Here is a 53,469-nt window from a genome sequence, read left to right on the forward strand (position 1 = left end):
CTCCACCATCGAACGCGGCAAGAGCCGCAACGACGACCTCGCCAACGCCTACCGCGACTGGCTCCTGACCGCTTGACACGAGATAGGAGCATCACTGGGAGGACGGCCGTCAACACCCGCTTCGGCATCCGGCCGAGCCCTCGCACTTGTTCGTACGCGGCGCTACCATGTTCGTATGCGAAAGAAGATCGTCACCATCGGCAACTCCGCCGGCGTCACGATCAGCCCTGCCGACCTGCAGGAGCTGGGCATCGGCGTCGGCGACCCTGTTGAGGTTACGGTGCGCGGCGGAGTTCTTGAGCTGCGCGCCGTGAACAAGTACGAGGGCATGAACCTCGACGAGCTCTCTTCGATCCTGGACAAACGGCGGACCCGACGGTGACGCTGGATCACGCGAAGTTCCACGAGGAGATCCAGGCCACGGCCATCTTCGAACCGGACTACGCGGACGACGTCCTCGCTCGCCTCGCGTACAACTCATCGGCCATAGAGGGCAATACGCTCACCCTTGCCGACACGATCACCCTCCTCGTCGACGAACGGACACCCAGGGCCGGGACTCCAGTACGCGAGCTCTACGAGGTGTCGAACCACCGCGGGGCGATCACACGCATCCTGCGTGCCGTGGCAGACGCCGAGCCGCTGACCGCTCAGCTCGTCACCGAGCTGCACGGCCTTCTCATGGACCACCTGGCACATGACCATGGGCAGTACAAGACGTCGAGCAACCGCATCACGGGGGCATCCTGGCGTCCGGCAGAACCGTCGCAGGTGCCGCAACTCATGCAGCAGTGGGTCGACCAGACCGAGTGGCAGACCGCGAATCTCGACGGCCCTCCACTCCTGGAGGCGATCGCACAGAGTCACATCACGTTCGAACGCATCCACCCGTTCAGCGACGGCAACGGCCGGACCGGCCGGGCGGTCATCGCCTACCAGACGGTCCGGAAGTACGGCTTCCCGGCAATCGTCCGCGTCGACCAGCGATCCAGCTACATCACGATGCTCGATGCCGAGGACGTGCCCGGGCTGGCCACGCTTCTCGCGACCAATCTCGCTGCGGAGGCTGACCGCTACGGCCTCGCCGCAGCGCCGTCGGACGCCTGAGCCTGCTTCCATCGCCGCACGCGCAGCTTCATGATCAGCCCGGGGATGCCGACTCCCAGCAGGACCGGGATGGCCGCCATGATCCCGACCCAGAGGACGATGGCGAGGTAACCGAGCGCGGACTTGGACGAGTCGGCGTCCGCCTGGACGAGGAACACGACGCTCACCACTGACGCGACCACCACGAACACCGCGATGACCGCAGCACCCCAGACCAGGATGTTTGCCCATCGCCGGTAGGAGACCGTGATCTCGCGGGCCTGCGGTGGCGCGTACCCCTGCGGGGCACCCGGCGTCTGTGCGTAGTAAGGGCCTGGCTGCTGATCCGTCATGGGTGTACTTCTACCACCTCACGGACCAGCAGCCACCGCCTCACCGTCTGAGCGCCCGCCGCGCCAGCCCGTTCCCCAGCCACTGCACGGCCTGGACGATCACCACGATGATCACCACGACGACGGCGGTCACCGCCCAGTCGTACTGCTGGTAGCCATGAACAATTGCGAAGTCACCCAGCCCACCGGCACCGATGTACCCACCGATCGCGGACATGTCGAGGACGCCCACGAACAGGAACGTGTAGCCGAGGATCAGGGGCGCGAGCGCCTCGGGAACCAGCACCGTCCGCACGATTCGGAACGGTGAGGCCCCCATGGCCCGAGCGGCCTCGACCACTCCCGGGTCGATCGAGACGAGGTTCTGCTCCACGAGTCGCGCGAAGACGAACGTCGCCATGAAGCACATCGCGAAGGTGAACGCCTCGATGCCGATCGTCGAGCCGATGACGGCACGGGTCAGCGGCCCGAGCGCCACCAGGAAGATGATGAAGGGTATGGGCCGCACCACGTTGACGGCGACGTTCAGCACCGCGAACACCACCCCGTTACCGAGCAGGTTCCCGGGTCGGGTCAGGTACAGCCCGAGGCCGAGGGCAAGCCCGAGGAAGCCGCCCACGAGCAGCGTGATCAGCACCATGTACGCGGTCTGGCCCGCGGCCTGCCAGAGCAGCGGCGTCAGTTGATCCCAGCTCATGCGGCCGCCCTCCCGTGGTCGTCCACCCAGGTGACATAGCGCAGCGCGGCCACGGCGGCCTCCACCGCGGCCGCGTCACCGACGAGCTCGACGGTCAGCGACCCGTACGGCCGCTCGGCGACCTCGGTGATACCACCGAAGACGACGGTCCCGTCGACGCCGTGCTCACGCAGCGTGCGCGTGAGTCCCGCCGACGAGCCCGCTACCTCGTCCACGCCCACCGTCACGATGTGCCCGGCATGCCGGGTACGCAGGCGTGCCAGCACCTCCGGCGACGGCCGGTCACGCAGCGCGGTAGCGACGAACCGCCGGGTCACGTCGTGGGCGGGCGCGCTGAACACCTGGTACACCTCGCCCACCTCGACGACCCGACCGCGATCCATCACGGCGACGCGGTGACAGATCGAGCGCACGACGTCCATCTCGTGCGTGATGACGACAACGGTGACGCCGAGCTCCCGGTTGACACGCTGGAGCAGGTCCAGCACATCGCGCGTGGTCTCGGGGTCGAGGGCCGACGTCGCCTCGTCCGCCAGCAGGATGCGCGGGTTCGTGGCGAGGGCTCGCGCGATACCGACGCGCTGCTTCTGCCCGCCCGACAGCGCGGACGGGTACACACCCGCCTTCTCCGAGAGTCCGACGAAGTCCAGCAGCTCGGCCACCCGGGCCTCCCGCCGCAAACGCGGCCAGCCGGCCACCTCGAGCGGATAGGCGACGTTCCCCGCGACGGTCCGGGAGGCGAGCAGGTTGAACTGCTGGAACACCATCCCGATCCCGGCCCGCACGGGACGCAGCCGGGCCTCGTTCAGGGCACCGAGCGCGACGCCGTCGACCACGACGTCGCCCCCGGTGGTGCGCTCCAGCGCGTTGATCAGCCGGACCAGGGTGGACTTGCCGGCACCCGACTGACCGATGACGCCGAAGATCTCGCCCTCGCGGATATCGAGGGTGACATCGTCGACGGCGCGCACCTCGGCGCCCCGCCCGCGGCCCGGGAACACCTTGGAGGCGCCATCGAACCGCACGATGCTGCCGGCGGCAGCTCCGGTCGCGGCAGACATCAGGAGGCGTCCGCCTCGATACCGGCCAGGATCTCCTGGAGCTCGGAGGCCGGGTTGTCCTTGATGACGCCGGTGCCGCCTGAGGCCTCGAGCACGCCCTCCTCGACCTCCGGGGAGTGGTAGATCTCGATGAGCTGCTGGAACACCTCGTTGTCGGCGTCGGCCGCCCGCGCCACCCACACGTTGATGTACGGCTCGGCCGCGGACGAGTCCGGGTCGTCAGAGAAGATGGCGTCCTCGGCGGTCAGGTCGGCGTCGCCCACGAAGTCGTTGTTGATGATCGAGGCATCGACGTCCTGCAGCGCGAGCGCCGTCTGCGCGGCGTCGACCGGGGTGACGGTCACGCGCGACTCGTCCTCGAGGATGTCGGCCGGCGTGGAGAACGCGCTGCCGCCGTCACGCAGGGCGACCAGCCCGGCCTCCTGGAGCACGAGCAGCGCCCGGGCCTGGTTGGTGGCGTCGTTGGGGATGGCGACCTCGCCGCCGTCGGGGATCGCTTCGACGCTGTCGTGCTTCTGGGAGTACAGGCCCAGCGGGTAGACGGCGGTCGCACCGATCGGCGTGAGGTCCTGCCCCGAGGCCGTGTTGTAGCCCGCGAGGAACTGCAGGTGCTGGAACTGGTTGAGGTCGAGGTCGCCGTCGGTCAGGCCCTGGTTGGGCAGCTGGTAGTCGCTGAAGTTCACGAGCTCGACGGTGATGCCCTCCTCCTCGGCCAGGTTGCTGAAGGTGTCCCAGTAGTCGTCGCCGGAGTTGACGACGCCGATGCGTACCGGGTCCTCGGCGGTGCCGGCGGCGGCCGTGGCGTCGTCCCCGGCGCCGCAGGCACTCAGCGCGAGGGCTGTGGCGGCAGCGAGGCCGGTGGCCAGGACAGAGGTGAAGCGAGACATGGGTGGTCCTCTCAAGGGCGCACTGGCGCGGGTATGCCTGTGCTCAGGATGCGTGGGGTCTGCGCCTGGCGCAGGCCGAGATGTGACGGCGGGCCACGGCCATCAGCAACGTGGCGAGCTCGGAGGAGTTCGAACAGCCCTCAGCGGGCCGCGGGACAGAGCGGCGCTCTCAGCGCTCGCACATTCGCTCGCCGCGCACGTGAGCGCGACACATGGCGTCGCGACAGGTGCGCGACGTCGTTGCTGCGGTACAGGTGCGGGTCATACGGACATCGTGCGGCACTGCACGACGTCGAGGCGAATCGCCTCGGGCAAATCCCACGATGCGAAACGAAAGCCATCCACATAGTGGATGGACCGCTGGATTCCGGGCGCTAAAGGACCCCTCGCACACCCACCAGAGCTCACTTACCCTTGCTGCCTTCCGGCCCTGGGGGAGTTCGGCGAGGTGATGCCGTACGAGGGGTCTGCCCCCAGCCTAACCGATCCGGGCACCCCGGCCCAACCAGCCGGAACCCGCTGTACGCCACCTCACAGCCGCGCCGCGCGCTCCGATTCGTTGTCCGAGCACGGCGTCCGGTATCCTCGTCAGGCCGCGCCAGACTTCGGTCCTGTGGCCGCGCGCCGCCTCGGCGAAGCGCGAGGAGGATTCGCCTAGTGGCCTATGGCGCACGCTTGGAAAGCGTGTTGGGTTAACGCCCTCGGGGGTTCGAATCCCCCATCCTCCGCAGTGCGCAAGGGCTCGGAACTGTTGGAATTCCAACGGTTCCGAGCCCTTCGTCATGTCCGGCGGGGGCCGCTCCCAGACGATCGACTACGTCACGACCGCCATTCCGCGCGGTAGTCCGGGTGGTCGGCGAACACCATGGCGTGGGCCAGGACTGCGACCTGGAGTCCGGCGAACAGGTTCCTGGTCACTGCGACTTCGTCCGCGCTTCCGCTGTCCAACGCCTTGGCCAGGACCCGGCCAAGCTCCTCGTACGTCTCCACGATGGTCCGCTTGGCCGCGATGTCGACGAGGACCTGGGTCGGGCTCCAGCGGTCGATGTGCCGCTGCTCCGGAAGGAACGGGGCGGCCACCGCGGGCTCGCCATGGGCCTCACCCGGATGCGAAGTGGCACTGTCGGCCGTTCGTGCGATCGACTCGTCCTCGTCCAGTCGTGCAGTCAGAAACTCGGTGATGGTCATGCCGCCGATCCTTCCACGCGCTCCCGGGCACGGAGCCGTCATCGTCGTCTCAGGACGATTCGTCAACAGGCTCGTCGTAGCGCCGGTAGCTCTCCGCCATCGGCCCCACCGGGGCGATGCTCCCGAGGATCGCGTCGCTGATCGCCGTGAGCTGCGTCACCTGCTCCGGGGTGAGCACGTCGATCACATGCCGCCGGACCGTGGCCACGTGGCCCGGCGCGGCGGCACGCATCTTCTCCCGACCGCCCTCGGTGAGCCGCGCATTGGTGGCCCTGCCGTTCTCGGGACATGGTGAACGCTCGACGCACCCCCGGCCCTCCAGGCGCGCCACCACGTGCGAGAGCCGCGACAGCGTCGCGTTCGCCGCGCCGGCCAGCTCGGTCATCCGCATGGTCCCGGCGGGCGCCTCGGACAGCTCTGCCATGACGAAGTACTCGAAGTGCGTGACGCCGGAGTCGCGCCGCAGCTGACTGTCGAGCACCCCGGGAACCAGCTCGAGCACCGCTACGAACCGGACCCACGCCGCCATCTGACGGCGGTCGAGCCACCGGGTGTCGTCCACGCCGCCAGGTTCCCACGGGACGGTTGAAGCTTCAACTCACACCGTGTTAGCGTGCCACGGAAGTTGAAGCGTCAACTTGATTCACCCCCAGCCCCGTTGCTCATCAGCCAGCAAGCCAGCACAAGCACAGGGAGATGCCCATGAAGTTTCAGTGGACCAAGGACCTCGCAGTACTCGTCGCCCGCGTAGCGATCGGGGTGGTGCTCGTCGCGCACGGCGCCCAGAAGTTCTTCACGTACGGGATCGCCGGCACCGGCGACTCCTTCGCCGGCATGGGCATCCCCGCTCCCCAGGCCGCCGCCCTGTTCGCGGCAGTGGTCGAGCTCGTCGGCGGTGCCGCGCTGATCCTCGGCGCCGCGACCTCGATCGCGGGCATCCTGGCGGTCCTGAACATGCTCGGGGCGCTCGTGCTCGTGCACCTCGGCAACGGCGTGTTCGTCGACGAGGGCGGCTTCGAGCTGGTGGCCGCGCTCGGCGCCGGCGCGCTCCTCCTGGCAGCCACCGGGCCCGGTGCCTGGAGCGTGGACCACCTGGTCGGGCGTGCGGTGACGACCCGGCGCGCGCAGGCGACGTCGGCCTGAGCCTGGCAGTTCGCCAACCCGTCACACGGCGTTGTGGACGTGCTCACCTCTGTCTGGTCGGGTGAGCGGGCACCAGTTCCCTGACCTGGAGGAGCGCCCATGTCCACCACTCCTGGCACTGCCGGAGTCTCACGCCGCACGATGTTGACGGCCGCAGGTGCAGCCGCAGCAGGCGCCCTCGGCGCCTCCACCGCACTGGCCGGCCCGGCCTCCGCCCAGACCGCAGGGGCCGGCCGGCCAGTGATCGGCCGTGCAAGAGGCGAGCTGCTCCACGCCATGAGCTTCAACGTCCGCTACGACCACGAGGGCCAGACCCGGCCCGGCGAACCCGACTACTGGCCGGAGCGCGCACCGCTCACCACGGAGTTCCTGCGGCTGGAGCAGCCGACCGTCCTGGGGGTCCAGGAGGTGGAGTTCAACCAGCTCCCCGCCATCGAGGAAGGGTTGGGGAAGCACTACAAGATGGTGGGCTTCGGGCGCGACGGCGGGGCGGCCGGCGAGTACTCGGGCATCTTCTACGACGCACGCCGTCTGACCGTGAAGTGGTGGGACCAGTTCTGGCTGTCCGACACCCCGAAGGTCATCGGCTCCGCCACCTGGGGCAACACCGTCACCCGGATCGTCAACTGGGCCGAGCTGCACGACAGCGTGACCGGCCGCGACTTCCTGCACATCAACTCGCACTTCGACCATCAGGCGGAGAACGCACGGGTGCGCAGCGCGCAGGTCGTCCGCGACCAGGTGGCGGCAACCAACCTACCCGTCGTCTTCACCGCCGACTGCAACGCAGCGGCCGAGGGCTCGGCGCCGTACGACGTCCTGGTGACCGACGGCGGCCTCCGGGACACCTGGCTCGACGCCGACCGGCAGCTCACCCCGTACGCGGGCACGTTCCCCAACTACGGGACGCCGAACCCCGACGGCGCGCGCATCGACTGGATCCTCACGTCACCCGGCGTCGAGGTTCGTGCGGCGGCGATCAACACGTGGACCCGCGGCGGCCGGTACCCGAGCGACCACACCCCGGTCCAGGCGCTGCTGAAGATCTGAGGTCTCTACGTCGGGATATCAGGCCCGACGGCGGGTGAACAGCGCCGCGCCGATGCCCGCCGCGCCGACCACGATGCCGGCCACGCCGAGCCAGCGGCCCACGGGGTCCACGGCCGGGGCGTCGTCCGCGACGGCAGCGTGACCGGAGGCGTCACCCTCTTCCGCATCTTCGGGCTTCCCTGCCGCAGACCCGTGGTGGTGCCCGCCCTCCGCCTCGGCGGCGGTCGTCGTGAACACGGGTGCGGGGGCCTCCGGCTCCTTGCCGTCGTCCGTGACCAGGTCGTCCCAGTCGACGACAGTGCCGTCGGTGTACGTCTGGTGGGCGGGGAGCACTATCTCGGTGCCCTCCTCCGGCAGCGCCCCGACCCGGACGGCGAACTCCTGGTACTCGTGCGGCGGAACCTCGTTGCCCTTCTCGGCAGTCCAGGTGATCCGTGCCGGCGCCTCGTCGACCGTCGCGCCCTCTACCTCGAACGGCTCGTCGAGGGGCCGTACCTCGACCTCCACGTCCCAGCCGGGCAGGGAACGCGGCGTGACGCTGAGGAACGGGGTGTCGGTGGGCAGATCGACCACGAGCTTCTCGGTCGACGCGCTGTCCGACTCCGTCGGCACGCGGAACGTGAGGCTCGCGTAGCTCTCGGCGGCGGTCGTGTCGGGGTTCACCGTCACGTGGGCGTAGGCCACGGTGGGCAGCAGCACCAGGACGGCGGTTGCGGGGACTGCCGCGAGGGCGCGGCGGGCAGGCATGCTGAAACGAGTCATGTTCTTGTTCCTTCGGGTGCGGCGGGTGGCACGAGCAGCCCGACGGTCCCCCGGTTCACAGGAGCGCACGGCCGAGGCCCACGGCGCCTGCGGACGGGTTCACGGAGCTCGATCAGCGAGCAGGCGTGGCCGGCTCGTCGCCGGTGGACTTCCGAATACTGATCCTGGGCTGCGGGTCGATCTCGGCGGCCGGCACACATCCCTCGGCATTGGTGAGCGGCGTATCCGCCGAGATGCCGACGTCAGCGATGTCCAGAGGGGCTTCGTACTCCGCCCCGATCAGCAGATCGACCGTACGGTCGTTGTCCTTCCGATCGTCCAGGACGAGCCGGACATCCGGGAAGTGCGCCGCGATGGTGTACGCGGCGACGATCCCGCCCTTGCCGAACCGCAGCTCGGAGTACGTGACGTTCTGCTCGGCGTTGGTCACGTCGATGACCTCGAAGCCCCGCTCCGTGAGCGTGTTCCCGTACGCGCCACCGAGGCCGGTCTGGCCGATGCCGTCGACGCCCTCGCCCGAGGCGTTCAGCACCCGGACCTGGACGCTCGAGTACGCGATCGGCAGGGCGCCGTCCGGCTGGCCCTCCACCGCAGGGAGGCACGGCACAGGGAAGGTCTCCTGCTCCGCCACGCCCACCGTGTTGAACGGACGGTTGAACGGCGAGCTGATGGCGCCCGAGTAGACCGCGAGCGCGAAGATGCCGCAGACCGCCAGGAACGCGATGAGCACGCCGAAGACCACTGCCTGGCGCTCGTGCTCTCGGCGACGGCGCTCCACACGCGCCTGGTCGTGCCCGGGGGTTGTCACTCTTGGAACCTACCTGAGGTCAGCGGATGGTGAGCACGCGAGCGTGCAGTACTGGACGTTGTTGCAGTGCGGCGCGCACCGCGCGGTGCAGGCCGTCCTCGAGATACAGGGTGCCCTCGTACTCGACGACGTGCGCGAACAGGTCACCGTAGAACGTGGAGTCCTCGGCGAGCAGCGTATCGAGGTCGAGCGTGCGCTTGGTGGTCACGAGCTCGTCGAGCCGCACCTGGCGTGGCGGCACGTCTACCCAGTCACGTGTGCGCGAGCGCCCGTGCTCGGGGTACGGGCGGCCGTCACCTACGGCCTTGAAGATCATCGGCCCATCCTCACTGGACTCGGCGGGGCACGGTCCGGGAGCGGCGGTGAGAACCTGCCTGCTGACGCCGAACGGCGCCTCGAACCCTACCGGACGGAGCGTACGGAAGACACCGGCACACCCCGCCCGGAAGGTCAGCCGTTCTGCAGGTCACGCCGCCGGAAACCGGTGAAGGCGAGCAGGAGCAGCAGGGCGGCGACGCCGCACAGCCCCCACAGGTGAGCCGCATCGACGCCGTCGACCATCGGGTTGCCCACCCACCAGAAGGGCGAGATCCCCCGCGCCCAGTCCGGCAGGCCGAACAGGTCCGCGAACATCCCCACCACGAACACGTAGCCGAACAGCACCCAGGCGAGGCCGGTGGCCTTCGGCACCCAGGCGTAGAGCGCGGCCGCGAACGCGACGATCACCGCGAGACCGGGCAGGTAGGCGAGGGCGAGCTCCAGGTAGGCATCGAAGCCGGGCTCGTCGAGGCCCGACGACGCGGCGCCCGCCCACAGGGCCAGCACACCGGTCACCTGCACGACGGCCGCACCGGCCAGTGCGAGGACCAGGCCGGAGGCGAACCACCGCGCACGGCTCACCGGCTTGGTGAGGGCGAGCTCGGCACGGCCGCTCTCCTCCTCCCCCTTGGCCCGGAGCGCCATGGCCACCCCGAATGCCGCTGCGCCGGAGCCGGCGTACAGGCCGAACACCCCGAGGAACGTCCGGATCAGGTCGTCGCCCTCGCCCAGGATCGCGGAGTACACGGGGTTGTCGGCGACGGACTCGACGAGGTCGGGCACCGCCTCGACCACCCCGCCGGAGGCGAACCACATGAGGCCGAGCCCGAGGCTGGTCCACAGCAGGGCCATCCGCTGCTGGACCCCGGCCAGGGCGAAGGGCCCGGTCAGCGCGGGGTCGGCGTCGGACCGGCCCGCTCGGACGGCGACCAGACCCGCGCCGAAGTCGCGGCGCGACCCGAGCACGGCGGCCAGCGTGATGAGGAGGACGATCGCTGCCGCGCACAGGCCGAGCGGCCACCAGCGCATGTCCACGAAGACCCGGGTCTGCTGTACCCAACCGATCGGGGACAGCCAGGACAGCCAGCTCCCGTGCTCCTCCTGGATGTCGCCGATGGCCCGGAGCGAGTAGGCCCCGCCGAGCACGGCGAGCGAGATTCCCGTGGCTCCACGCCCGTGCTCCATGGCCTGCGCGGCCACCAGCGCGACGGCGCCGAACACGAGCGCGCCCAGAGCTACCGAGAACGTCATGGTGAACGACTCGGCCGCGTCGAAGTCATAGGCCACCAGCACCAGGCCCGAGACGACGGCGACGAGCACGTTGGCGATCACCACCTGCAGCAGCGCGGCCACGGACGACGCGTGGCGGCCTACCGCGCCGGCACGCACCAGCTCGGACCGGCTGCTCTCCTCCTCGGCGCGCGTGTGGCGCACGACCTGGAGGATGCTCATCACGGCGAGCGTGAGCACCAGCCACAGGATCAGCTCGTTCGCCACGGCCGCACCTGGCGTGTAGTCGTCCACGCCGTAGCCGGGGCCGGCCATGGAGATCATGGCGGGGGTCCGCATGAGGGTTGCCCGGACCGACATGGCCTCAGGATCGTCGCCCAGGATCACGTACTCGCCGAGCGCACCCGCGTAGAGCAGCGCGACACCCAGCGGCCAGACGAGCAGCCGCAGCCGGTCCCGGCGCAGCATGACGCGCAGCAGGCGGCCAGTGCCCGCGAGCGTGGAGCCCAAGGCCGGTCCGCGCACGGCGGCCGGTGCGGCCGGCGCGGTAGCGAGGGCGGTCATCGTGCGTCCGCCGGTGCGTCGCCGTAGTGGCGCATGAACAGCTCCTCCAGCGACGGCGGGGTCGCGGTGAGGCTGTGCACGTCGAGCGCGGCGACGGCGGACAGCACGGCGCCGATCTGCGCGTTGTCGACGTCGAACGTGGCCCGCGTGCCGCCGTCGGCCGGCGTGGTGACCAGGTCGTGGACGCCGTCCAGCCGCATGACGGACGACGGGTCGCCCGCCACCACCGCGGTCACGCTCGTGCGGGTGAGGTGCCGCAGCTCGTCCAGCGTGCCCGACTCGACGTCGGTCCCGTTGCGGATGATCGTTACCGTGTCGCAGACCTTCTCGACCTCGGACAGGATGTGGCTGCTGAGCAGCACCGACCGGCCCGCCGCCTTGGCCTCGCGGACGTACTCGGTGAACACGGCCTCCATGAGCGGGTCAAGGCCCGACGTCGGCTCGTCCAGCACGTACAGCTCCGCGTCGGTCAGGAAGGCCGCGACCAGGGCGACCTTCTGCCGGTTGCCCTTGGAGTAGGTGCGCGACTTCTTGCGCGGGTCCAGCTCGAAGCGTTCCAGCAGCTCGGCCTTGCGCGCCGCGAGCCGCTTCTTGTCGTGGCGGCCGCTGAGCCGGGCGAGGTAGTCGATGCACTCGCCGCCGGTCAGGTTGGGCCACAGGCTCACGTCGCCGGGCACGTAGGTGATGCGCTTGTGCAGCTCGACGGCGTCGCGCCACACGTCTCCGCCGAACAGGCGGGCGGAGCCGGAGTCGGTGCGCAGGAGGCCCAGCAGGACGCGGATGGTGGTGGACTTGCCCGCCCCGTTGGGGCCGAGGAACCCCCGGATCTCGCCGGGCTGGACGGTCAGGTCCAGGCCGTCGAGGGCCTGGACCGTACCGAAGGACTTGCGCAGGTCGTGGATCTCGATCGCTGGTGCCGCGGTCATGGCTCGCTCGCTCTCGGACGTCGGAAGGGGATGGGCAGGCGCTACTCCTCCCCCGACGGCGGGTCCGGCACGTACATCAGGTACTCGTCGAGCATGCGGCGCGACGTGAGGAAGCCCTCGGTGAACAGCTCCATCATCGGCAGGTAGCTGTTCGTGAAGTAGCCGCGGACAATCCCCGCGAGGTCGCTCGGGTCCGACGGCGGGTTGAGCGTCACCTCGAGCAGCAGCGCACCGAGTGACGAGAGAGTGAGGTAGCGGGCCCGCGCGGCCTCGTCCCGGCTGGGCACGATCACGCCCGCCGCTACGCCGTCCTTGGTGTAACCCACCGCGTCGTCGACCATGTGGCCGATGAAGTCCTGGGCGAGGGCGCTGCCGTCCTGCATGGACCGCAGCACGTAGCCGACGATGGGCGCGTTCTCGTCGACGGCCGCGAACTTGTGGAAGAAGCTGTGGCCCGCGGCGGCCTCGGCGACGTTCTCGCGCTTGAGCCTGCCGATCGTGGCCAGCAGGTGCGCGTCGCACTCGGCGCGCAGCTTGTCCTTCGATCCGAAGTGGTGCATGACGAGGCCCGCGCTCACGCCCGCGTCGGACGCGATGGCGCGCACCGAGGCGCCGAAGCCCTCCACCGCGAACCGGTTGATCGCGGCGTCGCGGATCCGGGCGCGCGCGGTGAGGTCGCTCGTGCTCGACTCTCCGCTGCCCGCTTCTGCGGCACTGGCTGAACGCATGTTCAACATGCTAACCACGCGTTCAGTCCGGTGTCCAGACATGAGTCAGGCGCACGGATCACCGGGTGCGATCCGTGCGCCTGAGACCCGCGTGGTCAGCCCTGGGCGGTGCCTCGCCAGCGCCCGATGGCGCCCATGACGTGGTAGATCACCAGGGCAGCGGCGGTGCCGAGGGCGATGCCGCCGAACTCCAGGTCGCCTACGGTCCACGTGAAGCCCGCGATGCCGATGACGAGCGGCACGGCTGCCGTCGTCAGGTTGACCGGGTCCGAGAAGTTGACCTTTGCCTGCACCCAGATGCGTGCGCCCAGGATGCCGATCATGCCGTAGAGCATGGTCGTGACCCCGCCGAGCACGCCCTCGGGGACGCTCGCGATCAGCTCACCAAACTTCGGCGAGAGGCTGAGCAGCAGCGCGCCGAACGCGGCGACCCAGTACGCCGCCGTGGAGTACACCCGGGACGCCGCCATGACGCCGATGTTCTCGGCATACGTGGTGGTGCCGGAGCCGCCGCCGAGGCCGGCGAGGGTCGTGGCGACGCCGTCGGCCAGGAGCGCACGCCCGGTCAGCGGGTCGTAGTTGCGGCCGGTCATCGCGGCCACCGACTTCACGTGGCCGACGTTCTCGGCGATGAGCACCAGCACCACCGGGAGGAACAGGCCGAGCACGTTCAGGTCGAACGACGGCGCGACGAAGTCGGGCAGACCCAACCAGTCAGCCTTCCGCACTTCCGAGAGGTCGACCTCGCCGCGCAACGAGGCGACGACGTACCCGATGACAACGCCGAGCAGGATCGCCAGCCGACCGACGAGACCACGGAACAGGACCTGGATCAGGATGATCGAGGCCAGGGTGATCACCGCCGTCACCGGAGAGACCTGGAAGTTCTCCCACGCCACATGCGCCAGGTTGAGGCCGATCAGGGCCACGATCACACCCGTCACCACGGGCGGCATCGCGATCTGGATCCAGCGCGGCCCCGCGAAGTGCACCACCACGCCGACGAGCGCCAGCAGCACGCCTGTGGCGACGATGCCACCGAGCGCCACCGACTGCCCGCCGGACGCCGTCGCCGCCCCGATCGGCACGATGAACGCGAAGCTGGACCCGAGATAGCTCGGCAGCTTGTTCCCCGTGATCAGCAGGAAGGCGATGGTGCCGATCGCCGAGAAGAACAGCGTGGTCGCCGGGTCGAACTTCGTGATGACCGGCACCAGGAACGTGGCGCCGAACATCGCGACGATGTGCTGCAGACCGATCCCGATGGTGCGCGGCCAGCTCAGCCGCTCGTCGGGGGCGACCACCTCACCGGGGGTGATGCGGGCGCCGTCGCCGTGCAGCTTCCAGCCGAGTCGCATGGTGTTGTCCTTGATCTCGCAACGGGGGTGTCGCGCGGATCTTAGCCGCAGGTACTGCGGTACTCACCGATCAGCTGGTCCGGGACGGGGGGCGGGCAGAGGAACTGCGTGTACCGCTCGTCGTCGTCCACGTAACGCTTGAGCCAGGACAGGCTGTACCTGGCGATGGTCGTGCTGTCGGTAGTTGGCACGGAGTGTGAAGCGTCACGCAGCTCCAGGTACGCCTTGTCGCCGTCCGCCGGCAGCGACTCGTAGAACCGTTCGGAGTGCGACCGCACCGGCGCGATGTTGTCGTCCTCGGCGCCGATGATCAGGGTCGGCGTGGTGACCTCGGGGAAGGACTTGTCGGTGTTCCACGGCGCCAGCGGGATCGCCGCCTGCAGCGCCGGGTAGTCCTTGGCGGCCTCCAGGCTGCCACCTCCACCCATCGAGTGGCCCATCACGGCGAGCCGGCCGGGGTCGATCCGGTCCGCGAGCTCGGTGCGCTGCAGGTGGTCCAGCGCGGCGAGCAGCTGGTCACCGCGTCGGTCGGGCGAGTCGGACAGGCGGAGCGTGTCGATCGTGATCACCACAAAACCCTGCGACGCGAGGCGCGGACCCAGCCAGGCGACCGCGGCCTGCGAGGACCGGTAGCCCGGCGACACCGCCACCGCGCCGAAGGTGCCCTCGGAGGTGTCGACGGGGTAGTACACCGTGCCGCCGCCGAAACCCTCGGCGGCGGCACGCGTGACGACTGCTGTCCCGATCTCGAAGGCGCCCCGGGCCGTCTCGATGCTCTCCACTGTCGGGTCGGGTCCGCGCTGATAGCTGTCGTCGGCGACGGCGGAGGGCACTGCTACGAGGGTTCCTGCGACGAGCGTGGTCGCCGCGAGAGCGGCTCGGACGGCACGAGAAAAGCTCTGCATTGAGTTCTCCGATGTGTGTCGCGGCAAGCACGGCCGAGACGACCATAAGAAGAAACTCTCCGCCCGGCCTGCGCTAGCCGTAATTTCGGACCAGAGGCGGACGGTGCACGTCAGCCCAGCTGCGGGCGCACCTCGCGCGCGATCAGGTCGAGGTGGTCCAGGTCGGCCAGGTCCATGATCTGCAGGTAGACGCGCTGGATCCCCGCGGCCTCCAGCGCCTTGAGCCGGTCCACGACCTCGGTGACCGTCCCGGCGATGCCGTGCTCGCGCAGCTCAGCGGGCTCGCGGCCGATCGCCGCCGCACGCTTGGTGAACTCGGCCTCGTCCTGGCCGACGACGGCGACCAGCGCGACGGACTGGACCAGCGACCCGGGCGCGCGCCCGGCGTCGGCCAGTGCCTTGTTGATGACCTCGATGCGCGGGCCGACCGCGTCGATCTCCGGGAACGCCTGGTTGTACTCGTCGCCGTACCGCGCCGCGAGGGCGGGCGTCCGGCGCGGGCCGCCGCCACCGATGAGCACGGGGATCCTGGACTGCAGGGGCTTCGGCAGGGCCGGCGAGTCGACGATCTCGTAGTGCTCGCCGGAGAACGAGAACTTCTCGCCCACCGGGGTGCCCCACAGACCGGTGATGACCGCGAGCTGCTCCTCGAGGATGTCGAACCGCTTGTCCGGGAACGGGATGCCGTACGCGCTGTGCTCGGCCCCGAACCAGCCGGTGCCGAGGCCGAGCTCCACGCGGCCGCCGGACATCTGGTCCACCTGCGCCACCTGGATGGCGAGGACGCCGGGGTGGCGGAACGTCGCCGAGGACACCAGCGTGCCGAGCCGCACGGTGGACGTGTCGCGGGCGAGACCCGCGAGCGTGATCCAGGAGTCGGTGGGGCCGGGCAGGCCGTCGCCGTCACCCATGGCGAGGTAGTGGTCAGACCGGAAGAACGCGCTGAACCCGAGGCGCTCGGTCGCCTGGGCGACAGCAAGCTGGTCGTCGTACGTCGCACCCTGCTGGGGCTCGGTGAAGATACGCAGGTCAAGAGTCATGGCCTCAACGATGCCACGCCCCACCGACATCGGCCGCGAGCGACCAAGGGGCTCAGTCGAAGGCGGGGTCCGTCGTGCGGGAGCGCTTGATCTCGTAGAAGTACGGGTACCGCGCGAGCGTCACGGAGGCGTCGAACAGGGCGGCCGCCTCCTCGCCGCGCGGGATGCGCGTGAGCACCGGGCCGAAGAACGCGACGCCGTCGACGTGGATCGTGGGCGTGCCGACGTCGTCGCCGACGGGCTTCATGCCGGCCTCGTGGGAGGCCGCGAGCGCCTCGTCGTAGTCGGTGGACGTCGCTGCCGCGACGAGGTCGGCGGGCAGGCCGGCCTCGGCGAGGGCCTCGACCGCCACCGCGTCGAAGTCCTTGTTCTGCTGGTTGTGGATCCGGGTGCCCGCGGCGGTGTAGAACGCGGAGAACGCCTCGGGGCCGTGGTCGGTCTGGACGGCCGCGGCGATGCGGCCGATGCCGCGGGACGTCTCGATGCGCGTCCGGTAGCTCTCCGGGATGTCCCTGTCCTTGTTCAGCAGGTACAGGCTCATCAGCTTGAAGGTCAGGTCGACGTCGCGGAGCTGCGCCACCTCGAGGGCCCAGCGCGACGTGATCCAGGCGAAGGGGCACATGGGGTCGACGTAGACGTCGACGACGGGCTTGGCAGCGATCTCGGTCACGCGCAGCAGACTACGCTCACTGCGTGACCGGGATCCGTTGGGCGAGTCTCGCCACCGTCGTCGGCGGTGGGGTGATCTTTCTGGTGTGCCTTGTCGGAGTTGTACTGGGTCATCCGTGGTCGGCGGTACCCGGTGGCCTCGGCCTCCTTATGGCCGTGCGCGAGGTGCGCTACCTGCACAGACTCCGGTCCGGCAAGATCTCGAACCCGGAAAACTAGCGCCTTGACCACCACGTATCGCTCAAGGATTTTTCCCGCGCCCCGAGGGGTACGCGGTAGCCTGCCTGGCATGACCGCCGTCCGTACCCACACGCATGCGCAGGCAGTAGACGTCGCGGTGGACCTGTTCACCCGGCAGGGGTACGAGGGGACCACCGTCGAGGAGATCGCCGACGCCGCAAAGGTCAGCCGGGCCACGTTCTTCCGCCGGTACCGCTCGAAGGAGGACGTGGTCTTCGCCGACCACGAGCTCCTGCTCGAGGAGGTGGTGGTGATGCTGGCCGCCACCCGCCCCGACGCCCGCACCAGCGAGGAGTCCGGGCACGACCTCGGCCGCGCCTGGGACCCCGACATCGACCCATACCTTGAGGTGTGCCGCGCGGCACGCATGGTGTTCGACCACCACGTGGGCCAGCGCGAGACGTCGCTCGCCCGGTACGCCCTGCTGCAGCAGGTCCCTGCCCTGCGCGACCGCGAGCTCATCACCACGCACCGCTACGAGCGGGCGTTCACGCACTACCTGCGCGACACGCTGCCGCCGGAGCGGTCGACGTCCACGGCGTCGATAGCGTTCGCGGCGTCCGTCGTCGCGGTGCACAACGCGATACTGCGGCGCTGGCTGCGCACGCCGTCGCTCGAGCTGCGGCCCGAGCTCGAGGAGGCGTTCGCCGACCTGCGGCGGGCCGCCGTCCTCGGCGCCGCGGGCCACGCTCCGGCGGGCGGCGGCGGCGCGCCGTCGGGCCGCCGTGTGGTCGTGACCGTCGTCTCGGGGGGTGCCGGGCCGGACGAGGTGGCTCGCGCGGTCCGGGAAGCCCTGGCCTAGCCCGCTCGCGCCGGATCTTCCGCGCGGGAATGGGGTCGTGGCATCCTGTGTTCCGCTAGCAGCAGTGAAGTAGCTCAAAGTGCAGCAGATGCACACGTGCTCCGGGGTCGGTGAAATTCCGAGCCGGCGGTGACAGTCCGCGACCCGCGTCGCTCCTTCGGGAGAGGCTCGGTTGACCTGGTGAAACTCCGGGACCGACGGTTAAAGTCCGGATGGGAGGAAGCACGTGCGGCGCGCGCCGCCACCCCTCGGGGTGCCGTCTCGCGCCGTCGTCGGTGTCCTTGTGGCGCGCCGACCCTCACCCCGGAGTCCCCGTGTGCGGACCTTCGGAGAGGGAAGAGACATGGACTGGTTCCGCGCCGCCTACGATGCGACGTTCCTGGTCGCCGACCAGCAGATCTACTGGCGCGAGGTGATCGGCAACCTGTTCGGCCTGGCGTCGGCGCTCGGCGGCCTGCGCCGCAAGGTGTGGGCCTGGCCGGTGGGCATCGTGGGCAACATCCTGCTCTTCACGGTGTTCATGGGTTCCTGGTTCGGCGACGCGACGCGAGCGGACATGCTGGGCCAGGCCGGCCGGCAGATCATGTTCATCGCCGTGTCGATCTACGGCTGGTACCGCTGGCGCCAGACCCAGCGACTGGGCGGCGTCGGCACGGTGGCGGTGCACCCCCGCTGGGCCTCCTGGCAGGCCCGCGTGGGCCTGGTGACCGGCATGTTCGCCGGCACGCTGCTCCTCACCCCGCTCTTCCGCACCCTCGGCTCGTACGAGCCGGTCTGGGCCGACGCCTGGATCTTCATGGGCTCCGTGCTCGCGACCTACGGCATGGCCAAGGGCTGGGTCGAGTTCTGGCTGGTCTGGGTGGCCGTCGACCTGGTCGGCGTCCCGCTGCTGTTCTCCGCCGGGTACTGGGCGACCGCCCTGATGTACCTCGTCTACGGCCTGTTCACGCTGTTCGGGTTCTTCGCGTGGTGGCGCATCAGCCGCCGTGAGAGCGCGGAGCCGGACGAGCCAGCGGTCGCCACCGCCTGAGGGCGTAGCGTCGGGCTCCGTGACCTCACGGGACCGCACGGCCAGGATCGGGATCGTCGGCTCGGGCTTCCGGGCCCGGACCATGCTGCGGGTGCTGCATGCGCTGCCCGACCACTTCGAGGTGGTCGGCATTGCCACCCGCAACGCGGCGGACCGCGCGGAGCTGGCGGCCCGCGGCCTTTCCGCCGCGGGCCTGCCCGGGCTTCCCGCGCCCGCCTACGCCTCGGTGCCCGAGCTGCTCGCCGGCGGCCGGCCCGACGTCGTCCTGCTGACCCTGCCGGCGGGCGCCGCCCAGCCGGTGATCCGCGACCTCGCCGCCGCGGGCGTCCCCGTCCTGACGGAGACACCCGCGGCGGGCACGGTCGAGGAGCTGACGGCGCTGCAGCGACTCGTGGACGACGGCGCCTGCGTGCACGTCGCCGAGCAGTACCGCCTGGAGCCGCTGGTCGGGGCGCAGCTCGCGGTCGCCGGCTCGGGGCTGCTGGGGCCGGTGACTGACGCGCACGTCGCCGTGGCGCACGACTACCACGGCGTCAGCGTGCTGCGCCGGGCCCTGGGCGTCACGTTCGAGGACGCGACGATCACGGCCCGGCGCGATGCGCGCCGCGTGCTGCCGAGCCCCAGCCGCGCGGGCGATCCCGAGGACCTGGACCTCGTCGACACGGTGCACGCGACCGCATGGCTGGACTTCGACGGCAGGCTCGGCACCTACGAGTTCGACGACGTCCAGTACCGCTCCTGGGTCCGCTCCCCCGCGTTGCTGGTCCGCGGTGAGCGCGGCGAGCTGCGCGACGACGTCGTGCGGCACGTCGGCGCCGACGGGCTCCCCCGGCGCTCCACGCTGGAGCGGGTGGCCGCGGGCGGGGCTGGCAGCCACGAGGGCCTGTTCCTGCGCGGCTACACGCTCGACGGCGACTGGCTGTACCGCAACGCCTTCCGCCCGGCCCGCCTGCCGGACGACGAGCTGTCGATCGCGCGCATCGTCGCCGACATGGCTGACCACGTCCTGCTCGGGGCGCCGTCGCCGTACTCGGTGGCCGAGGCCGCGCAGGACCAGTACCTCCAGCTCGAGGTGCGGCGCGCGGCGGCGTCGGGCGAACGAGTGCGGACCCAGCCGCAGCCGTGGGCCGACGGGCGGGCCTGCCGCCATGCCGACCAGGCCCAGATGTGAGACCTAGTATCGTTTGACCTGAGATCCAGTACCGGAGCACCATGGAACCATGACTCAGACCCCAGGTGTGACGGCGCCCGACTACGACGTCTCGCAACCGCTCGACATCGACTTCGCCGGCGCCTTCGCCGACGTGACGGAGGAGGAGCGGGCACACCAGCTCGCCGTCCGCCAGTTCGTGCAGGACGAGGTCCTGCCGGTCATCGACGGGTACTGGGAGCGGTACGAGGTCCCGCTGGACCTGGTCAAGCGCATGGCCGAGCTGGACTTCCTGCGCGACGGCGTGGACGTGCCCGGCTACCCGAAGATCTCCAAGATGGCCGAGGGCCTGGCCGCGATGGAGATGTCGCGCGGCGACGGCTCGGTCTCCACCATCTGCGGTGTGCAGGGCGGCCTCGCGCTGCGCTCGATAGTGATGCTCGGCTCCGACGAGCAGATCGAGAAGTACGCGGGCCCCATGGCCCGCGGCGAGATCCTGGGCGCCTTCGCGCTGACCGAGCCCACGCACGGCTCGGACTCGGTGGGTCTGGAGACGTCGGCAGTGCCAGAGACGCGGGACGGCGTAGAGGGCTACGTCATCAACGGCGAGAAGAAGTGGATCGGTCTGGGCTCGATCGGCGACATCTCTGTCGTGTGGGCGCGTGGCGAGGACGGCCAGGTGCACGGCTACATCGTGCCGCAGGACGCCCCCGGGTACGAGGCGACGACCATCGAGGGCAAGGTCTCGCTGCGCGCCATCCACCAGGCGCACATCGTGCTGAACGACGTGTTCGTCCCGGCCGGGAACCTCCTGCCCAAGGCCCGCACCTTCAAGGACACCGGGCGCGTGCTGTTCGCGACCCGCCTCGGCGTCGCCTGGCAGGCAGTCGGCCAGGCCGTCGCGTGCTACGAGTCGGCAGTGGCCTACTCGAAGCAGCGCACGCAGTTCGGCCGCCCGCTGGCCGCGAGCCAGATGGTGCAGGAGCGCCTCACCAAGATGCTGTCGATCCTCACGCAGATCCAGCTGCTCGTGAAGCAGATGACGCGGCTCGACGAGGCCGAGCAGCTCACGGGCCCGCAGGCCTCGCTCGCCAAGTACACCTGCACGCGCGGCGCCCGCGAGATCGCGGCCATCGCCCGCGACCTGCTCGGCGGCAACGGCATCCTGCTGGAGAACCGCGTGGCCCGGCACTTCACCGACATCGAGGCCCTGCACACCTACGAGGGCACCGAGAGCGTGCAGGCACTGATCATCGGCCGCGAGATCACGGGCACCAGCGCGTTCGCCTGATCGCTCCGCCAACGGGCCGGGGGTAGGGGAAACCCCACCCTCGTGCCGTGGGGCGGCAGCATGTCGCGGCGCCGCGCGTCGGCCTAGTGTCATGCACATGACCAGCGATGACGGCCCGACGCCGCCCCAGCCCCGCACCCTCGAGGACCGCGTCGCGCCCGCACTCGTCTCGGCCCCCGCGTTCTTCCGGGCGCCGTACGACGCAGCCACCTGGCGAGCCTTCGCCGCCCTCGCCGTCGGCTCGCTCTGGCACCTGACGGGCGGGCTGGTCCTGTGGGTCCTCGTCGTGGTGTCCGCCGGCCTCGTCCCGGCGCTCGGCGTCGGGTTGCCGCTCCTCGCCGCCTCCCTGATCGGCGCACGGTGGTTCGGCGGCGTCGAGCGCGCCCGCATCGCCATCCAGACGGGGATCACGATCCCCGCCCCGCCGCCGCTCCGGGTTCCCGCCCGGCGCAGGCTCGGGTCGACGCTGTGGGCGCCGGTCCGCGACAACCGGGCGTGGGCCGCCACCCTCTACTCCTTCCTCGCGATGCTGGTCGGCTCCTTCCTCTTCTCGGTCGCCGCGGCGCTGGTCGGCGGGGCCGCCGCCGCGCTCGTGTTCGTGGCACTCGGCAGGGACAGCGCCCTCGCGGACTGGTCTGGCCTGTCGTGGCCCGCAGCGGTCGTCGGTGCGCTCTCCGGCGCCGTCCTGCTCGTGTGGGCCGCTGCCGCCCTCGCGCAGTACGGGTCGTACCTCGTCCTGCGCCTCGCGACGTTCCTGCTCGGACCGTCCGCCGCGGACATCGCCCACGCCCGCGCCGCCGCCGCCGAGCAGGAGACGCGCCTCGCCGAGGCGTCCGCACACACCGCCAGGGAACGGGCGGTGGTCCTCACCGAGTCGCGCACCGCGGTCGTCTCGGCGGCCGACACCGAACGCCGTCGCATCGAACGCGACCTGCACGACGGCGCCCAGCAGCGGCTCGTCGCCCTCGGCGTCGAGCTCGGTGTGGCCCGCCGGCTGGCCGACAAGAATCCTGAGCACGCGGTAGCGGCCCTGGAGCTCGCGCACCGCGAGATCAAGGAGACGCTCGCCGAGCTGCGCGACCTGGTGCGCGGCATCCACCCCGCGGTCCTCTCCGACCGCGGGCTCGACGCCGCGCTCTCCGCCCTCGCGGGGCGCAGCCCGGTGCCCGTACGCGTCGAGGTCACCGGTGACCTGTCGCCCGCGAGCGCCGCCGCGCAGGCCGCCGCCTACTTCGTGGTCGCCGAGGCCCTGACCAACGTCGCCAAGCACGCGGGCGCGGACTCCGTCCGGGTAGTAGCGGTCCTCGTGCCCGACGACGACCCGGTGCGCCTGCGCATCACCGTGCACGACGACGGCCGCGGCGGCGCCGAGCTGTCCCACGGCAGCGGCCTCGAAGGCCTGCGTGGCCGTGTCCTGGCCCTCGACGGCACGTTCGAGCTCGACAGCCCGCCCGGTGCGGGCACCCGCCTGACCGTGGAGGTCCCGTGCGCATCGTGATCGCTGAGGACTCCGTCCTCCTCCTGGACGGCCTCACCCGGCTGCTCGCCGCCGAGGGGCACACCGTGACGGGGCACGGCACGGCGGACGCGCTCGTCCGCGCGCTCTCCACGCCCGACGTCGAGCTGCCGGACCTGATCGTCACCGACGTCCGGATGCCGCCGTCGCACACCGACGAGGGGCTGCGCGCCGCCGTGCACCTGCGCAGCCTGCACCCTGATCTGCCGGTCCTCGTGCTGTCGCAGTACGTGGAGCAGAGCTACGCGACGGAGCTGTTCGCGCGTGGTGCCCGCGGCCTGGGGTACGTGCTCAAGGACCGCGTCGCCGACGTCGACGAGTTCCTCGACGCGGTAGCCCGGGTGTCCGGCGGCGGCACCGTCGTCGACCCCGAGGTGGTCACGCAGATCATCGCGCGGCACCCCGGATCCGACCTCGACGTACTGACCCGGCGGGAGCGCGAGGTGCTCGCGCTCATGGCCGAGGGCCGCTCCAACGCCGCCATCGCGGACCGCCTCGTCGTGGGGCTGGCCGCGGTGGAGAAGCACGTCACCAACATCCTGAACAAGCTCGGCCTCCCGCCGGCCCCCGACGACCACCGCCGTGTGCTCGCCGTGCTGCGCTGGCTCGACCAGAACGGATCCCGCTCATGAACCAGCCATATCCCCAGGACGCCCCGGTCCTCGCCGACGCACCGGAGCCGCCGCAGCGCGGCGCCACCGGCCGCGTCCTGTCGGCCGCAGGCATCGCTCTCGCCCTCGCCGCGATCGTCCTGGGCGCACTGTTCCTGACCGACCTGATGATGTCGGAGACCCGCACCACCCACCAGTCCTACGACGCCGTGGACACCGTCGAGCTCGTGGCCGACGGCGACGTCACCGTCACCGCCGCCGAGGGCGACATCGAGGTCGACGTCATAGCCCACAGCGGCCTGCGGGAGCCCACGTACTCGACCGACGAGTCCGCGAGCCGGCTCGAGCTCACGCACCGGTGCGGCTGGTTCATCGCCCTGCCGCGCTGCTCGGGCGAGCTCGACGTCGAGCTGCCTGCCGGCACCGAGGTAGTGATCCGCACGGAGAACGGTGACATCGTGGCGACCGGCCTGGCCGGTGACCTGTCCCTGGACACGAGCAACGGCGACGTCGAGGCCACCGGGCTCACCGGCCCGCTGAACGCCCGTTCAAGCAACGGCGACATCGACGTCAGCGACTCCCAGGCCGACGTGGACGCCTCGACGTCGAACGGCGAGATCTCGGTCGCCGACATCGACGGCACGGTCACCACCGACAGCAGCAACGGCGAGATCACGATCAGCTCGGTGACCGGCGACGCCTCCGCGGACACCAGCAACGGTTCGGTGGAGATCTCAGCGGTCGACGGCGACGTCTACGGCGTGTCCAGCAACGGCGAGGTCACGGTCGTCGGCGACGGCGAGCCCGTAGCCCTGACGATCGACACGTCGAACGGCGACCAGATCATCGAAGGATCCACCGACCCCGACGCCGAGCGCACGGTCGAGATCCGCAGCTCCAACGGCGACGTGGCCTACCTCGACAGGTAGCCGCGGACAGGTCGGTCATCCAGCACGTGCAAGGATGTGGCCGTGCCGAGCGCGTCAGACATTTCGCCAACGCCCAAGGCCGTGGGCAAGGACGTCCTGCGGTCCGCCAACCATGTGCTCACCTCGTGGCCGGCCCTGTGGATCGGCTTCGTGCTGGCCCACGCCTGGATCATCCTGCAGGCCTGGGTCTTCGAACCGCAGATCCTCGGCGACGTGGGCCTGTACGAGTGGTGGGTCCGCAACGGGATGAGTACCGGGTCGTGGCCGGTCTTCGACTACGACTGGGTCTATCCGCTCGGCGCTCTCGCGCCCATGGTGGTCCCCGCACTGCTGACCGAGTCCACGCAGGGCTACGACTGGGTGTGGATGGGCCTCGTCACCGTCGCGAACGCCGGCGCGGTGCTGGTGCTCGGCCGGGCACGCCCGCGCGGAAGGGTCGCCGTCTGGTTCTGGCTCGCCTTCCTCATGGCGCTCGGGCCGATCTGGATCGGCAGGCTCGACGGCCTGCTCGCCCCGATCATCCTCGTGGCGCTGCTCGTCGCGGCCAAGCGTCCGGCGCTCGCGATGGCGCTGGCCACCATCGGCGCCTGGATCAAGATCGCCCCGGGTGCGGTGGCCCTCGCGCTGGCCGCGACGGCGTCGGGCGCCAAGGGGCTCCTCCGGAACGTGGTGCTGCCGGGCGCCGCTGTGTGCGCGGTGGTCGCCGGTGTCGCCGTAGCGGGTGGCGGGCAGGACAACGTGCTCGACGTGTTCGGGGAGCAGGGCGAGCGCCAGCTGCAGGTCGAGGCGGTCGGCGCGACCCCGTTCACGGTGGCACGGCTCTGGGACCCCTCGATCCGGGTCGAGTACGACAACGTCATCTACACGTACGAGGTGCAGGGCGCCCAGGCCGACGCGGTCGCGCAGGCGCTCGACCTCGCGCTCCCCGTCGCCGCGCTGCTGATCGCGGCGCTCGTCTGGTGGGCGGCACGACGCCGGCCCGACCGCGTCGGCGACGTGCTGCTGATCGGTGCCACCGCGGAGCTGCTGGCCCTCATCGTCTTCAACAAGGTGGGTTCCCCGCAGTTCATCGCGTGGATCGGGCCGCCCATCGCCGCGGCGATCGCGCTCGGTACCCGCAGCCAGGGCACCCGCCGCACCTGGTTCCTGCCCGCTCTCGGCACCATCGTGGTCGCCCGGCTCACCATGGAGATCTACCCGCTCCAGTACGGCGAGTTCCTGGGCGGATTCCCGCTGGCCACGAGCATCGGAGCCCTGCGCAACGTGCTCCTCGTCGCCCTGATGATCGGGGCGATCATCCGGCTGGTTCAGGTCGCCTGGTCGCGTCGGGCGGTCTCCAGAACGGGTTAAGGGGTCGGTCAAGGGGTTCGCCGTGCCAGTTGCGTGATGGCTCGGCTACGGTCGGGAACGTGACATCGTGTGTAGCGGTTACCGTCTCGACGCCACCCGTTCCTCGGATCGCCGCACTGCAGACTCCGTCCGGACACCGGCGACCGGCAGGTTCGTAACGTGCGAGTAGCCATCGTTGCGGAGAGTTTTCTCCCGCAGGTCAACGGGGTCACGAATTCCGTCCTGCGGGTTCTCGAGCACCTGCATGAGCGGGGGGACCAGGCAATGGTCCTCGCGCCCGATGCGGACGCCTCGATCGGTCATGTCCCTCCCTTCGTCAGCGGCGCCCCGGTCGTCGAGCTCGGCTCCATCGGCTTTCCCGGGTACCCCGACGTGCGGCTCGTGGTCGGCAAGAAGTGGCGCACCGAGCGCACGCTGGCGACCTTCGCGCCCGACGTCGTCCACCTCGCGTCACCGTTCATCCTCGGGTGGCGCGGCATCCTGGCCGCCGAGCGTCTGCGGCTGCCGAGCGTCGCCGTCTATCAGACCGAGGTGCCCGGTTATGCGGCGCGCTATGGGCTGGGTGGCTTCGAGCCGCTGCTGTGGAAGCGGGTGAAGGACATCCACGACCGCGCGACGATGACGCTCGCGCCGTCCACCGCGACCATGCGGCAGCTCGAGGAGCACGGCATCCCCAACCTGCGGCTCTGGGGCCGCGGGGTCGACACGGAGGTGTTCCACCCGCGGTTCCGGGACGAGGCGTGGCGCCGCAAGATCGGCGCCGGACGCGACATCCTCGTGGGCTACGTGGGCAGGCTCGCCGCCGAGAAGCAGGTCGAGGCGCTGCGTGTGGTGCAGAACCTGCCTGGCGTGCGGCTCGTGATAGTCGGCGACGGGCCCGAGCGGGAGCACCTGCAGCAGGTTCTCCCGGAGGCCCACTTCACGGGCCTGCTGCGCGGGGCCGAGCTGTCGCGGGCGATGGCCAGCCTCGACGTGTTCGTGCACCCGGGCGAGCTCGAGACCTTCGGCCAGACGCTGCAGGAGGCGCACGCCAGCGGGGTTCCGGTGGTGGCACCCGCCGCCGGCGGCCCGCTGGACATCGTGCGGCACTCCCACGACGGCTGGCTGTACCCTCCAGGTGACCACGAGACGCTCCGCGCCCGCGTCGTCGACCTGGTGGGCGACGAACGCAAGCGGCGCGCCTTCGGCACCTCCGCTCGCGAACGCGCCGAGGGCCGCACGTGGCACGACATCTGCTCCGAGCTCATGGGCCACTACGAGGACGCGGTCCGGGTGCACGCGAGAGCCGGCTCAGCGGAGGTCTGACTTGCGAATCGTCCACGTCGCGAACTTCTACAGCCCCCGTTCCGGGGGTATCCGAACCGCTATGCACGCCATGGCCGGGCAGTACCTGTCCCGGGGGCACGAACCTGTGCTCGTCGTGCCGGGCAAGCGGGACGGGGTATCGCTCGTGGACGGCATCCGGGTGGTCACCCTCGCCGCACCGCGCGTGCCGTTCTCCGGCGGCTACCGCGCGGTGGTGCAGCCGGGCAAGATGCGGGGGCTGCTCGAGACCCTCGCGCCCGACCGGCTCGAGGTGAGCGACCGCACCACCCTCGCGGGGCTGGGCGACTGGGCCCGTGAGGCCGGGATCCCGTCGCTGATGATGCTGCACGAGCGGGTCGACGGGGTGCTGCGCTCCTGGATCCCCGGTGCCGCGGCAGGCGGTCGGGCGGCCACGCTGGGTGCGGCCGCGGCGCCGGTCCTGGCCGACCGGTACAACCTCGCCACGCTCACCCGGTTCGACCTCCTGGTGGCCACCACCCACTTCGCGGCCGGCGAGGTGGAACGCCTGGCCGACCGCAACCGGTCCGCCGCGCTCCCGCCGCTCTACCGGGTACCCCTCGGCGTCGACCTGGAACGGTTCCGGCCCGACCGGTACTCCGACGAGGCCCGCGCGCTGTACGCACCGCCCGGCACCGCGCTCATCGTGCTCGCGAGCCGCCAGTCCGCGGAGAAGCGCCCGGACCTCGCGATCGACGCCGCCGCGCAGCTCGTGCGGGACGGCCGGCCCGTGCGGCTCGTCGTCGCGGGCGCCGGTCCGCTCCTGCCGAAGATGCGTCGCCGGGCCGAGGCCGCGGGGCTGCCGCACCGGTTCCTGTCGTTCGTCCCGGACCGCGACCGGCTCGCAACATTGCTGACCTGCGCCGACGTCGTCATCGCCCCCGGGCCGATCGAGACGTTCGGGCTCGCGGCGCTCGAGGCGCTGGCGTCCGGGACGCCGGTCGTCTGCAGCTCGTCGAGCGCCCTGCCCGAGGTGGTCGGTACTGCCGGTGCCGCCGCACCGCCGGACGCCGCCGCGCTCGCCCTCGCGCTGCACGAGGTGCTGGACCGCGACGTGCCCGGACGCCGCAAGGCCGCCCGAGCGCGCGCGGAGCTGTTCCCGTGGAGTGCAACCGGCGACGCGATGCTCGAGCTGCACTCCCGCAGGGCTTTCGACCTGAAGCCTGACCCCGTGCTCCCCGAGCTGGCCCGCCTGGAGCCGTCCCAGCACCAGGTGTGAGAACGGGGTCGTGCACGCGACGTCGCCCGTCGCGGACACAACCCCGTTCTCGCCCGAGGGCCTCAGGCCGCAGGTGTCCCGTTCCGCGGCCGCATCGCGTCGATGATCCGGGTCCAGTTGTCGCCCCCGTGACCGTTGTCGCGGACCCAGGTGTAGTACGCCTGGACGGCCGCCGGGAGGGCCGTGTCGACGCCGACCGCCTCGCTCGCGGCGACCACGTGGTCCGCCGTCGCGCCCATCATGGTGGCCGTGCTCAGGTCGCCGGGGTGCTCGCCGGCGTCGATCTGCGCGCCGGGGCTGCCGCCGACCGCGAGCATCTCCCCGACCCCGACCAGCGTGAGCATCAGCTCCTCCATCGCCGCCGAGGCGGTGACCCCGCTCGACTCCAGCAGCGCCGTGGCGTGCATGAGCGACGCGAGAGAGGTCAGGAACACGTCGAGGTTGGCCAGGTACATGAGCTGCGCCAGCCCCAGGTCCTCCCCGAGATAACGCGGCCTGCCGATCGTCGCGAGCGCCTCCCGGTGGGCCTCCATGAGGTCGCTCGGGCCGCTGTAGTAGACGTATGCCGCCTCGGTGCCGACCATCGGTGCCGGCGTCATGACACCGCCGGTCAGGAAGCGCGCACCGTGCTCCTCGGCCCATGCGGCACCCTCGCGGGTGCGGTCCGGCGAGTCGGAGCTGAGGTTCACGATCGTGCGGCCCGCGAGCGCCTCCGTCGCGGGTCCCAGGATGTCGTGCATCGCCTGGTAGTCGGTGAGGCTCAGGATGACGAGCTTGCTCGCCGCGAGGGCGTCGGCGGGTGTGGCGGCAAGGGTGGCGCCGGCCGCGACGACGTCGGCGGCGCGGCTCGGGGTCCGGTTCCAGACGGTGACCGGGTGCCCCGCGCGCAGCAGGGCGTGGACCATCGCCTGACCCATCGGGCCGAGGCCGATCAGGGTGACTGGTGCGTTCATCGGTGGGCCTCCGTGAGTTCGGTGCTGTCCGGGCTGCGGGTGTGGTCCGCGCCGTCGGTGCGGTCGGCCCGGAGGCTCTCGTAGATCCTGGCGAAGGCCTCGGCGCCGTGGCCCTGGGCGATCTGCTTGCTGATCAGCTCCTGTACCGCGGCGATGGGTGTCGGTTCGACGCCCTGCTCCTCGCTCGCGCGCACTATGTGGCTGAGGTCGGAGAAGTCCAGGCTCTGCTGACCGGCGACGGTGTAGTCGCCGCCGTCGATCACGCGGGCGTCGGAGGCGAAGCCGAACGTCATCGCGCTGAGGAACGGCGTCGCGCGCGCCGCGAAGTCCGTGGCGCTCATGCCCGCGGAACCGGCCATCGCGGCGCCGTGGAGGAACCCGGCGAACATCGTGTACATGCCAGAGAGCAGCGCCAGGTCGAACAGCGAGGCCAGGCCGGCATCCTCGCCGTCGTAGGTGCTCGTCGCCCACCGGTCGATCACCGGCCGGACGGCGTCGAAGACCTCGCGGCTGCCGCTGTACAGGATCGATGCCTCCGGGGCACCGATCATGTGCGGGGTCGCCATGATCGCGCCGTCGAGGTACTCGACGCCGTGCCCGGCCGCCCAGGTGGCCAGCTCGCGTGCCTCGTTCGGCGTCGTGGTCGTCAGGTTCACCAGCGTGCGCCCCCGCAGCTCGGCGACGACCGGGTCGAGGGTCTCGTGCACCGAAGCGTGGTCGAACAGGCAGGCGATGATCAGCTCGTTGGCCGTGACGGCCGCACTGATCGCCGACGCCGCCTCGGCGCCCCGCGCGCTCAGGCCGACGACGCGGGCGGGGGTGCGGTTCCAGACGGTCACGGCGTGGCCGGCGTCGAGCAGGGTGGTGGCGAGAGCGCTGCCCATCGCGCCCAGGCCCAGCACCGTGACGCCGGTGCCTTGAGGTTCGGTCATCAAAGATCTCCTCGGTAGGTCGGTACGCGACCATGCTCGGCGAGGGACGTACGATCGTGGAAGTACCCACTAATTACTGGGGTACTTACCAATTGGTGCGTACCCGGTCCCACACCCTCACGAGGAGCGCCCGATGGCGAAGTCACCGCGTAACGGCCCCTACATCTGCGGCATCGACGCCGGGCTCGACGTCGTCAGCGGCAAGTGGAAGGGCCTGATCCTCTGGGAGCTCGACGAGCACGGCGTGCGCCGGTTCGCCGAGCTGCGGCGCGGCCTGCCCGGCGTCAGCGAGAAGATGCTCACGCAGCACCTGCGCGAGATGGAGGCAGACGGACTCGTCCGCCGTCAGGTCTACGCGGAGGTGCCGCCGCGCGTCGAGTACTCCCTCACCGAGCACGGCCGGACGCTCAACGCCGCCCTCGCCCCGCTCGGAGCCTGGGGTGTCGAGCGGCTCCGGCGGGAGCGGTCGGACCTGGTCGAGCACGCTGACGCCGCGGCGCTGCCGCGGCCGTGACGATCGGGCGGCGGTGACCTCGCGCGTCTGAGCGTCTCGGCCTCGACCCGCGTGACGTCTTCCTAGTCGTCGAGAAGCTGTCGGACGTGGTCCACGGCCGGGTCGGTCAGCCAGTCGTCAAGGGTCTTGAGACCTGGGTGAAGCCGCCGGAGCTCGGCGAGGTCTGCTTGCCAGGTGTTCCCGTCCTCCCACAGCTGCCAGGTCTGTGCGATCTCGGCGCCGAACGCCTCCGCCTCCGCCAGCTCGATCCGCCGGTATCGGACCGGACGACCGATCGCGCCGCTGATCGCCGCAGCCGCCTCCTCTGGCGTCGGCTCGTCGCCGGCCAGCTCCAGCGCCCTACCGTCGTAGCGGTCCGGATCCCCGAAAGCCAGCGCCGCGAATACCGCGATGTCCTCGAGCGCGATGATCTGCATCGGCATCAGCGGGTGGAACAGGTGGCGGTGCACGCCGTCGCGGATGCCGTCAACCGGCGACCCGCGCAGCAGATAGTTCTCCATGAACCGCACGGGCCGCAGCACCGTCCAGCGCATGCCGCTGTCGCGGATGCGTTCCTCGATTCGCACCTTGCCGTCCGAGCCGGACAGCCCCGGCCCAGAGGCAGTCGCGATCGAGGTGAAGACGAAGTGCCGCACGCCTGCGGACGCCGCGGCGTCGACCAGTTCCCGCCCTCGCGAGTATTCGAGGTCGACATCCCAGCCTTGCGGCCCGAAGGCAGCAGGTGAGACGGCGAAGACGCCGTAGACGTCTGCCACTGCTCCCGCGAGTGTGTCGGGCGCGTCGAGGTCGCCGCGAACCAGGGTGGCGCCGTGCGAGGCAAGTTCTCGGGCCGATGCGGATTCCGGGTCGCGGACGAGCGCGCGCACCGGCCAGCCGTCGTCGAGGAGCCGCCGCGCCGTGGTGCCGCCCTGCTTGCCGGTGGCACCGGTGACCAGGATGGTCTTGTCGTGCTGAGTCATGGTGACCTTTCCGAGGTGACTAGAATCGGGTTGCTGAACCCGGTTGGCGAACGTACGTGCGCCAGGTACGGCCATCAAGCCCTTGGAATCGAGGTTTCGTCACGTGCCGAGCTCGACGACTGCCCCAGAGGCCTCGCGCGCCGACGCCCGCCGCAACCGGGCCAATGTCCTGGACGCGGCCCAGCGCGCCTTCGCACGGGAAGGTCTGTCGGTGTCGCTCGGCGAGATCGCCCGCCGGGCAGGGGTCGGTGCGGGCACGGTCTACCGGCACTTCCCCACCAAGGAGGCTCTGCTGGAGGCAGTCCTGTCACAGCGGGTCGAGCGCCTCGCACGCCTCGCTGCCGACCACAGCCGCGCCCCGGATCCCGGCACGGCCTTCGTCGACTTCGTCATCGAGGTGGTCACCTCGACCCCGGTGAACCGGGACTTCTGCGAACTGCTCGAGTCGAAGGACGGTTGGCCGCGCGCAGTGCTGCTGACCTCGGGCCAGCGGTTCGCCACGGCACTCGAGCAGCTGCTTGCCGCAGCGCAGCAAGCCGGCGCCGTCCGGCCGGACCTGGACGTCGCGGGCGTGCAGGCGCTCTTCACCGGTTGTGTCGCCATGCAGCGCCTGCAGTCCGACTCCAGGGAGCTGGCACCGATGACGGCACTCGTCATCGACGCGATGGTGGCCACCCCGACCGTGACGAAAGCCGAAGCGGCTGACAAGTTCCGTGATGAAAGACCCACCGCGGCCGAGCAACGTAACGCGAGCATCCCGGCCCCGGAACGGCCCGCATGCGAGGTCTGTGGCGAGCCGTTGATGCCCTCCGGGACAGGCCGTCCTGCCCGGTTCTGCAGCGCGGCGTGCCGCCAGAAGGCCTATCGTCGGCGCCTCCGGTCCGCAGCCTGATCCGCGGGCCGAGGCGACCGATCCCGCCGTCGGGCGGCGTTCACGCCAGCGGCAGCAGCCCGCGCTCGGTGAACACCTTCCTCGCGACGCCGACAGCGTTCAGTGCCCGCGGGAACCCGCAGTAGACGGAGCTGTGCAGGAAGACCTCGATGATCTGCTCCGGGGTGAGCCCGACGTTGAGCGACGCACCGACGTGCACCTCGAGCTGCGCCTCGCTGCCGCCGAGGGCGGTGAGGATCCCGAGGGTCACCAGCTGCCGCTGCTTGGGCTTCAGCCCGGGCCGGGCATAGATGTCCCCGTAACCCCACGCGACGATCTGGTGCCCGAGCTCGGGGGCGATGTCCGCCAGGGAGTCGATGACGTTGTGACCGGGGGCGTCATGGACGGAGTCGAGGACCCTCTTGCCGGACGCGAATCGTTCCGCACGCACCGCATCGTTCTTGGTCATCGTCCTTCTCTCTCTGAGCTGCCGGCACGGGTGACGTGGGCTCGATTGTTGATGCAGGAGCATGCGCCGGTGGGCGCGGCCCAAGTCCAGCCCATGACCAGGCCGTAGCGCAAGACATCTGCGCAGGTCAACAGTGCTTTCTTTCACCCGGTCGCCCGCAGGCGGCGTCGGGCCCGGGCTGCTGCTGTCCCCACGCGTGACAGTCGACCTACGCTTGCCGTGTGACCGCATACGTACCCTTTGCTCCGCTACCTCTCGATCAGGAGGACGTCCGGTACGAGCACGGTCCTGACTCGGCACGCAGGCCAGGCGTGCCGCACGGCTTCACCGTCGAGCTGCTCTGGGAGAGCGCGGCATACCCCGGGACCACGCGGAAGGTCTGGATCCATGTGCCCGCCGCCTACAACCCGGCCGAGCCCGCCGGGATCGCCGTCTTCCAGGACGGCTGGTGGTACCTCGACCCCGACGGCGAGGTCCGGGGCGGGATAGTCCTGGACAACCTCGTCCACAGCGGCGACATCCCCGTCACGATCGGCGTGTTCGTCGACCCGGGGGTCTTCGCGGACATCGAGGATCCCGTCCAGCGCAAGAACCGCAACGCCGAGTACGACGCCTTCAACGGCTGGTACGGCGCCTTCCTCCTCGAGGAGATCGTCCCGGAGGTCCGACGGCGGTTCGCGATCACCGACGACCCGGAACGCTGGACCATCGTCGGAGGCAGCAGCGGCGGGAACTGCGCCCTGACCGTGGCCTGGCACTACCCTGACCGGTTTCGGCGGGTCGCCGGCTTCCTGTCCAGCTTCTCGCAGCTGCCGGGCGGCAACAACTATCCGGCGCTGATCCACCTGATGCCCCGCAAGCCCCTCCGGATCTTCATGCAGGCCGGGCACCGGGACCTGCGCTGGAACCAGCCGGACCACAACTGGCTCGCGGAGAACCTACGGGTCGCCGCGGCCCTCGCGGAGGCCGACTACGACTTCCGGCTCGTGCTCGGCGACGGCGGGCACAACCCCAACCACACGGGGGTCCTGCTGCCGGACGCGCTGCGGTGGCTGGGGCGTCCGGCCGAGGCTGGTTGAGGCCGCCCGTCAGAAGCGGACGGTCACCAGCGTCTTGTCGTCGTGCGGCTTCGATCGCGGCCAGCGACGCCCGTCCAGGTCGACGGCTTCGGCGTCGTGGATGTCCTGGAGCACCCGCGCCTCGCCGTACCTGTGCGCGTCGTCTGCGAGACCTCGCCAGTCCACAGCCTGTGGATAACATTCCGGATCGACGCCGTCGCTGGCGAGCAGGAGTGCGGTGATGCCCGAGCGGCTCTCGGTGGCGGCGATCCCCTGGTGCCCGGCCTCGGGTTCCGCCCCGGCGATCCAGTAGCCACCGGGCTGGTTGCGGTGCTGGGCCTGCTCGGCCTGGAGTGCAAGGAGCAGCTCGCGGTGTCCGACGTCGTATCCGTGGCCGGCCGCCAGGCGCGTTCGGTAGGCGGCACGCTCGGGTGCGCCGACAGCGTCCAGGCGGTCGTCGGTGTGGACCGACTCGGTGCCGTCGGCACGAAGTACGACGACGTAGCTGTCGCCCAGCGCGTAGGTCTCCACGACGTCGTCCGACCAGCGCGCTATGGCGACGGTGCTGGTCGGGCTCGTGTCGGGAGTGAAGCCGTGCGCGTCCCGGACCACGCGGATCGCGTCGGCCACGGCGTCGGCGATCGGCCCGCGGCGGGGCATCGTCTCGCTGATGGCTTGGGCCAGCCGTTCCGCGTACCAGCCGGGATCATGGGAACGGTCACCGGCGACCGAGGTCGCGCCGTCGAATACCGCAGCGAACCCGTCGCCGACGACATAGCGGTCCTGGTTGTTCGAGGCTCCGGCGAGGGTCGCCGCCCGGATACTCGTGTGGTCGGCCGTCTCGGACATGGCTTGACCCTACGAGGCCAGGTAGTCCTGCACGGCCGGCGCGAAGCCGTGCGGCACGTAGCTGCTGAGCTCGCCGTGCGAGACCCATGCGATGTCCCGGAGCTCGTCGGTATCGGCGACGCGGGCGGTGCCGTCCTGCACGCGGCAGGCCACGTAGCCGATGAGCCGGCCGGTATCCGGGTGCACGCGCTCCCCCAGTGTCGCGACGGCCGCGACCACGAGGCCCGTCTCCTCCGCCGTCTCGCGCACGGCAGCCTGTGCGAAGGTCTCGCGATGTTCGACGGCGCCGGCCGGGAGCTGCCACGACAGCGAGCCTTCGGAGATCCGCCGCTGGACCAGCAGGAGGCGACCGTCCTGGACGATGACCGCTGCGGCGATGGCGGGTCCCTGGTCGGCGCTCGTACCGGTTGTCAAGGTTCCGACCTCAGGCGCTCAGCGGCGCGACCGTCAAGGTCCCCGCATCGGCGTCGAGCTCGCACTCAACCCCGAGCGGGACAGACACCGGATTCTCGAGGTGCCCGAGCGGCAGCCCGGCCAGGATGGGCACTCCGAGCGAGCCGAGCCGGTCGCGAAGTACGTCCAGGACCGTCCACTCGCGGTCCTCGTAGTCCTCGAATCCCTCCAGGGCGCCCACCGCGACACCTGAGATCCCGTCGAGAGCGCCGGACATCAGCAGCTGGGTCAGCGCCCGGTCGACCATCCCGAGGCCGACCTCCCGGTGGGTCTCCAGCAGCAGGACATGGCCCGCGAGGTCGTTGTCAACGACGCCGACACCGCGAGCCAGCATCTCCAGATTGCCGCCGAACAACGGCCCGGAAGCCGTGCCGCTGGTGGTGAGCTCGGCACCGAACCGGCCGCCGTCGCTCCGCACCGGTTCGCCACGCTCACCGACCAGCAGCCGCCGGACGGTCTCCGCGCGAGTCCCGGCGACGGCGCCATGGACCGACGGAACGCCGGCCAGGTGCCACACCTGGTGCAGCGCGGTGATGTCGCTGAACCCGATGACCGGCTTCGGGTCCGCGCGAAGGGCGCCCGTATCGACGTCGGCGAGCAGCCGGAAGCTGCCACAACCGCCTCGCAGGCACACGATGGCTCTGACCTCCGGGTCACGGATCGCGGCGTTGAGATCTGCGGCTCGCTCACGATCGCCGCCGGCAAGGTACCCGAGCCGGTCGGTGGCGTGACGCCCGACGCGCGCCCTGAATCCCCAGGACTCGACGGTCGCGACGCTCTCCGCCACCCACGGCTCGTCGCTCCAGCTGGCCGGCGAGACGAGCGCGATGACGTCGTCGGGTTCGAGCCTCCGCGGCCGAACCATGGTGGACCGAGGCTGAGCGAGTCGCGACATGCGCGGGACCTTACCGGGCCGACGACGTCGTCGGGCCGCTAACCTGCCCGCGTGCCCGAACCCGATGCGTCGTCCACAAGCCCTGTGGATCTCATAACCCTCCGCGAAGCCCTGGAGGCGTCGTGGAGTGCGAAGACGTCGTACGGCGGGGTATGGGAGGAGGGCAATCCCGCACTCGGCCAGTGCTATCCGACGGCGCGCGTGGTGCAGCACTCCCTGCCCACGAGCGAGATCGTCAAGGGAACCGTGTGGACCGGCGTCCGGCACGAGATCCACTTCTGGTGCGAGCTCAAGGTCGGGAACGCGACGGTCGCGCTCGACCTGACCTGGCAGCAGTTCCCGCCCGGATCCGTCGTGACGGCTCGGGAGACCCTGGACCGGAACGACCTCGGAGACAGCCCGGCCACCGTAGCCAGGTGCGACCTCTTGCTGACGGATGTCGAGGCACACCTCCATCGGGTCGTCCGCTAGAGCCGGTCACTCGCCGAGCGGGACCTCACGGATCACGTCCCACTCGTACATCCGCTGGTCCCGGTGCATCCGGATCAGCGAGATCTTCGTGTACATCACGGTCGACGGCGCTGCCGGCTCCGCTCGGTCAAGGGCCTCGCGGATCGGCGCGACGTCGGCATCTGCGTTGCCGTACGCGACCGAGACATGGGCTCGGAACCCGTCCTCGGATTCCGGGCACGCGCCGAGCGCGTCGGTGATGCCCGCTCGGATGGCTCTGCGCACCTCGGCGAACGCCTCGGGATCGTCCGGCGTCAGGATCAGTGCTTCGCTCGTGATGTCGGCGCGCTGGTACGACGTCGTGATCGGGGCGAGCGCGCGCAGCCGGTCGGCCACTCGAAGGGTCACGAAATCGAGGGCCGCGATATTGATGTCCTGGACGTGGCCGACACCCTGCATGGTCATGTGCAGCCACTCGTCCGGGATCGGGTCGAGGGTCTCGATCGCGCTCACGGCAGCTCGGTAGCCCTGCGCGAGGTCGCGCACCTCCGGCTGGTCGTCCTGGGTGATGTGCCACGCGTAGAACCTGGTTCCGACCCGCCAGCCCGGACGCCACCACCAGTGGTCGGTCATGGCGTCGTGGTCGGCGTTACGCGCGCTGTCGTCAGTCATGAGATATCAGACTCCCGTGCGATGAGGTCGGGCTCGACCAGCATGCCGTAAGTGGACGCACATAGCGTCTGACGTCGCGGGTGATCCTGGCCCACCTCGCATACGGTTACCGCCGCGACTTGCGGTTTCCGTAGCGTCAACCTCTAGGGTCGCGAGCATGACCGACGAGCCCACGGTGTGCGCAGAATGCGGCGGCAGCGGGCGCCTGGGGACGTGCGCCGAGCTGTTCGACGCGCTGCTCGCCCTCGACCTCCAGCGCCTGCAGTCGTTGGGCCGGTTCCACGGCCTCAACGTCGCGTGCTACCTCTTGCAGCACCCGTCGCGCACCCCCGCCTCGGCGCTGGACGGGCATTGGCACATGGTCACGTTGTTCCTCGCCGACGGGTTGGACGCCATGAACGCGCTCCAGGCGGGCCTGGTGCACGCGAACCGGCACGGGGCGCGCCCGTGGAGCGCCTTCGACCCACCGCCGCCGCGCTCGACGGCGGCCACGGTGACCATCGAGGACACCTCGCTCGACGGCACCTTTCCCGCAGCCGGGTACGAGCAGCGCATGCTCGACTGGGCACGCTCCGTCGAGGCCGAGCGCGCCCCCAGCAGATGGACGACGGCGCCCACCGACCGTCGTCCGCAGCCAGCTCCTGAGACCGGCCTGGCCGCCTTGACTGCACCCTCGTTCCCCAGAATTGACCCAGATATTCATTGTTCGCCGAAGCGTCGAGTGGGAGTGTGCGGTTATGACGACGGCCGACACCCCTAGGAAGGGCTTCTGGCACCAAGTCGGGCGACCGTTCCGAGCGCTCGGTCGCGGTATCGGCCGAGTGCTGGATGCTCTGGACCTGGTCAGCGTGGTCGTCAACATCGTCCGTGGCGTTATGTGGCTCTTTCGCAGCATCGGGCGGGCGATCTCCGACGCGTCCTGACTGACGTTTGAGCACGAGAGGCATCCCGAATCAACGGAGGAAGGGCGGACTGGATCCCATGTTGAGGATGTCCAAGGAAAAGATGTCGGTGGTCGACGGGACGTGCGCGGAGCGGTTCAGCTGGCCGGTCGAACACCTCGGCCAGGATGAGCACGGCACGTGGCTTGGCGCGCGGCGCGGGAACCCGGTCCGTCAGCCCGACGGCCGCCGCGAAGAAGCTCAGGAACACGATGCTGTCTGGCTTGTCGCGGAGGGCGCATGGTTCCTGCCCGCCTTCTGGTTCACCGAATCGACCGACCTCACTATCGACATCTGCACGCCGCCGAGGCTCGATGGAGGAGTGTGGTCCTTCGTCGACCTGGAGCTGGACCTGTTTCGCAGCGCCGATGGTCGCGCCGGCATCGTCGACCAGGACGAGTTCGACGCGCTGGCTCTGTCCGGGCACCTCACCGACAGCCAGGTAGCGACCGCAACCGAGGTCGCACAATCGTTGCTGCCTCTCGTGCAGATGGAGGCAGAACCCTTCGGCAGAGCAGCGAGAACATGGCTGCGGTCACTTCGCTCCTAGCGGTTCTCGTCGATCCCATCGGGCTGACGAAGAACTGCAAACGGGGTGCCCGGCATGACGAAGGCCCCCAGATCCGCATGATTTAGCGGTTGGGGGGCCTTCAGGGTGCGGTAACAATGGGCTCAGCACAGCCGTTTGTTCCACGTGAGGTGCAGTTGGATCACAAACCCGCTGACCTGCATGTTCACCCGACACGGTTGTATGGCGTCGGCCCTCGTTGGTCGGTGCCCGATCTGAAAGTGATGGATCGATCATGGATTCTGGCCATCACCGCGAGCCGTTTCCGCGTCGACAACTCGGGCTAGGAGGGGTCGATCAGGGTGTGGAGGATGGCGGCGACGGCGGTCGTGTCGTGCCCTGTGGGGTCGTGTCGAGTGACGCGTTCCAGGGAGACGGTGCAGGGCTGCTCGCAGATCGCGTAGGAGCCGGGTGCTACCTCGACGCGGGTCGGCCAGGGCTTGTCAGTGGAGGTCATCGGGACCACGATCGCCAGTCGCATAGCCCGGTGCTGACGAGTATTCGACAAGACCAGGTGTGGCCGGTGGTGGGCCTGCTCACGACCAACAGTGGGGTCCATGGACAGCCAGATGACATCCCCGCGCTGAACGATCACGCGGTGGTCTCCTGGGCACGGATCATCTGCTCTTCGGCGGCGTACTCACCCTCGGTCGGCCAGGCGCCCTCTTCGCGGGTCTGGGCCTCGTACTCGTCCGGGTCGATGGCATCCATCGCCTCCCAGAACTGGCGGCGCTCGTGCTCCTCGATGAGGGCCGCCACGGTCTCGTCCGCAGTCTTGAGCGGCTTGCCGTTGAACTTGACGTGGGCGAGCCGCTGCCTCGTGGCGCGTGCAATGGTGATGGTCGTTGTCTCGCTCATGACATCCACAATGACAGACTTCATGGTCCCAGGGAACCCCATATGGGTGACACTGTCACCCGATCGGGTGACACTGTCACCCATACGGGTGACGTCGCGCTCCCAGCCTTGTGGGTCTGTGACCCGTCATTCTCCCGGCTCGAGGTCCCTGATTTTCCGTCATCCGTTGGCGCGGGGCGCGTCTCGAACATCGGTTCTGCCGGTAGTGCAACAGGTCCCGCCCGTCAGCTCTGGTGCGGTGGTGCTGGGTGTCGGCGGGACCTGTTGCGCTGGCGGCGGGTTCGCTGTCAGGGTCCCGGTCAAGCCAATGGATGACGGAGGATCAGGGACGCCGCAGTCCCCTCGATCCTCTTGATTCCCGGGTGCTCGCCGGAGGCTGTGCCCGAGCACATAGCATCTGGCCATGATGGACCTCGGAACCTGGACTGACTGGGTGGGCGCACTCGTGTTCGGGGTGCTCACGGTTGCGGTGACGCTGATCGTGGGGCTACGCGAGGCTCGACGCTTCCGCGATGATCAGGCCAACCGGAAGCGCGACACAGATTCCTCCGACTGAAGGCGGTCCCGAGCTTGCTTTCGGGGCCGCCTTCGTCATGTCTGGGTCCGGTAGGCCGTCGGAGCGCGGGGCCCAAGGCGGGCCCCCGCCGGTCGCACGGCCCAGCGCGGTGGAGCCCCGCCTTGAGCCAGTAGAGAAAGTTCTCACGGGCCATCGCCGGTGGACACCTCGATGGACGCCGTAAGGGCTAGACCGGCTGCCCGACGGCCCCCCAGGGATCCGTGTGACCGAAGATCGTCCTCCAAGTAAAGACGGCGTTGTCAAAGGAGTCCGCGTCGACCCATTCCTTCTTCTTGAGTTCCGTGGTCGCGTGATCGCTGCGAATCTCTGTTGGCCCCAGGCCTTCGAGCGCGCGGTCTGGATAAGGCACGATCCCATCGCTCGTGACTACCCATTGTGGCGCGCACAACTGGATGATCCGGTGACGCTCGATGTGTGATGCTGCGACTACCAAGGTCTCGGAAATTCGACGGAACCAGTCCCCCGCGTCGAACCTAGGGTTGACACCGCTGCTGCGTAACGCCTTGGTCACCATGAGCACGGCATCCGCTGTCGAAACCCCGACGTCCCAGGTCACGTACTCGCTTACTGCCGAGTTCCGCGGAACAACGAAGAAGAGGCTACCTTCGCCGAAGTCGTTGGGCTCGTACGAAAGCCCGAGAAAGTCGCGATGGTATGGCACGAGTTCCGCCCGTGGTCCGTGGCGGTCATTCACGACTCCGGTCTCCCGGGCGACACGAAGCGCTTTGACCACGTCGTCGCGATCAGGGGCCGTGCCGTCAAGGCCGAGTCGCCGGTATAGGGCGACCTCTCGTTCTTCATCGGCAGTACGTCGAGCGCTCACCTGCTCGCCGAGATCGCGGAGCGATGCAACCTCCCGGCGCAATAGGTCGATCGTGTCGGAGGTCTCCTTGCGGACACGACGAACGTCCGCTCGCGTCTCGGCCGATTCGACACGAACCTCCTCTACGTTCTCGCGCACGCCTTCAACCTGCCGAGTCAATCTGTCGCTGGCCCACGCAATCGGAGCGACAAGCAGGATCGCGGCTCCGACATTGGCCAGTACAGATTCCCACCAAGTGCCATCTTCACTGTTGAACGTGTCGCCGACGATCCAGGAGAGACCAAGCACGACGCCCCCAACCACTACGGCAGCGAGTGCTATACACCAGTGTTTTAGCCACTCCACGACCTTGTGCATTGCTAGATCGTGCCAGGCGTTCCGGGCAAACCGACGGCGTCCACCTGGACTTCACCCGTGCGCTCGGAGCGCCAGTAGAGGTATCGCGAACGTGCTTGGGCGCAGGCCTGTGCCCGTGAGGCGGATCTGGACCTCGACGGTGACGTGCCGACATTGACGGTGGATGGAACCGTCGTTCGGGTCGCAGTGAAGGCAGCGTCTGAAGGAGAAGAAGCGAGGCGGCAGCTCGTCCGTCAGGCCAAGCCGAAGTCGAACTCGTCGCGCCGCACGGTGACGTTGCCGCCGTTCGTGGTCGATGCGCTTCGGGAAGCACTGGCGCTCGGGTTCGACGGCGGGCCGGATCGCCTGGTGTTCCCCTCGACGGAAGGAACTCCGCGCTCTACCGGCCGCATGCGCGAACGGTTGAAGGAGGCTCTGGAGGGCACCGGTGTGACGGAAGGCGCTACGGAACCCCACTCGGAGTGAAAGCGGAGTGCCCGGCATGACGAAGGCCCCCAGATCCGCATGATTCTGCGGTTGGGGGCCTTCAGGGTGCGGTAGCGGTGAGATTCGAACTCACGGTGGACTTTCACCCACACACGCTTTCGAGGCGTGCTCCTTAGGCCGCTCGGACACGCTACCTTTGCCCGCCGCAAGAGGAGCGGGCCGTAGCAGGATACCTGGTCGAAGCCCGGTTCCACGAATCGGCTTCGGCGCCTCAGGCACACAGTGACGAGCGTCTCCCCCGGCTCACGACTGTCCGACGACCAGAACCGCCAGTTCCTCCGGACGCGTCGCATCATCCGGCGACCCGGACCCGACCGTAGAGTGGCCTCATGGCGACGACCGCTGACGCAGAACCTCTTTCCGACACTGCGGCAGGCGCTGCGGCGGACACTGCGGGCGACCCGTCAGACGCCAAGGTGGGCGATCTCGTCGAGCGCACGGCGGCCTCGATCCGCACCTGGATCATCACGGGCAAGGCCCGCCCGGGCGAGCGCCTCTCGGAGAAGGCGGTCGCCGAGACCCTCGCGGTCTCGCGCAACACGCTTCGCGAGGCCTTCCGGGTGCTCACCCACGAGAACCTGCTCGTCCGACGCCCGCATGCCGGCGTCATGGTTGCCGTCCCTACGCTGGCGTCTATCCTCGACATCTACCGTGTACGCCGCATGATCGAGGGCCAGGCCCTGCGAGGCGCGCTGCCCGGGCACCCGGCCACCGAGATCATGCGCAAGGCCGTCGAGAGCGCGGAACGGGCCCGCGACGAGAAGGACTGGCGCACCGCAGGCACGGCGAACATGGAGTTCCACCGAGGGATCGTCGCGCTCTGCGACAGCGAGCACCTCGACCGGCTCTACGCCACCGTCTCCGCCGAGCTGCGCCTCGCGTTCGGCCTGCTCGCCAACCCCGAGTATCTGCACGCCCCCTACGTGGCGCGCAACGCGCGCATCCTGGAGATGACGCTCGCCGGGGAGAGCGCGGCGGCGGCCGCAGAGCTCGACGAGTACCTCGTCCAGTCGGAGCGGACCGTCGCGGCCGCGTACTCCCGGCGCGCACCGGGCGACCCGGCCTGACACCTCGGCGACCAGACGTGTCACTCAGAGTGCACATTGTCGACTGAGAGCAACACATCCCGCTCGGTACCAGTTTCCCCGGAGCGCCCAGCAGATGCCGCACCACCACCGCCAACGGCCCACGCCACACTGGCTCACCGCACCGGCAGCACCGCCAGCAGCTCCTCGAGCTGCGCTCTCGTGTTGGCGACATAGCCGCCCCGCAGCCGCATCGCCGCGTCCCACACCTCACGCTCCCCCGACGACTGCCGCTCCAGCACGCTCATGTTCTCGGTGAGGTCCAGCCGCCGGTTGAAGCCTTGGACCGTGTCACGCCAGCGGTGCAGCGCGGTCACCAGCACGGTGTCCCGGCGCCGGTCGAGCGCCCCCGAGACGAGCGCGGCGTCGACGGCGGAGACCGCGAGCCGCGCGAAGACGGCTCGCGGCCGGTCGTCCGTCGTCCGCGCGAACTCGTTGTCCGCGAGCACCGCCCGGTTGCGCTCCAGCTCGCGCCGGATCGCCGCGAGCACCTGAGCATGCCGTTCCGCCTCGCTGCTCAGCCGCTCCACGATCAGCCCCGTCATACCCGCGATGAGGGTCAGCGAGTTGACCGCCGGCTCCCAGCGCGGCTCTCCGGGAAGCGCGAACCACAGCACGCCCAGCACAAAGGCGGTGGCCAGCAGCACGTAGGTGACCGTCGCGACGGTGGCACGCGCAACGGTCACGTGCCGCTCGACCAGCCAGCCCAGGCCGGGCACGGTCAGGCCCAGATGGTGAACGGCCGGTCGTCCACCCGCGGCTCCGCCACATCAGGCGGGCCGACGACGTAGACCCGGTCCCCCGGACCCAGCACACCGAGGATGCGCTCAAGAGCAGCCGCGGCATCGGCGTCGTCAGTGACGGCGAGGTCCAGGTGCAGGTGCAGGACGCCCGCACCCACCCGCGCCCTGCGCCGGAGCAGAGGCACCGCGCGGACCAGCAGGCCGAACCGATGCCCCACGGGCTGCTGCACTGTCGGTTCGGCCATGTCGGTCATCCTCCGGCGTGAGCGGGCAGATATCGCTGCACAACCAGGCTAGCGGCGTCCGACACAAGTATCTAGGTTGTTCAACAATTTTCCTCCGACCGGCCGCAGAGCAACAGCGTCAGCCGAGCAGGCCCAGGCGATTCCCAGCCGGTTCCAGGCTTACCCCAGCCCCACCACAGGGCGCCCCCGGGTCCATGCGTTTACCTGCAGTTCATCACCACGCAAACCCCGGAGAACCGATGAACCAGTTCGTGCTCTACGCGGTCGACCTCGTCGCCGTCACCATCCTCACCTTCGCCCTGTACTTTCCACGGCACCGACGGCGCGACCTCCTCGTCGCCTATCTGGGCGTCAACGTGGGCGTGCTCGCGGTCGCCGCGACGCTCTCCGCGAGCGCCGTCGCAGCAGGCCTGGGGCTTGGCCTGTTCGGCGTGCTGTCGATCATCCGGCTGCGTTCGACCGAGCTGTCGCAGCACGAGGTCGCCTACTACTTCGCGTCGCTCGCGCTGGGCCTGCTCGGCGGGCTCGGGACGAGCACGGGCTGGCTCGGGATCGCGGGCAGTGCGCTGATCCTGCTGGTTATGGCCCTTGCCGATCATCCGCGCCTGTTCGCGCGGCATCACAGCCAGCTGGTCGTGCTTGATCGCGCGATCACGGACCAGGAGGAGCTGGTGGTCCACCTGGAGCAGCTCCTGGGGGCACGGGTCAATGCCCTCTCCGTGCAGCGCCTGGATCTCGTGAACGACTCCACGTGGGTGGACGTTCGCTACTCGGAGGCACGTCGCCTGCCCATCGTGACCGACGACGGCACGGGCGCCCCCACCACCGTGCACGAGGGGACGGCAGGCGCCGGCCGCTCGGAACTGGTGGCAGCCCGATGATCGACACGCTCACCCCGGTCGATCTCGACGAGCTCAACGACGCCGCCGCGCTGCAGACGCGCCGCGACCGCAAGTACGTCCTGACCCCGGATGAGCTGGCCGACCTGCTGTCCGCGCTCCCGTCGGCGCGGGTGCTCGAGATCGACGACGCACGCTCGTTCGCCTACGACTCCACCTACTTCGACACCCCCGACCTCGACGCCTATCGCTTGGCAGCGAAGCGTCGTCGTCGTCGGTTCAAGGTCCGCACGCGGACGTACGTCGACTCCGGGTCGTGCTTCGTCGAGGTCAAGACCCGAGCGGGCCGCGGCACCACGGTCAAGGAGCGGCAGCCGCACGACGACGCCGGTCACCTCGGCGGGGCACGCACCTTCGTCTCGGCCCGCCTGGCCGACGCCGGCGCCCCGCCCGCGCCGGTGCTGACCCCGACCCTGCGGTCGAGGTACCACCGCACCACGCTCCTGCTCGACGACGCCCGGGTCACGCTCGACACCGGCCTGGTCTGGGAACTGCTGGCCTCCGACGGCGTCGGCCCTGATGAACCGCGCAGCGCCGCGATCGGCGACCGCGTGGTGGTCGAGACCAAGACCGCCGCCGGCTCCGGGCCGTCGTCGGTGGACCGCCTGCTCTGGCGGGCTGGACACCGCCCGGACCGCATCTCGAAGTACGCCACCGGGCTGGCCGTGCTCGTGCCGGACCTGCCCGACGCGCCCTGGCGGCGCCTCGTCCGGCGCCGTCTCGACGTCCGTCCTGCCCCCACCACCCAGCTGACCAGCGAGAGGACCCCCTCATGACAATCCGCCGACCCAACCGCTTCCTGACCGCCACGCTCACCGGAGCCCTCGTGGTCGGTGCGCTCGCCGGTTGCAGCACTGCTGCGGCCACGCCCACCGACACCACGTCGACGGTCGCGATCTCGGATGTTGCCACCTCTGTCGACGACGCCCTTGCCGACAACGAGGACTACACAGAGCTCGCCGCCCTCGCGGACGAGACCTGGGACACCACGAACGAGACCGCCGTCGCGCTCGACGGCGACGGCGTGACCGTCTCGGGGGACGGTGCCACCGCAGACGGCACCACGGTGACCATCTCGGCGCCCGGCACGTACCGCATCAGCGGCACCCTGGACGACGGCCAGGTGATCGTCGGCTCGGAGGCCGACGGCCTGGTCCGGCTCGTGCTCGACGGCGCCGACATCACCAGCTCGACCGGCTCCGCCATCGCGGTCACCCAGGCGGACGACGTCTCGGTGGTCCTGGCAGACGGTTCGTCCAACAGCCTTACCGACGCCTCGACGTACGAGGACACCAGCGAGGACGCGCCGAATGCCGCGCTCTTCTCGTCGGACTCGATGGTGATCTCCGGTACTGGCGCGCTGAACGTGACGGGCCGCTCCAACGACGGCATCGCTTCGAAGGACGGCCTGGTGATCGCGAGCGGCGACATCACCGTCACCGCGGTGGACGACGGCGTACGCGGCAAGGACTTCCTGGTCGTCACGGGAGGCGCCCTCGACGTCGACGCGACCGGCGACGGCCTCAAGGCGGACAACGAGGACGGCACCAACGACGACGGCGAGACCGTCGGCTACGCGGCGCTCCTCGGCGGCGAGATCACCGTCGCGTCCGGCGACGACGGCGTGCACGCCGAGAGCGACCTTCTGGTGGACGGCGCAACGGTCACCGTGTCCGAGTCGGTGGAGGGCCTGGAGGCGGCGCACATCCTCGTGGCGGGCGGCACGGTCGACGTCACCTCGTCGGACGACGGCTTCAACGCGGCGGGCGGCACGGGCACGGCGGAGACTGCGGAGACCGCGCCGGAGACCGCGGCGAAGGGCGAACCCCCGGCGTCGGGCACCATGCCGGAGGGTGGGCCGCCCCAGGGCGGCGGCGGTATGCCCGGCGAGGCCGCCGGCGACTTCTCGCTGGTGATCACCGGCGGGACGGTCACGGTCGACGCCGGTGGTGACGGCCTGGACTCGAACGGGACGTTGACGGTCTCGGGCGGGGACGTCACGGTCTTCGGACCGACGGACGGCGGCAACGGCACCCTCGACGGCGCCGGGGCGATCACCGTAGACGGCGGGACGCTGCTCGCGGTCGGGACCTCGGGCATGCTGCAAACGCCGGGCGACGGTTCGGAGGGCTGGGTGGCGGCAACGTTCGACACCCTGAGCGCCGGTGCGGACCTGGTGGTGGTCGACGCGTCGGGCGACACGGTTGCCGAGGTGACGCTGACCAAGGACGTGCAGGCGCTGGTCCTTGCGTCATCGGCCGTGACGAGCGGCGAGGAGTACACGATCCAGGCGGACGGCTCGGAGATAGCGACGGTCACGGCGGGTGACACCCCGGAAGGCATCGGAATGACCGTCCGCCCCTGACCGACAACGCTGAGTGCTGGGTATTTGTGGGTTCTGAACGTCAGAACCCACAAATACCCAGCACTCAACAGGTTCAGTAGACGTACGGCCAGCCTGCCGAGTCGTAGCCGAGCAGGTTGATGCCCAGGCGGGACGCCCCGCTGTCCGTGTAGTAGTGGTAGAAGAACGCGTCGGCGTCGTTGTCGGCGAGCACCGCCTGGTGGCCGGGGCCGTGGATGCTCCCGTGGCCCGCCAGGATCTCCGTCCCGCCGCCGGAGTTCATGGCGGTCCCTGCGCGGTCGACGTACGGACCGGTGACCGACGTCGAGCGGCCCACCATCACGCGGTAGGTGCTGTTTGCGCCCTGGCAGCAGGCGTCGAACGAGACGAACAGGTAGTAGTAGCCGCCTCGGTAGTGGATGGTCGGGGCCTCGATGGCGCCGCCGCCGCGGCCGGCGATGCTGTGGAACTCGGTCCCGGACCGCTTGCCCGTCGCGGCGTCGAGCCTGATCATCTTCAGACCCGACCAGAACGAGCCGAAGCTCAGGTACCAGCGGCCGGACTGGTCGATGACGAGGTTGGGGTCGATGGCGTTCCAGTTGTCCGACGTCCGCGACTCGACGACGAGGCCCTGGTTGGTCCACGAACCCTGCGCACCGGTGGTGCTCGTGGCGAGGAAGATCGCCGAACGGTTCGAGCCGAACGTCGAGGCCGAGTAGTACATGTAGTAGCGGCCGTTGACGTAGGTGATGTCCGGCGCCCAGACGTCGTTGCTGTTGTTCGTGTACCCGTGCGCCCACGGGACGCCGTTCGGGAACGCGGCCCCGGCGTCGTTCCACCGGGTGCGGTCCGTGGACGTCTTCAGGGTGATCCCGGCGCCCGTGTGGGCGAGCAGATAGGTGCCGCTGGGCGTCTTGGCGACCTCCGGGTCGTGCACGCCGGTGCTCCCCGTGACGGCCCCCGGGTTGGGATAGGCCGCCACCGCGCTGGGTGCCGCCATCGACGCGGCAGGGCTGATCGCGAGCCCCGCGGCGACGAGCAGCGCGACGGCCACCTGTCGACGTCGGGCTCTGCTGGCGGATCGTGCTCGGAACTGATGCATCTTTGCCTCCGTCCGGAAGGTACCGGCCACGACGAAGGCCCGATTGTGAGCGCTCACAATCGAAGTCCGGACCGTCGTCGCTCCGGCTTTTACAAGGTTGTAGAACAGTGTGAGGCGGGTGAATTGGCGCGTCAAGTGGCAGCCGAGATCAGTGTTCCCGGGGCCCCGGACCCGACCGCCGGAGCGGGCGGCAAAACGGGCTGTCAAATCTCGCACCCTGCGCGGTAGCCTTCCGACACCGCCGAGGGAGGACACCGATGCCCGCGCCCACGCTCTTCGACTACTCGGACCACAGTCCGTACTCGAACCCCGGAAATCACACAGGACTCTTCACCGAGCAGAGCACCGCTCCAGCCGACCTGCACAAGTTCGTCTGCTCCGCCGTCATTCACTACCGGGCCGGTGGCCCGCAGCTGACCGAGGCCCAGAAGTCCGACCCGGACCGTCGCTGGCTGACCTCGATCCTGGACGCCGCCGAGATGCGCGCACCACTCGACGGGCCGCGCTCGCAGGCCCAGCAGGTGGCCGGCTGCTGCCGTGACCACACGCTCCTGGCGCTCGGCGTGCTGCGCACGCACGGCGTCCCCGCGCGGTCCCGGATCGGCTTCGCCACGTACTTCGTACCCGGCTGGAACGCCGACCACGTGGTGGGCGAGCGCTGGGACGGCACCCGTTGGGTGCGATTCGACCCGGAGCTCGGCCAGGAGGACTTCGACTTCGACGTCCACGACATGCCGACCGGACCGGAGTCCCCGTTCCCGACGGCTGCCGAGTCGTGGCTGGCGATCCGGGCCGGCACCGCCGACCCCGCCACCTACGGCGTGGACCCGGACCTACCAGGGCTGAGCGGCCGGGACTTCGTGCGCGACTACGTGCTGCTCGAGGTGGCGCACCGGCACCGCGACGAGCTGCTGCTCTGGGACCTGTGGGGATCGCGGCTCCGGAACCCGGTGGTCCGCGAGGCGGGGAACGGTCGCGCAGAGGCCTGGGTCCAGGAGACCGGGCTGCCGGGTGCCGACGTGTCCGACGCCGAGCTGGACGCCGTCGTCGACGAGCTCGCGTACCTGCTCGTCGCCGCCGACGCAGGGGACCAGGAGGCCGCCGACCAGCTCGCCGAGCTCTACCGCGAGGACGTGCGGCTGCACCCGGGCGAACGCGTGCTCACGATCTCCCCCACTGGCCACAAGGGCATCACGGACCTCTCCGCCCACTGACTTCTGTCGTGGGCGTGACTCGCGCGGTCACGCCCACGACAAAGCAGGGTCAGAGGCGGGCTACCAGCTCCTGCAGGACGTCGCTCGTGCCCGCCTCGATCTTCACCGTCGCGTACTTGTCGCCGCGGGTGATGCCGCGGTTCACGATCACCACCGGCTTGCCCTCGCCCGCCGCATGCCGCACGAACCGGAGCCCGCTCATCACGGTCAGGGACGAGCCCGCGACGAGCAGCGCGTCGGCGGAGTCCACCATCGCGAACGCGCGGTCCACGCGCTCGCGCGGCACGTTCTCGCCGAAGTAGACGATCTCCGGCTTGAGCACCCCGCCGCAGAACTCGCAGGGCGCCGGCCGGAAGTGGGCGGTCGACTCGATCACGGCGTCGGCGTCGGGCGCGATCTCGATGTCCGCGACGTCGCCGATCGACTCGAGGAAGTCCGGGTTGAGGGCGTCGAGGCGCTCGGCGAGGTGCGTGCGCGAGATGACCCGGCCGCAGGACAGGCAGATCACCCGGTCGTAGCGTCCGTGCAGGTCGATGACGTTGCGCGAGCCCGCGTCCTCGTGCAGCAGATCCACGTTCTGCGTGATGATCCCGGCGAGGAGGTCGCGCTCCTCCAGCCGGACCAGTGCCCGGTGCCCGGCGTTCGGCACCGTCCGGTTCACGTGCTTCCAGCCCACGTGGTTGCGCGCCCAGTAGTGGCGGCGGAACTCCTCGTCGCCCACGAACTGCTGGTAGGTCATCGGGTTGCGGGGCGGGGAGTCGGGGCCGCGGTAGTCGGGGATGCCTGAGTCGGTAGAGACTCCGGCGCCCGTCAGCGCGGTGAACCGCAGGCCGGCGAGCACTTCGACGGCGTCGTCCACCGTGGTGCGGGCGACCTCGACGGGCTCCGGCTGCCAGGTGGTGGGTCGGGCTTGAGGGAACACGCTTACGAGGGTATGCCGGGAGAGGTCCGACGGCGGCGCCTTGTGTTCCATTTCGCACCAGGCTCAGCCGCGCCGCGCCTCGAAGAACTCGCGGAGCAGCGCCCCGCACTCCCCCTCGCGCACGCCGCCGAGCACCTCCACCTCGTGCAGCGCACGCTGGTCACGCACGAGGTCCCAGACGGAGCCGGTGGCGCCCGCCTTCGGGTCCCACGCCCCCAGCACCAGGCGTCGCACCCTTGCCTGCACCAGCGCGCCCGCACACATCGGGCACGGTTCGAGCGTCACCACCAGCGTGCAGCCGGTCAGGCGCCACTCGCCGCGCGCCGCGGCGGCGGCTCGCATCGCGAGCACCTCGGCATGAGCTGTCGGGTCCCCCGTCGCCTCCCGCTCGTTGTGCCCGACGCCGATGACCCGTCCCGCCTCGTCGAGCACCAGGGCGCCGACCGGTACGTCGCCGGTGTCGAGGGCGCGGCGCGCCTCGTCGAGCGCGGCGCCCATCCAGCTCTCCCAGTGCGCGCGGCGCTCGGCGACGCTCATCGCGCTCAGGCCCTCCGACGTCTCCGACACAGAAGTCACCCTAGTGACCCGCACGTCCGTCGACCCGGTGTGGCCGACGCGCGGTGTGGGCCTGGCAACGTTCAGGGCCTCCACGCGGTCCTGGCGCGCAACTGCCCGGTAGCGTGGGGCTATGCGCCTCCACGTCGTCGATCACCCCCTGGTCGCCCACAAGCTGACCGTCCTGCGGGACGAGACAACTGCTTCGCCCACCTTCCGCCTGCTCGTCGACGAGCTCGTCACGCTCCTGGCCTACGAGGCCACGCGGGACATCGCCACCGAGCCGCACGAGGTCAAGACTCCGGTCACCACCATGACGGGCACCCGCCTGGCGTCACCGCCGCCGCTCGTGGTGCCGATCCTGCGCGCCGGACTGGGCATGCTCGACGGCATGAGCCGCCTGCTCCCGACGGCGGAGGTCGGGTTCCTCGGCCTCGTGCGCGACGAGGAGACGTTCAAGGCCGTCACGTACGCGAACCGCCTGCCCGACGACCTCACCGGCCGGCACGTGTTCCTGATCGACCCGATGCTCGCCACCGGCGGCACCCTGGTCGCAGCCATCGACTACGTGCTGGAGCGCGGCGCCCGCGAGGTGACGGCGGTCTGCCTGCTGGCGGCCCCCGAGGGTATCCAGCTGCTCGAGGAGCACGTGGGCGACCGGGCGAACCTGACCGTCGTCGTGGCAGCGGTGGACGAGCGGCTCAACGAGAAGGCCTACATCGTGCCCGGACTGGGCGACGCGGGCGACCGCCTGTACGGCATCGTCTGACGACCAGGCGTTACTGACGGTCGGGCGTCACGCCTGGTCGCCGGGCTGGTCGATGCAGGTGTCGAAGCCCTGCCAGGGCCACCGCGGGGTCTCGTCCCTGCCCAGGGCTGCCGGGTTCACGTTCTGGGCCGGTTCGCACTCGACGTCGCCGACGATGCAGTTCTTGCCCTGGACGCCGTACGACCACTCCACCTCGTGGGTCGTACCCTCGAGGTCACGGTAGAGCCGCACGGTGACGGAGCCCTCGGTGCTGATGGGGGTCTGCCGGGTGAGCGTCAGTGCGGTGGTCTGCCCCGCGGGCACCGACTGGTCGGATCCGATGTCGTTGCTGCTCTCGCGGACCAGCATGCCCATCCAGTCGCGGCCGGTCCGGTTGTCCACCGTCGCCGTGAGCTGCACCTGGGAGTCGGCGGAGCACGCCGTCTCGGTGCCGACCGTCACCGCGTCGCCGGGCCACGTGAGCGCGGCGCACGACTCGAACGATACGTTCGTCGTGTCCAGCACCTTGCCCGCGGCCGTTATCTCGGAGGTCTCGGTGCCCCAGGCGACCGGGTACTCGATCACCTGGGTCTGTCCGGCCTCCACGGTCCTGGTCACGTCCCCCACGTGGAACCGGACGGGCAGTGTCGACGCCGTGTTGTCGGCGGTGAACGCGAACTTCTGCACCGAGCGGTCCTGGGCAACGTCGAACTCGCAGGCTCCTACCATCACGGGCCGGTCGCCCAGCGCCGGGGCGATGACCGCGGCGTCGTAGTGCGCCGTCGGGCTGTCCTTGGCCACGACGGCCTGGGCAGGCGCGTCGCCGTCCTCGTCCTTGCCGTCCCGTGAGAGGCGGAAGACCGCCTCGCCCTCGGGCACTGCCGCGCTACCGGTGTCGACCGTAAGTGTCTGAGTTCCGCCCGGCGTGACGGGGAGCGACACCGACTTCATGGCCGTGTCGCCGACCGAGACCACCATGTCGACCGTCATGGTCTCGTCCGATGTGTTGGTCACCTTGCCCTCGACCGTTACGGTGCCGCCGGTGTTGATCGTCTGCGCACTCACCTCGGTCGACCACTTCGGCGTGTAGCAGTCGGCGGCCTGGTAGTCACCCGCCGGCACAGGCGTCTTGTAGCTCCGGCCGTCCACGTCGGTGGCCAGGACGAAGACCGCCTGACCCGCCGGGAGCCGCAGACCGTCATGCACCGTCAGCTCGATGGACTCCCCGGGTGCGAGGCTCTTACCCGTGGAAGCACTGGTGCCGGCCGCCTGGAGGGCCACCCGCACCGCGCGCTGGGTCGTGTTGGTGTACTTGCTGGTCACCACGGCGTCGGCGGTACCAGGTCCACCCTCGGCGAGGCAGGAGGCCGTGACCGCGCCCACTCCGTCCGTGGCATTCGCCCAGGCGGACGTCACGGTCACCGTCGCGGTGGTGGGGTACGCGTAACCCCCGGTGACGACCGGGCGGATGTTGGCGACGCCGAGCTCCGTGGCCTCCGCCGACGAAGCCTCGACCACGGACGTGACGTTCAGCGCTACGGCGCGATCGTCACCGGGTGCGACCGCCGTCGCGGCGTCGGTGCCCGCGTGCGGGGCACAGAACCAGGCGTTCGGCGACTCCGTGGCCGTGCAGGACAGCTCGGGCTGCGTCCCGGTGGGCATGACGCCGTCGGGCAGCGACACCTCGACACCC

At 70.1% G+C, this 53,469-nt stretch carries 62 protein-coding genes, 2 tRNA genes, 1 other RNA gene and 1 riboswitch (1 of these 66 only partly in view); of the genes, 30 read left to right on the forward strand and 35 right to left on the reverse strand.

The window, feature by feature from the left end; translation table 11 throughout:
• The first annotated feature begins 175 nt into the window (after nt 1–175).
• Both AB0F70_RS18285 and AB0F70_RS18290 read left to right on the forward strand, forming a co-directional pair.
• Nucleotides 176–382 (forward strand): hypothetical protein, encoded by a 207-nt coding sequence (locus tag AB0F70_RS18285; RefSeq protein WP_357451161.1) that lies wholly within the window; start codon nt 176–178, stop codon nt 380–382.
• Entirely contained in the window at nt 379–1,107 is a 729-nt protein-coding gene (locus tag AB0F70_RS18290; RefSeq protein WP_357451164.1) for a Fic family protein, read from the forward strand. Before AB0F70_RS18285 ends, AB0F70_RS18290 begins: the two co-directional genes overlap by 4 nt.
• Here the strand turns inward: AB0F70_RS18290 and AB0F70_RS18295 are convergent.
• From AB0F70_RS18295 to ffs, 5 genes are all read right to left on the reverse strand, one after another.
• Nucleotides 1,074–1,439 (reverse strand): hypothetical protein, encoded by a 366-nt coding sequence (locus tag AB0F70_RS18295; protein ID WP_357451167.1) that lies wholly within the window; start codon nt 1,437–1,439, stop codon nt 1,074–1,076. The genes AB0F70_RS18290 and AB0F70_RS18295 overlap by 34 nt on opposite strands.
• Before the next feature lie 40 nt (nt 1,440–1,479).
• Nucleotides 1,480–2,136 (reverse strand): ABC transporter permease subunit, encoded by a 657-nt coding sequence (locus tag AB0F70_RS18300; protein WP_357451170.1) that lies wholly within the window; start codon nt 2,134–2,136, stop codon nt 1,480–1,482.
• Nucleotides 2,133–3,197 carry an ATP-binding cassette domain-containing protein gene (locus AB0F70_RS18305; protein ID WP_357451173.1) on the reverse strand — a complete coding sequence of 355 codons (1,065 nt, stop codon included), beginning with the start codon at nt 3,195–3,197 and terminating at the stop codon, nt 2,133–2,135. The genes AB0F70_RS18300 and AB0F70_RS18305 overlap by 4 nt, the downstream gene beginning before the upstream one ends.
• Nucleotides 3,197–4,084: a MetQ/NlpA family ABC transporter substrate-binding protein gene (locus AB0F70_RS18310; RefSeq protein WP_357451176.1), complete on the reverse strand. Its 888-nt coding sequence runs from the start codon at nt 4,082–4,084 to the stop codon at nt 3,197–3,199. The genes AB0F70_RS18305 and AB0F70_RS18310 overlap by 1 nt, the downstream gene beginning before the upstream one ends.
• 374 nt (nt 4,085–4,458) lie before the next feature.
• Nucleotides 4,459–4,555, reverse strand: an RNA gene (gene ffs, locus AB0F70_RS18315) — signal recognition particle sRNA small type.
• Between the two features lie 172 nt (nt 4,556–4,727).
• On the opposite strand from ffs, the gene AB0F70_RS18320 reads away from it, so the two are divergent.
• Nucleotides 4,728–4,812 (forward strand) — tRNA-Ser (locus AB0F70_RS18320).
• 91 nt (nt 4,813–4,903) lie between these two features.
• Here AB0F70_RS18320 and AB0F70_RS18325 read toward each other — a convergent pair.
• Nucleotides 4,904–5,272, reverse strand: a complete 369-nt coding sequence (locus AB0F70_RS18325; RefSeq protein WP_357451179.1) for a DUF6221 family protein — start codon at nt 5,270–5,272, stop codon at nt 4,904–4,906.
• Between the two features lie 49 nt (nt 5,273–5,321).
• Complete coding sequence (locus tag AB0F70_RS18330) at nt 5,322–5,834, reverse strand: MarR family transcriptional regulator (RefSeq protein ID WP_357451182.1); 513 nt, start codon at nt 5,832–5,834, stop codon at nt 5,322–5,324.
• Nucleotides 5,835–5,974: 140 nt separating this feature from the next.
• On the opposite strand from AB0F70_RS18330, the gene AB0F70_RS18335 reads away from it, so the two are divergent.
• Together AB0F70_RS18335 and AB0F70_RS18340 are read left to right on the forward strand one after the other, a co-directional pair.
• Entirely contained in the window at nt 5,975–6,415 is a 441-nt protein-coding gene (locus tag AB0F70_RS18335) for a DoxX family protein (RefSeq protein ID WP_357451185.1), read from the forward strand.
• Between the two features lie 99 nt (nt 6,416–6,514).
• Nucleotides 6,515–7,465 (forward strand): endonuclease/exonuclease/phosphatase family protein, encoded by a 951-nt coding sequence (locus AB0F70_RS18340; RefSeq protein WP_357451188.1) that lies wholly within the window; start codon nt 6,515–6,517, stop codon nt 7,463–7,465.
• Between the two features lie 18 nt (nt 7,466–7,483).
• On the opposite strand, the gene AB0F70_RS18345 is transcribed toward AB0F70_RS18340, so the two are convergent.
• The 10 genes from AB0F70_RS18345 to AB0F70_RS18390 all read right to left on the reverse strand — a co-directional run bounded on the left by AB0F70_RS18345 (nt 7,484) and on the right by AB0F70_RS18390 (nt 16,774).
• On the reverse strand, nt 7,484–8,227 hold the full coding sequence (locus AB0F70_RS18345) for a YcnI family protein (RefSeq protein ID WP_357451191.1): 744 nt from the start codon (nt 8,225–8,227) through the stop codon (nt 7,484–7,486).
• A gap of 112 nt (nt 8,228–8,339) precedes the next feature.
• Nucleotides 8,340–9,035 carry a LytR C-terminal domain-containing protein gene (locus AB0F70_RS18350; protein ID WP_357451194.1) on the reverse strand — a complete coding sequence of 232 codons (696 nt, stop codon included), beginning with the start codon at nt 9,033–9,035 and terminating at the stop codon, nt 8,340–8,342.
• A gap of 19 nt (nt 9,036–9,054) precedes the next feature.
• Nucleotides 9,055–9,351, reverse strand: a complete 297-nt coding sequence (locus AB0F70_RS18355; protein WP_108493446.1) for a type II toxin-antitoxin system VapB family antitoxin — start codon at nt 9,349–9,351, stop codon at nt 9,055–9,057.
• A 134-nt stretch (nt 9,352–9,485) separates the two neighbouring features.
• Nucleotides 9,486–11,147, reverse strand: a complete 1,662-nt coding sequence (locus tag AB0F70_RS18360; protein ID WP_357451198.1) for a hypothetical protein — start codon at nt 11,145–11,147, stop codon at nt 9,486–9,488.
• Nucleotides 11,144–12,073: an ABC transporter ATP-binding protein gene (locus AB0F70_RS18365; RefSeq protein WP_357451201.1), complete on the reverse strand. Its 930-nt coding sequence runs from the start codon at nt 12,071–12,073 to the stop codon at nt 11,144–11,146. Before AB0F70_RS18365 ends, AB0F70_RS18360 begins: the two co-directional genes overlap by 4 nt.
• A gap of 41 nt (nt 12,074–12,114) precedes the next feature.
• Nucleotides 12,115–12,801, reverse strand: coding sequence for a TetR family transcriptional regulator (locus AB0F70_RS18370; RefSeq protein WP_357451204.1), 687 nt, complete (start codon nt 12,799–12,801; stop codon nt 12,115–12,117).
• Nucleotides 12,802–12,896: 95 nt separating this feature from the next.
• Nucleotides 12,897–14,159 carry a solute carrier family 23 protein gene (locus tag AB0F70_RS18375; RefSeq protein WP_357451207.1) on the reverse strand — a complete coding sequence of 421 codons (1,263 nt, stop codon included), beginning with the start codon at nt 14,157–14,159 and terminating at the stop codon, nt 12,897–12,899.
• Nucleotides 14,160–14,200: 41 nt separating this feature from the next.
• The gene (locus AB0F70_RS18380; RefSeq protein ID WP_357451210.1) at nt 14,201–15,064 is read right to left on the reverse strand and encodes an alpha/beta hydrolase; all 864 of its coding nucleotides are present in this window, start codon (nt 15,062–15,064) and stop codon (nt 14,201–14,203) included.
• 110 nt (nt 15,065–15,174) lie between these two features.
• On the reverse strand, nt 15,175–16,104 hold the full coding sequence (locus tag AB0F70_RS18385; RefSeq protein WP_357451213.1) for an LLM class F420-dependent oxidoreductase: 930 nt from the start codon (nt 16,102–16,104) through the stop codon (nt 15,175–15,177).
• Nucleotides 16,105–16,156: 52 nt separating this feature from the next.
• Nucleotides 16,157–16,774 (reverse strand): disulfide bond formation protein DsbA, encoded by a 618-nt coding sequence (locus tag AB0F70_RS18390; protein ID WP_357451216.1) that lies wholly within the window; start codon nt 16,772–16,774, stop codon nt 16,157–16,159.
• A gap of 23 nt (nt 16,775–16,797) precedes the next feature.
• Between AB0F70_RS18390 and AB0F70_RS18395 the strand changes: the two genes are divergently transcribed.
• The 11 genes from AB0F70_RS18395 (at nt 16,798) to AB0F70_RS18445 (ending at nt 28,234) form a co-directional block, all read left to right on the forward strand.
• Complete coding sequence (locus AB0F70_RS18395; protein ID WP_357451219.1) at nt 16,798–16,992, forward strand: hypothetical protein; 195 nt, start codon at nt 16,798–16,800, stop codon at nt 16,990–16,992.
• A gap of 70 nt (nt 16,993–17,062) precedes the next feature.
• Nucleotides 17,063–17,815, forward strand: coding sequence for a helix-turn-helix domain-containing protein (locus tag AB0F70_RS18400; RefSeq protein ID WP_357451222.1), 753 nt, complete (start codon nt 17,063–17,065; stop codon nt 17,813–17,815).
• Nucleotides 17,816–17,907: 92 nt separating this feature from the next.
• A riboswitch (FMN riboswitch) is annotated at nt 17,908–18,045 on the forward strand.
• 113 nt (nt 18,046–18,158) lie between these two features.
• On the forward strand, nt 18,159–18,845 hold the full coding sequence (gene pnuC, locus AB0F70_RS18405) for a nicotinamide riboside transporter PnuC (protein WP_357451225.1): 687 nt from the start codon (nt 18,159–18,161) through the stop codon (nt 18,843–18,845).
• 19 nt (nt 18,846–18,864) lie between these two features.
• Nucleotides 18,865–20,016: a Gfo/Idh/MocA family oxidoreductase gene (locus AB0F70_RS18410; protein ID WP_357451227.1), complete on the forward strand. Its 1,152-nt coding sequence runs from the start codon at nt 18,865–18,867 to the stop codon at nt 20,014–20,016.
• Nucleotides 20,017–20,065: 49 nt separating this feature from the next.
• On the forward strand, nt 20,066–21,286 hold the full coding sequence (locus tag AB0F70_RS18415; RefSeq protein ID WP_357451230.1) for an acyl-CoA dehydrogenase family protein: 1,221 nt from the start codon (nt 20,066–20,068) through the stop codon (nt 21,284–21,286).
• A gap of 97 nt (nt 21,287–21,383) precedes the next feature.
• Nucleotides 21,384–22,784 carry a histidine kinase gene (locus tag AB0F70_RS18420; RefSeq protein WP_357451232.1) on the forward strand — a complete coding sequence of 467 codons (1,401 nt, stop codon included), beginning with the start codon at nt 21,384–21,386 and terminating at the stop codon, nt 22,782–22,784.
• Nucleotides 22,772–23,434 carry a response regulator transcription factor gene (locus AB0F70_RS18425; protein ID WP_357451235.1) on the forward strand — a complete coding sequence of 221 codons (663 nt, stop codon included), beginning with the start codon at nt 22,772–22,774 and terminating at the stop codon, nt 23,432–23,434. The genes AB0F70_RS18420 and AB0F70_RS18425 overlap by 13 nt, the downstream gene beginning before the upstream one ends.
• Nucleotides 23,431–24,342 carry a hypothetical protein gene (locus AB0F70_RS18430; protein ID WP_357451238.1) on the forward strand — a complete coding sequence of 304 codons (912 nt, stop codon included), beginning with the start codon at nt 23,431–23,433 and terminating at the stop codon, nt 24,340–24,342. The genes AB0F70_RS18425 and AB0F70_RS18430 overlap by 4 nt, the downstream gene beginning before the upstream one ends.
• 42 nt (nt 24,343–24,384) lie before the next feature.
• Nucleotides 24,385–25,692: a hypothetical protein gene (locus tag AB0F70_RS18435; protein WP_357451241.1), complete on the forward strand. Its 1,308-nt coding sequence runs from the start codon at nt 24,385–24,387 to the stop codon at nt 25,690–25,692.
• A gap of 159 nt (nt 25,693–25,851) precedes the next feature.
• Entirely contained in the window at nt 25,852–26,997 is a 1,146-nt protein-coding gene (locus AB0F70_RS18440) for a glycosyltransferase family 1 protein (RefSeq protein WP_357451244.1), read from the forward strand.
• 1 nt (nt 26,998) lies between these two features.
• A complete protein-coding gene (locus AB0F70_RS18445) occupies nt 26,999–28,234 on the forward strand; it encodes a glycosyltransferase (protein ID WP_357451247.1) in 1,236 nt (411 codons plus the stop codon).
• Between the two features lie 62 nt (nt 28,235–28,296).
• Here AB0F70_RS18445 and AB0F70_RS18450 read toward each other — a convergent pair whose 3' ends face one another.
• On the reverse strand, nt 28,297–29,187 hold the full coding sequence (locus AB0F70_RS18450; RefSeq protein ID WP_357451250.1) for an NAD(P)-binding domain-containing protein: 891 nt from the start codon (nt 29,185–29,187) through the stop codon (nt 28,297–28,299).
• On the reverse strand, nt 29,184–30,119 hold the full coding sequence (locus tag AB0F70_RS18455; RefSeq protein ID WP_357451253.1) for an NAD(P)-binding domain-containing protein: 936 nt from the start codon (nt 30,117–30,119) through the stop codon (nt 29,184–29,186). Before AB0F70_RS18455 ends, AB0F70_RS18450 begins: the two co-directional genes overlap by 4 nt.
• 133 nt (nt 30,120–30,252) lie before the next feature.
• On the opposite strand from AB0F70_RS18455, the gene AB0F70_RS18460 reads away from it, so the two are divergent.
• On the forward strand, nt 30,253–30,633 hold the full coding sequence (locus tag AB0F70_RS18460) for a helix-turn-helix domain-containing protein (RefSeq protein WP_357451256.1): 381 nt from the start codon (nt 30,253–30,255) through the stop codon (nt 30,631–30,633).
• 62 nt (nt 30,634–30,695) lie between these two features.
• Here the strand turns inward: AB0F70_RS18460 and AB0F70_RS18465 are convergent, their stop codons facing one another.
• Nucleotides 30,696–31,592, reverse strand: a complete 897-nt coding sequence (locus AB0F70_RS18465) for an NmrA/HSCARG family protein (RefSeq protein WP_357451259.1) — start codon at nt 31,590–31,592, stop codon at nt 30,696–30,698.
• Between the two features lie 103 nt (nt 31,593–31,695).
• On the opposite strand from AB0F70_RS18465, the gene AB0F70_RS18470 reads away from it, so the two are divergent.
• On the forward strand, nt 31,696–32,484 hold the full coding sequence (locus AB0F70_RS18470; protein ID WP_357451262.1) for a TetR family transcriptional regulator: 789 nt from the start codon (nt 31,696–31,698) through the stop codon (nt 32,482–32,484).
• Nucleotides 32,485–32,524: 40 nt separating this feature from the next.
• On the opposite strand, the gene AB0F70_RS18475 is transcribed toward AB0F70_RS18470, so the two are convergent.
• Nucleotides 32,525–32,932, reverse strand: coding sequence for a carboxymuconolactone decarboxylase family protein (locus AB0F70_RS18475; protein ID WP_357451264.1), 408 nt, complete (start codon nt 32,930–32,932; stop codon nt 32,525–32,527).
• Between the two features lie 221 nt (nt 32,933–33,153).
• Here AB0F70_RS18475 and AB0F70_RS18480 point away from each other — a divergent pair, with 221 nt between their 5' ends.
• Nucleotides 33,154–34,011 (forward strand): alpha/beta hydrolase-fold protein, encoded by an 858-nt coding sequence (locus tag AB0F70_RS18480; protein WP_357451267.1) that lies wholly within the window; start codon nt 33,154–33,156, stop codon nt 34,009–34,011.
• A gap of 9 nt (nt 34,012–34,020) precedes the next feature.
• Here AB0F70_RS18480 and AB0F70_RS18485 read toward each other — a convergent pair whose 3' ends face one another.
• Genes AB0F70_RS18485 through AB0F70_RS18495 form a run of 3 tightly spaced genes read right to left on the reverse strand, consistent with a single transcriptional unit; the run spans nt 34,021 to nt 36,187 of the window.
• A complete protein-coding gene (locus AB0F70_RS18485; protein ID WP_357451270.1) occupies nt 34,021–34,839 on the reverse strand; it encodes a hypothetical protein in 819 nt (272 codons plus the stop codon).
• Nucleotides 34,840–34,848: 9 nt separating this feature from the next.
• Nucleotides 34,849–35,253, reverse strand: coding sequence for an NUDIX hydrolase (locus tag AB0F70_RS18490; protein ID WP_357451273.1), 405 nt, complete (start codon nt 35,251–35,253; stop codon nt 34,849–34,851).
• Between the two features lie 10 nt (nt 35,254–35,263).
• Nucleotides 35,264–36,187 (reverse strand): LD-carboxypeptidase, encoded by a 924-nt coding sequence (locus AB0F70_RS18495; RefSeq protein ID WP_357451276.1) that lies wholly within the window; start codon nt 36,185–36,187, stop codon nt 35,264–35,266.
• A 51-nt stretch (nt 36,188–36,238) separates the two neighbouring features.
• Here AB0F70_RS18495 and AB0F70_RS18500 point away from each other — a divergent pair, with 51 nt between their 5' ends.
• Entirely contained in the window at nt 36,239–36,658 is a 420-nt protein-coding gene (locus tag AB0F70_RS18500) for a hypothetical protein (protein ID WP_357451279.1), read from the forward strand.
• A 6-nt stretch (nt 36,659–36,664) separates the two neighbouring features.
• On the opposite strand, the gene AB0F70_RS18505 is transcribed toward AB0F70_RS18500, so the two are convergent.
• On the reverse strand, nt 36,665–37,309 hold the full coding sequence (locus AB0F70_RS18505) for a 2'-5' RNA ligase family protein (RefSeq protein WP_357451282.1): 645 nt from the start codon (nt 37,307–37,309) through the stop codon (nt 36,665–36,667).
• 157 nt (nt 37,310–37,466) lie between these two features.
• Between AB0F70_RS18505 and AB0F70_RS18510 the strand changes: the two genes are divergently transcribed.
• Both AB0F70_RS18510 and AB0F70_RS18515 read left to right on the forward strand, forming a co-directional pair.
• Complete coding sequence (locus AB0F70_RS18510) at nt 37,467–38,069, forward strand: DUF5946 family protein (RefSeq protein WP_357451285.1); 603 nt, start codon at nt 37,467–37,469, stop codon at nt 38,067–38,069.
• 230 nt (nt 38,070–38,299) lie between these two features.
• A complete protein-coding gene (locus AB0F70_RS18515) occupies nt 38,300–38,800 on the forward strand; it encodes a DUF402 domain-containing protein (protein WP_357451289.1) in 501 nt (166 codons plus the stop codon).
• Nucleotides 38,801–39,101: 301 nt separating this feature from the next.
• Here the strand turns inward: AB0F70_RS18515 and AB0F70_RS18520 are convergent, their stop codons facing one another.
• Both AB0F70_RS18520 and AB0F70_RS18525 read right to left on the reverse strand, forming a co-directional pair.
• Nucleotides 39,102–39,413 carry a type II toxin-antitoxin system PemK/MazF family toxin gene (locus AB0F70_RS18520; RefSeq protein WP_357451292.1) on the reverse strand — a complete coding sequence of 104 codons (312 nt, stop codon included), beginning with the start codon at nt 39,411–39,413 and terminating at the stop codon, nt 39,102–39,104.
• Nucleotides 39,410–39,676: a hypothetical protein gene (locus AB0F70_RS18525; RefSeq protein WP_274994785.1), complete on the reverse strand. Its 267-nt coding sequence runs from the start codon at nt 39,674–39,676 to the stop codon at nt 39,410–39,412. Before AB0F70_RS18525 ends, AB0F70_RS18520 begins: the two co-directional genes overlap by 4 nt.
• Before the next feature lie 403 nt (nt 39,677–40,079).
• On the opposite strand from AB0F70_RS18525, the gene AB0F70_RS18530 reads away from it, so the two are divergent.
• Nucleotides 40,080–40,232, forward strand: coding sequence for a hypothetical protein (locus AB0F70_RS18530; RefSeq protein ID WP_357451296.1), 153 nt, complete (start codon nt 40,080–40,082; stop codon nt 40,230–40,232).
• Between the two features lie 187 nt (nt 40,233–40,419).
• Here AB0F70_RS18530 and AB0F70_RS18535 read toward each other — a convergent pair whose 3' ends face one another.
• Nucleotides 40,420–41,433, reverse strand: coding sequence for a hypothetical protein (locus tag AB0F70_RS18535; RefSeq protein ID WP_357451299.1), 1,014 nt, complete (start codon nt 41,431–41,433; stop codon nt 40,420–40,422).
• A gap of 144 nt (nt 41,434–41,577) precedes the next feature.
• On the opposite strand from AB0F70_RS18535, the gene AB0F70_RS18540 reads away from it, so the two are divergent.
• Complete coding sequence (locus AB0F70_RS18540; RefSeq protein ID WP_357451301.1) at nt 41,578–41,898, forward strand: hypothetical protein; 321 nt, start codon at nt 41,578–41,580, stop codon at nt 41,896–41,898.
• Between the two features lie 69 nt (nt 41,899–41,967).
• Here AB0F70_RS18540 and AB0F70_RS18545 read toward each other — a convergent pair.
• Nucleotides 41,968–42,054: transfer RNA gene (locus AB0F70_RS18545), tRNA-Ser, on the reverse strand.
• 194 nt (nt 42,055–42,248) lie between these two features.
• On the opposite strand from AB0F70_RS18545, the gene AB0F70_RS18550 reads away from it, so the two are divergent.
• Nucleotides 42,249–42,986 (forward strand): GntR family transcriptional regulator, encoded by a 738-nt coding sequence (locus tag AB0F70_RS18550; protein ID WP_357451304.1) that lies wholly within the window; start codon nt 42,249–42,251, stop codon nt 42,984–42,986.
• Between the two features lie 134 nt (nt 42,987–43,120).
• Here the strand turns inward: AB0F70_RS18550 and AB0F70_RS18555 are convergent, their stop codons facing one another.
• Entirely contained in the window at nt 43,121–43,723 is a 603-nt protein-coding gene (locus tag AB0F70_RS18555) for a hypothetical protein (RefSeq protein ID WP_357451307.1), read from the reverse strand.
• 2 nt (nt 43,724–43,725) lie between these two features.
• Nucleotides 43,726–43,992 carry a hypothetical protein gene (locus AB0F70_RS18560; protein WP_357451310.1) on the reverse strand — a complete coding sequence of 89 codons (267 nt, stop codon included), beginning with the start codon at nt 43,990–43,992 and terminating at the stop codon, nt 43,726–43,728.
• 239 nt (nt 43,993–44,231) lie between these two features.
• Between AB0F70_RS18560 and AB0F70_RS18565 the strand changes: the two genes are divergently transcribed.
• Genes AB0F70_RS18565 through AB0F70_RS18575 form a run of 3 tightly spaced genes read left to right on the forward strand, consistent with a single transcriptional unit; the run spans nt 44,232 to nt 47,256 of the window.
• Nucleotides 44,232–44,873 carry a DUF4956 domain-containing protein gene (locus AB0F70_RS18565; RefSeq protein ID WP_357451313.1) on the forward strand — a complete coding sequence of 214 codons (642 nt, stop codon included), beginning with the start codon at nt 44,232–44,234 and terminating at the stop codon, nt 44,871–44,873.
• Nucleotides 44,870–45,667 (forward strand): polyphosphate polymerase domain-containing protein, encoded by a 798-nt coding sequence (locus AB0F70_RS18570; protein WP_357451316.1) that lies wholly within the window; start codon nt 44,870–44,872, stop codon nt 45,665–45,667. The genes AB0F70_RS18565 and AB0F70_RS18570 overlap by 4 nt, the downstream gene beginning before the upstream one ends.
• Nucleotides 45,664–47,256: a carbohydrate-binding domain-containing protein gene (locus AB0F70_RS18575; RefSeq protein WP_357451319.1), complete on the forward strand. Its 1,593-nt coding sequence runs from the start codon at nt 45,664–45,666 to the stop codon at nt 47,254–47,256. Before AB0F70_RS18570 ends, AB0F70_RS18575 begins: the two co-directional genes overlap by 4 nt.
• A 73-nt stretch (nt 47,257–47,329) precedes the next feature.
• Here AB0F70_RS18575 and AB0F70_RS18580 read toward each other — a convergent pair whose 3' ends face one another.
• Nucleotides 47,330–48,337, reverse strand: coding sequence for an arabinan endo-1,5-alpha-L-arabinosidase (locus tag AB0F70_RS18580; RefSeq protein ID WP_357451322.1), 1,008 nt, complete (start codon nt 48,335–48,337; stop codon nt 47,330–47,332).
• A gap of 257 nt (nt 48,338–48,594) precedes the next feature.
• Between AB0F70_RS18580 and AB0F70_RS18585 the strand changes: the two genes are divergently transcribed.
• On the forward strand, nt 48,595–49,551 hold the full coding sequence (locus AB0F70_RS18585) for a transglutaminase-like domain-containing protein (protein ID WP_357451325.1): 957 nt from the start codon (nt 48,595–48,597) through the stop codon (nt 49,549–49,551).
• 49 nt (nt 49,552–49,600) lie between these two features.
• Here the strand turns inward: AB0F70_RS18585 and AB0F70_RS18590 are convergent, their stop codons facing one another.
• Both AB0F70_RS18590 and AB0F70_RS18595 read right to left on the reverse strand, forming a co-directional pair.
• Complete coding sequence (locus tag AB0F70_RS18590) at nt 49,601–50,410, reverse strand: Sir2 family NAD-dependent protein deacetylase (protein ID WP_357451497.1); 810 nt, start codon at nt 50,408–50,410, stop codon at nt 49,601–49,603.
• Nucleotides 50,411–50,536: 126 nt separating this feature from the next.
• On the reverse strand, nt 50,537–51,010 hold the full coding sequence (locus tag AB0F70_RS18595; RefSeq protein WP_357451501.1) for a nucleoside deaminase: 474 nt from the start codon (nt 51,008–51,010) through the stop codon (nt 50,537–50,539).
• A gap of 151 nt (nt 51,011–51,161) precedes the next feature.
• Here AB0F70_RS18595 and upp point away from each other — a divergent pair, with 151 nt between their 5' ends.
• Nucleotides 51,162–51,797, forward strand: a complete 636-nt coding sequence (gene upp, locus AB0F70_RS18600) for a uracil phosphoribosyltransferase (protein ID WP_357451328.1) — start codon at nt 51,162–51,164, stop codon at nt 51,795–51,797.
• Nucleotides 51,798–51,824: 27 nt separating this feature from the next.
• Here upp and AB0F70_RS18605 read toward each other — a convergent pair whose 3' ends face one another.
• Nucleotides 51,825–53,469, reverse strand: the 3' portion of a protein-coding gene (locus AB0F70_RS18605) for a sigma-70 family RNA polymerase sigma factor (RefSeq protein ID WP_357451331.1). Its footprint extends 1,772 nt past the window's final position; 1,645 of the gene's 3,417 nt are visible here — the last part of the coding sequence; the start codon falls outside the window, past its right edge; the stop codon is at nt 51,825–51,827.

This window comes from Promicromonospora sp. NPDC023805 (assembly GCF_040639635.1).
Classification (GTDB): Bacteria; Actinomycetota; Actinomycetes; order Actinomycetales; family Cellulomonadaceae; genus Promicromonospora.

What these genes read in the sequence shown, in the direction of transcription:
- AB0F70_RS18305 (WP_357451173.1), bottom strand. Translation starts at nt 3,197, where the DNA reads ATGTCTGCCGCGACCGGAGCTGCCGCCGGCAGCATCGTGCGGTTCGAT.
- AB0F70_RS18565 (WP_357451313.1), top strand. Translation starts at nt 44,232, where the DNA reads ATGAACCAGTTCGTGCTCTACGCGGTCGACCTCGTCGCCGTCACCATC.
- AB0F70_RS18335 (WP_357451185.1), top strand. Translation starts at nt 5,975, where the DNA reads ATGAAGTTTCAGTGGACCAAGGACCTCGCAGTACTCGTCGCCCGCGTA.
- AB0F70_RS18575 (WP_357451319.1), top strand. Translation starts at nt 45,664, where the DNA reads ATGACAATCCGCCGACCCAACCGCTTCCTGACCGCCACGCTCACCGGA.
- AB0F70_RS18370 (WP_357451204.1), bottom strand. Translation starts at nt 12,801, where the DNA reads ATGCGTTCAGCCAGTGCCGCAGAAGCGGGCAGCGGAGAGTCGAGCACG.
- AB0F70_RS18515 (WP_357451289.1), top strand. Translation starts at nt 38,300, where the DNA reads ATGTCCAAGGAAAAGATGTCGGTGGTCGACGGGACGTGCGCGGAGCGG.
- AB0F70_RS18300 (WP_357451170.1), bottom strand. Translation starts at nt 2,136, where the DNA reads ATGAGCTGGGATCAACTGACGCCGCTGCTCTGGCAGGCCGCGGGCCAG.
- AB0F70_RS18345 (WP_357451191.1), bottom strand. Translation starts at nt 8,227, where the DNA reads ATGACTCGTTTCAGCATGCCTGCCCGCCGCGCCCTCGCGGCAGTCCCC.
- AB0F70_RS18505 (WP_357451282.1), bottom strand. Translation starts at nt 37,309, where the DNA reads ATGACTGACGACAGCGCGCGTAACGCCGACCACGACGCCATGACCGAC.
- AB0F70_RS18475 (WP_357451264.1), bottom strand. Translation starts at nt 32,932, where the DNA reads ATGACCAAGAACGATGCGGTGCGTGCGGAACGATTCGCGTCCGGCAAG.
- AB0F70_RS18570 (WP_357451316.1), top strand. Translation starts at nt 44,870, where the DNA reads ATGATCGACACGCTCACCCCGGTCGATCTCGACGAGCTCAACGACGCC.
- AB0F70_RS18355 (WP_108493446.1), bottom strand. Translation starts at nt 9,351, where the DNA reads ATGATCTTCAAGGCCGTAGGTGACGGCCGCCCGTACCCCGAGCACGGG.
- AB0F70_RS18460 (WP_357451256.1), top strand. Translation starts at nt 30,253, where the DNA reads ATGGCGAAGTCACCGCGTAACGGCCCCTACATCTGCGGCATCGACGCC.
- AB0F70_RS18400 (WP_357451222.1), top strand. Translation starts at nt 17,063, where the DNA reads ATGACCGCCGTCCGTACCCACACGCATGCGCAGGCAGTAGACGTCGCG.
- AB0F70_RS18295 (WP_357451167.1), bottom strand. Translation starts at nt 1,439, where the DNA reads ATGACGGATCAGCAGCCAGGCCCTTACTACGCACAGACGCCGGGTGCC.
- AB0F70_RS18310 (WP_357451176.1), bottom strand. Translation starts at nt 4,084, where the DNA reads ATGTCTCGCTTCACCTCTGTCCTGGCCACCGGCCTCGCTGCCGCCACA.
- pnuC (WP_357451225.1), top strand. Translation starts at nt 18,159, where the DNA reads ATGGACTGGTTCCGCGCCGCCTACGATGCGACGTTCCTGGTCGCCGAC.
- AB0F70_RS18595 (WP_357451501.1), bottom strand. Translation starts at nt 51,010, where the DNA reads ATGAGCGTCGCCGAGCGCCGCGCGCACTGGGAGAGCTGGATGGGCGCC.
- AB0F70_RS18285 (WP_357451161.1), top strand. Translation starts at nt 176, where the DNA reads ATGCGAAAGAAGATCGTCACCATCGGCAACTCCGCCGGCGTCACGATC.
- AB0F70_RS18450 (WP_357451250.1), bottom strand. Translation starts at nt 29,187, where the DNA reads ATGAACGCACCAGTCACCCTGATCGGCCTCGGCCCGATGGGTCAGGCG.
- AB0F70_RS18580 (WP_357451322.1), bottom strand. Translation starts at nt 48,337, where the DNA reads ATGCATCAGTTCCGAGCACGATCCGCCAGCAGAGCCCGACGTCGACAG.
- AB0F70_RS18530 (WP_357451296.1), top strand. Translation starts at nt 40,080, where the DNA reads ATGATGGACCTCGGAACCTGGACTGACTGGGTGGGCGCACTCGTGTTC.
- AB0F70_RS18485 (WP_357451270.1), bottom strand. Translation starts at nt 34,839, where the DNA reads ATGTCCGAGACGGCCGACCACACGAGTATCCGGGCGGCGACCCTCGCC.
- AB0F70_RS18375 (WP_357451207.1), bottom strand. Translation starts at nt 14,159, where the DNA reads ATGCGACTCGGCTGGAAGCTGCACGGCGACGGCGCCCGCATCACCCCC.
- AB0F70_RS18535 (WP_357451299.1), bottom strand. Translation starts at nt 41,433, where the DNA reads ATGCACAAGGTCGTGGAGTGGCTAAAACACTGGTGTATAGCACTCGCT.
- AB0F70_RS18380 (WP_357451210.1), bottom strand. Translation starts at nt 15,064, where the DNA reads ATGCAGAGCTTTTCTCGTGCCGTCCGAGCCGCTCTCGCGGCGACCACG.
- AB0F70_RS18465 (WP_357451259.1), bottom strand. Translation starts at nt 31,592, where the DNA reads ATGACTCAGCACGACAAGACCATCCTGGTCACCGGTGCCACCGGCAAG.
- AB0F70_RS18455 (WP_357451253.1), bottom strand. Translation starts at nt 30,119, where the DNA reads ATGACCGAACCTCAAGGCACCGGCGTCACGGTGCTGGGCCTGGGCGCG.
- AB0F70_RS18525 (WP_274994785.1), bottom strand. Translation starts at nt 39,676, where the DNA reads ATGAGCGAGACAACGACCATCACCATTGCACGCGCCACGAGGCAGCGG.
- AB0F70_RS18550 (WP_357451304.1), top strand. Translation starts at nt 42,249, where the DNA reads ATGGCGACGACCGCTGACGCAGAACCTCTTTCCGACACTGCGGCAGGC.
- AB0F70_RS18360 (WP_357451198.1), bottom strand. Translation starts at nt 11,147, where the DNA reads ATGACCGCCCTCGCTACCGCGCCGGCCGCACCGGCCGCCGTGCGCGGA.
- AB0F70_RS18495 (WP_357451276.1), bottom strand. Translation starts at nt 36,187, where the DNA reads ATGTCGCGACTCGCTCAGCCTCGGTCCACCATGGTTCGGCCGCGGAGG.
- AB0F70_RS18420 (WP_357451232.1), top strand. Translation starts at nt 21,384, where the DNA reads ATGACCAGCGATGACGGCCCGACGCCGCCCCAGCCCCGCACCCTCGAG.
- AB0F70_RS18510 (WP_357451285.1), top strand. Translation starts at nt 37,467, where the DNA reads ATGACCGACGAGCCCACGGTGTGCGCAGAATGCGGCGGCAGCGGGCGC.
- AB0F70_RS18430 (WP_357451238.1), top strand. Translation starts at nt 23,431, where the DNA reads ATGAACCAGCCATATCCCCAGGACGCCCCGGTCCTCGCCGACGCACCG.
- AB0F70_RS18585 (WP_357451325.1), top strand. Translation starts at nt 48,595, where the DNA reads ATGCCCGCGCCCACGCTCTTCGACTACTCGGACCACAGTCCGTACTCG.
- AB0F70_RS18340 (WP_357451188.1), top strand. Translation starts at nt 6,515, where the DNA reads ATGTCCACCACTCCTGGCACTGCCGGAGTCTCACGCCGCACGATGTTG.
- AB0F70_RS18325 (WP_357451179.1), bottom strand. Translation starts at nt 5,272, where the DNA reads ATGACCATCACCGAGTTTCTGACTGCACGACTGGACGAGGACGAGTCG.
- AB0F70_RS18560 (WP_357451310.1), bottom strand. Translation starts at nt 43,992, where the DNA reads ATGGCCGAACCGACAGTGCAGCAGCCCGTGGGGCATCGGTTCGGCCTG.
- AB0F70_RS18385 (WP_357451213.1), bottom strand. Translation starts at nt 16,104, where the DNA reads ATGACTCTTGACCTGCGTATCTTCACCGAGCCCCAGCAGGGTGCGACG.
- AB0F70_RS18365 (WP_357451201.1), bottom strand. Translation starts at nt 12,073, where the DNA reads ATGACCGCGGCACCAGCGATCGAGATCCACGACCTGCGCAAGTCCTTC.
- upp (WP_357451328.1), top strand. Translation starts at nt 51,162, where the DNA reads ATGCGCCTCCACGTCGTCGATCACCCCCTGGTCGCCCACAAGCTGACC.
- AB0F70_RS18415 (WP_357451230.1), top strand. Translation starts at nt 20,066, where the DNA reads ATGACTCAGACCCCAGGTGTGACGGCGCCCGACTACGACGTCTCGCAA.